The following is a 57,671-nucleotide window of genomic DNA, read 5'->3' on the forward strand; positions in this document are numbered from 1 at the left end:
CTACAGTAACTGGGTAGTCTCCTGGCTGAGCCGTATTAGGGCGGTCTCCAATTACAGTTGGCACTCCTTGTGATCCATCTGGAATCTTAACGAGATCTGTAATGTCCTTATCGGATACCGGGGTTCCTTGTGGCACTGTTGTCTCGCCACCAGTTGGTTCATACTTATCTTTATCAGGCGTTGGTGTGACGTGAACTGTCACTGTTACTGTATCTTTGGTCCCATCTGGATAGGTAACCTCTACAGTAACTGGGTAATCACCTGGCTGAGCCGTATTAGGGCGGTCTCCAATTACAGTTGGCACTCCTTGTGATCCATCTGGAATCTTAACGAGATCTGTAATGTCCTTATCGGATACCGGAGTTCCCTGTGGCACTGTTGTCTCACCACCAGTTGGATCATACTTATCTTTATCAGGCGTTGGTGTGACGTGAACTGTCACTGTTACTGTATCTTTGGTCCCATCTGGATAGGTAACCTCTACAGTAACTGGGTAGTCTCCTGGCTGAGCCGTATTAGGGCGGTCTCCAATTACAGTTGGCACTCCTTGTGATCCATCTGGAATCTTAACGAGATCTATAATGTCCTTATCGGATACCGGGGTTCCTTGTGGCACTGTTGTCTCGCCACCAGTTGGTTCATACTTATCTTTATCAGGCGTTGGTGTGACTAATAGTTTTTCTAAATCAGTTACTTTCGTTATTATATTTTCAATATCTGTTTGCGTCTTAGGATTATTATCAATATCCGTTTTGATTGTATCTAAACCTGTTAAAACCTCAGTCCGACTTTCTTCTGTCCATTTAGGATCATTTGCATTCGTTCTAACTTCTTCAATCTTATTCCTTAAGGTTGTTGAATCATAAATAGTTAAAGTGACACTAACTATATCAACTTGTCCATCGCTTTTTACATGAGGAGCCCCAGTCTCATCCAATATATTATAAGTAATAGATGCAGAACCAGTTGATGTAATCTCACTTGGGTTACTATAATAATTGCTACCTTGTTTAATATAATATGTCGAAGAATAAGTTGATGGAGTTAATATAATCAAATTTCGAGGATCAATCAACCCATTTTTTACATCATATAAGTCAATAAAAGCATGACCATTTTGCATATTTTTTGTCATGCTTGTATTTAAGGTCGCTGCACTCCCTGGAATTGTAGATGCAGCAACTATTGACTCTTCAAAAATATTAAGATTACCTTGTGTAACCCCACCCAAAAAACTAAGACCAATTAGTACGGATGCAACTCCAAATTTGAATTTCTTAATTGAAAAGCGCTGTTTCGCTTGAGAAGTATCGTAATTACTACTTTGTGATTTTCTAAACATAATTTCTCCCTGTCCTATATATAATTAAACTTTGTATAAAAATATACTATCTCTATGTTACAATTAAAATATAGACATTAAAATATCTTTAACGTTTTAGATGTGTTTGTTTTATATTTTTTAAAAAAAATTGTTGACATTTTTAATATTTTTTGACATTTCCAGTATTTCTCGTCGAGTTTATTGACTTTATTGTAAGATTTTTTACAATTATTATAAAGGAGAACTTTTATGGTCGATTTTTTACTATTAAAATCATTACATAGTATTCTCGGGTTGGGTATTGTTGTGTGTGATAAGTCTTTTTCAGTCGTAGCTGAATACAAGTCCGATAAAACTATCTCTCTTTACTATAATCACACTCTTATTCTGAGTAATTTTGATAATACTAAAAATGATTTTATATTTCATCACGGTTCTTTAGGAGAGTTATTTCTTGCCTATCATCTCGACCAATATTACATTATAATCGGTCCATGGCGAAGTAACCTCATTGACTCTTCAGTTTTTAATCAAAAGATGTCCACCCTCAAAATCACCGAAAATGAACAAACTTATTTTTTTGAAAGTCTTTCTCATTTACCATTTTTTTCACTTAATCAAATTAGAGATTTACTTATTTTAATAAATTATACTTTAACAGGGTCTGTTGAAGATAGACTGTCAGATCCTTTACATCTACATACAAAAAACTGGAGTGAAGCGTTAAATACAGATAAAATACGACAACTATCCCAAAATAACACCAGCACATATGAATATCAATATTATTATGAAGATAGTATTTTGCAAGCCATAAAAACTGGTGATGAGTTGGTACTAAAAGAGACTGTGAATCAATTAAGTCACGCGATTTCAGCTACACTCAGTGGGGATGAACTACGGTCCGAGAAAAATTATTCTATCATGGTTTATGACCGCCTTTCCCAAACTGCAATCCAATCAGGACTCGATATAGAAACAGCTTATAGATCACGAGACAATTTTGTTAAGGAAACCGAACAAGCAGAAGTATTAACAGAAATTCTAAAACTTCGTGACACAGCTATTCTATTCTACACGCAACAAATTGGCCACATAAATAATAGCTTAGTCTCCCCACACTCTCAAACAGTTATTGCAATCATACAGTATCTAAAAAATAATCTCGATAATAATATAAAGACACAAGCGATTGCTAAACAGTTCCATATGAGTGAATCTAAATTACGAAAGCTATTCAAACAAGAAAAAAACATCACTATTCAACAATACTTTCTCAATTTAAAAATAGAAGCTACAAAACAATTATTAAATGAAGGAAAGTCTTTAACCGAAATTACGGATTTATTGCAATTTTCAACTCCCTCCAACCTTTCTAGAACTTTCAAAAGGTTAGTTGGGATAAGTCCATTAAAGTATCAACAAAAAGTTAATCCACCAAAATAGATGCGCTTCTACCTGACACTATTAATTATTCTATAAAAAATGAATGGCACTTATTGATTGAAATATTAAAACTTTTATTCTAGAAAATTTATTTTCCTTTATTCACTTTTATAAAAAACGACAAGTTCCTCGATTTCACTAACTTTTAAACCTTTATAATTTTGCTTTAACTGGGTATGTTTACTTGTAGAAAGATGATTTATTGCGACATTTGTCCCAGAAGTATGGCAATTATTCAGACCACATATTGTCATTCAAATTTGTTATAAGTAAAAAATATCTTATTCAGCAGATTAGTAAATGATAGCTTAAATGTGTAACAATAAACTAGAAAAGAGATTTGAATAATGAAACTAACAATCTTTTGTGGTGCAAGTAATGGAAGTAACCCAATCTACAGACAGAAAACAGTCGAACTTGGTGAATGGATGATTAAGAATAATCATGACTTAGTTTATGGCGGAGGAAAAGTTGGTTTAATGGGAGTAATCGCCGATACCATTATTAATAGTGGTGGCCAAGTAATTGGTGTTATGCCTACTTTTCTAAAAGATAGAGAGATTGCTCACACTAATTTATCAGAATTAGTTGTTGTAGAAAATATGCCACAACGAAAAGGACTAATGTTGTCTCTAGGCGAAGCATTCATAGCATTGCCTGGTGGCCCAGGAACTTTAGAAGAAATATCAGAGGTCATCTCTTGGTCTCGAATTGGTCAAAATGATAATCCTTGTATTCTTTTTAATATCAATGGTTATTTCAATCATCTAGAAAACATGTTTGATCAAATGGTCTCTGAGGGCTTCTTAAGTCAAAATGATAGGAATAATGTGCTATTTTCAGATGATATCATTGAAATTGAAACGTTCATTAAGGACTATAAAGCAACAAAAATCAGTAATCAGACCTAACAAAAAGCTAACGATTTCATTGTCGTTAGCTTTTTAAATTGATTCACATTAAATAGTCAACTGTTTATAATAAGTCGAATCAGCAATAATAGCTTCGATAAAGTTAGTGACAAATACAATATCATAATCTTGAGAGTTGTCTTTCGGAATTACTTGGTTTGCACGGGACCCATTCAATAAAATAACTTCAATTCTATCATCTTGTTTTGCAACACTCAGCACTAAAATCAAATATTTCATGTTCATCTCTCATATGGATTATCTCCTATGTTTTTTATGATACCATAATTTTCTACTGTATTTATATTCTGAATAACTCTTCTATTGTCCCCATTAACTTTACAAAGCATTGTATCATTTAGCGCCATTTGATGTCATAAAATCTAGTGGTTAATTCTAGAATAAAAGCTCTTAATATCTTATTTCACACGTTTCTATTGATGCCAAATAGCCAAAAGTTAAAATTGTATCACCCTATATCCTTGTTCAATTATAGTCATTTCCTTTAAATGATGACCCTACCTACGAGGTATTACTACTAATCTTGATTACCCAAACAAGAGCAACCATATTAAAATTCTTATGTTATGACAGTAATCAAAGAATATATTATTGATCTTGAGGTATAGGAAATTGAAGATTATTGAATATCAAAAAGAATATCGTGATGATCTAATTTTTATGGTTTTGGAAGCAAAAGATAAACTAGGTAGAGTGCCTAGTATAAATCCTGACCTCTTAGATATAGAAAATAAATACTTTAAAAATGGTGATAAATTTTGGATAGATATAGATGAGAATAATCGTGTTATTGGTTCAATTGCATATTCCTCAATAATAAATTCTGACGAAGTGAACTTACATCGTCTCTTTATTAAACCTAGTTTAAAACATCAAGGAATGGGTAGTAAATTATTAGTATTTGCAGAAGAATATTTAAAGGCAATTGGTAAAACACATATCAGAATTCATTTAGGTGAGCCTTTTGAACAATGGTTTGAATCTTACCATTTTTATCCTAAACATGGTTATGAATTCTGTGATGAGACACATTTAATTAAACCACTCACCAACTCTTGCTAATTCTTCTTGGCTCATCATACTATGCAAAAAAGCCTTTAAAGAAAGGCTTTTTGGCTTGTCAAATGACGGGTTGTTAATTGTAGTGAGCAAACTTCTCTTTAAGCGGAGACTAATGATGACACTAAACATACTAACCCGTCTTCTCTAAACAACATGATTATTAATGATCAGTCTTCAAGGTTTTTATGATCTTTTTTTGCGTCCTAAAGTAACAGCAGCCAAGCTAGCCATAAGGAGTAAGACTGCTCCAACAACGAAAAGTCCCTTGTTCTCAACTCTTGAAGGTGAACTTTTTTGCTGACTAACCTGTTTATTAGCAACTTTAGTAGACTGCTGTTGAGTTGCTACTGGCTTTCTATTGTTTTCTTCTTTTATCAATGACTTATTCTCGTTAGAGGTTCCAACAGCAAATTCACCTTTAGGTAATTCTGTCATTACTGGCGCTTGTTCATAAGACTCTGAACCTTGACCAAGGTTACCAATATGTAATGACTGACTTGGAGATTTATATTTCAGTTGTGTTATGACTCCTTGAGAGGAAACTTCTGCTTGCTGAGCTGGGGATTGGACTTCCGTCTCAGATTCTTGAACCGTTTCTTTTGTTTCAGGAGTTCCTGGCTGAACTGTGACTTCTGATGGCGTTTCTGCTTCCTGAGATGGGGGGTGGACTTCCGTTTCAGGTTCTTGAGCCGTTTCTTTTGAGTCAGGAGCTTCTGGCTGAACTGTGTCCTCTGATGGCGTTTCTGCTTGTTGAGCTGGAGTTTGGACTTCCATTTCAGGTTCTTGAGCCGTTTCTTTTGACTCAGGAGCTTCTGGCTGAACTGTGTCCTCTGATGGCGTTTCTGCTTGCTGAGATGTGGGGTGGGCTTCCGTTTCAGGTTCTTGAGCCGTTTCTTTTGTTTCAGGAGTTTCTGGCTGAACTGTGACTTCTGATGGCGTTTCTGCTTGCTGAGCTGGGGGGGTGACTTCCATTTCAGGTTCTTGAGCCGTTTCTTTTAATTCAGGAGTTTCTGGCTGAACTGTGACTTCTGATGGCGTTTCTTTTGACTCAGGAGTTTCTGGCTGAACTGTGACTTCTGATGGCGTTTCTGCTTCTTTACTTGTATTTTTCTCCGATTGACTATCCACGCCACTTTCAGATGTCACTGTTGGATTATAGAAGTTTTCATAAGCTTTAATGGCTTCCTCTTGCCCTTCTTTAGCCTCACCAATTTTGATTAACACAGGATCGACTGCCTTGTTTTCATCAGTGTAGTGGAATAAGTAACTATAGACTGTACTGAATTCACGTCTCTCAATAACCCCCGTTAACCGTTTGCCATCTTTTGTCAAAAAATTATCTTGGATGAGTTTTTTCATCTCTTCAACAGTGTTTTCCTCGGTTGCTATCTTCGGAATAGAGATACTCAGAGTGCCAGGTAGATACTCATTCTTTTGATATTGATTATTTATGGCAGTTGCAACATCTCCTAAGGTACTTGCAAAATTGTTGATATTCTTAATATATTTTAGGATATAGTCTCCATCATCAGCACTGTGAACTTGGTTGTCACTAAGATGTTTTTTTTCTTGAATGGAATTATCAGATAACAAGAAGTAATCATAGGACTTCCAAATTCCTTTAATTCCATCTTTTGTTTGGTCATCCCATGTACTATCGATATGATAATATTTTCCATCTAATTTAACCAAATTCCAGGCATGATAGCCATTTTGAGCAATTGCACTTGGAGATACATACCCAGTTATATAATAAGATTCAATCCCCAATTTATGTAAGAGATATTTTAATCCTAGTGTATAGCCACCACAAATTGCTGTATTCAAAACTAATGGACCATAGGCATGACTATCTGTCCAACTCCACCTTACCGTTAATGCTTCATAATTATACTCTACATTTTTGATAATCCAGTCATGAGCTACTTTAACCTTGTCATATTCCGTTGGCAAAACAAGCTTATTAAAATCTGCAATAATTTCATTTGCTTTAGTCTCAGTTTCTTTGACTTTTTCGATATAGTCAACATAATTTTTACCTAAAACTTTTATGTGTAAACGATAAAGTCTATCATTATAATGGGTCCAAACTTCAACACTTGCATCATTATCCAAGGTTAAAGCTTTGATGGTACGATTATTGCGATCATAGGTTACAGCAGTTAAATTTGAATTAGTTCCTTCAACAGCCCCATCGGCCTTTTCAAAAATGCCTGGATAAGGTTGATATAGGTATAAATCTGGAGTCTTGATTACATCACCATCTTTAAATGAAATCGTGTATTCTTGACCCGGTTTAAGCTCAACTTCTTTCACTCCAAATCCGACTTCCTTATCATCACGGTTTCCCATATTGATATTAAAATCAGTTTCATTTCGCTTGCTTGTGAAGCTACTGATATCTTTAAACATTGTCGCCGCTTCTTCTTTTGTCATAACGCCAACATTGGCATCGTTGGCACTAGTCATTGAAGATGAGCTTGCAATTTCAGTAGTTTTTTCAGAGCCACTAACCATTCCATTAGTTGAATCTACAGCTTGCGGCTCAACCAAGCTCGGAGAAGTTACCTCTTTTACGATCCCCATGTTCTTTGCTTCAAGCGTTTGATCTAAATCTATCAATTGATCAGTTGTCACTAAATTCGAATCAGTTACTGAGCCGAGAGAAACAGAGTCTAATAGATCTGATTTTGTAGTCGTCCCAGTGTTTGTCAATTCATCTGATAAAACTGTTGATGAAGAGAAACCTAAAAATAATAATCCAACTAAAACAGATGCAAGACCATGCTTAACTTTCTTTAGTGAAAATCGTTGCTTCATCTGAGAATTATCTAACTTATTACCCTTAACATACTTTTGCATATAAACCTCTTACAATCACTTAATTTCTTTAATGTTATTATATCAAAATATATTATTAAAAATATTGAAACAACAACATTATACAAATATATTTTTTATATCTCCTTTAATTTATTGAATTTTTCTCTGTATCCATTAAAATAAAGTAAAAAATATTCCTAATCTATACTGGATAATATAAATAAGGAATATTTAAAAGCAGTAGATTAAGGATAATAGGTTTAGGGATGTGCTATAAAAGCCATGAAAGCATAAATTACTAATAAGATTATTGTCCAATATTTATTCCTAATAAAAAATAAAGAACTATAATTGTTAATTATATACTCTTTGCCATTTTCATCAGTGGTGATTATCTCTTTTTCTTTTCTACAAAAAATTTTCTCTAAAATAAAATTATAAAGCGCAGGAATCCAAAACAAAAATTTCAGAAGTTTACTAAGGTTTATTTGGTAGGTATCCGTTGATGGGGCAGCTCCATATATCATATAAACTAATCCAACAAATGTTACCATAGACAAAGCTGCTACTACTATTACGAGTCCCCCTTATCTTTTCCAAATAATCATTTACATACACTCCTTCTGAATTAAAATAAATAGACTTCATTAGCAAACCGTGTTTAAGTGGTGCACCAAATAATAATGAGATGGTAAATGTGATCATATGCTGCAATATATACTTTCGATAAGAAGAGTTTGAGAAAGTAAAGAGTCATTGTCCTCTTATGTTCCCGTTAATATTTTTTTAGAATAGATAACACTAATATCATACAATTAGTAACGAGCACATTAGCCTACTAATCAAAGAAGCTAAATATCACTAATAATTACTGCAAACAGTCAATTAATTCCGATTTCTCATAAACCATAACTTATTATTTTCTAAATTTATAATAGCACAAATAGATTTTTATTCCCAAAAAAAATCTATTTTTTTAATAATATTCTATTAAACTCAAAATCAAGAAGTTACTGATCATTGACAACAACAAATAAATCAATGTAAGGTTAAAAGGATTTAGTCCTGTACTGTACAGAGCTAAATCCTTTACTTTTCATGTGCTATTCTTTTCGTTCTAGTTCATTTATTTTTTAAATCTTTTTAGGTGTTTCTTTAATTTTAATAGGTTTTTTCCTATGTAATAAAGAGATTTATTTCCAATCAAATTGAATTCTCCAATATATTCCTCAATGGTTGGATTGAAAGATAGTTTAAAAGTGGATAGTCCACCTTCGAGGTTGCCTTCAACTCCTCCCATATTGGCCCAGTTAAGTCCTTTTTGATAGCATCGATTAAAAATTTCCATATCAAGTAAATATTGGGGATAAAACTGTTTAAACCGGTCATCCATGCTTGCGTATAGTAATTCTACTCCTGAACCATAGTGAATGCCTAAAACACCAGCAACAATAACCTTGTCAGTGTCCGACTGTTCAATATGAGATAACTCTTCACGCTGCTTAATAACCGAAAGTTCTTGTTGTTTTAAATCTTTTAATCGATTTTTTTGATTTAGGGGGGTATCTTCTATTGCTTTACTTAAATCAGACAACCGATTTGTCAAAATTGTTTGTTGCTTGCTAATGTCGATTTGAGCAAAATAAAATACCGCCTTTTCTCCAAAGCTATCTTTTATTTTTTTAAAATAATCAAAATTTCTAAGTCTAATATTTTTTCTTTGTTCCGTATAGACCACAAGATCAGAAAATACCTTAACTTCATCTTCAAGCCCACTAATAATTTCAACACCTTTTTTAGAAGCATTATTTTTCAATCGCTTCGCATGTTTTTTATAATCTGTCACTGATTGATCAGTCAGATACTTATTAGCTTGAAAACGTGGTTGAACCATTTCAGACAAGTCCATAGTCAATCCTGTCCAACTATAGCCAATTGCTTTTAATGCACTAATCGTTTGCATACAATAATCCGTTTGCTTTGAATCATTTCTGTCAAATAGAAAACTTGGATCACATTTTACCAATACGATTTTTTCTTTTTTAGCATAATTTTTCAAGGCTTCATAGACACTAACCACTAAGTCTGGATTGCTATAATCAACTACTGGTCCTCTTGGTATATAAGCCACTTTGATTTTTTTAAAAATCCTTTTGATTAACAAAGAAGCACATGCTACCAATTCATGATTAGGTTCGGAATAAAACATAATTTGTCGAGACTCCCAATCACTCTTTACTCTGGCCCAACTAGTTGTCTGTAATAAATTACCATAGTTACTTGCTTCAACAAATGAATCGAATTCGGTTTTATCTAGTTTTTCATCTGTCACATATATTGTCAATTTTTAAAATTCCTTCTTCTCAAAATTCTTATTTATTATATCACAAGTGAGAAAAAACTAGTTCTTATTAGTATTATATTTAGACAAATAACCACCTCTTTCCTTAATTTTTAATCTTTACTTAAGGAATTGTTCTATTGTGTATCTAACAATTTGGACATTTGTAAATACAGTTTACATAAAAAGTCATCTTATTTCTGAGTCGTCATTTATTTTGAGCTACTCTTTTTTACAAATACCATTGATATCTGCCCCCTCATTTACCCTCTTTTATTCCATGATAGTAATCATATACATCAGGAAAATAAGTTGACACTAGTAATTCGTTCAACTTACAGCCATATATGAGAGGAACGTAATGGATAACTTTAAACACCACCTAACTGATATTAAAGAGATTATTAGGAAAAAACAAAACCTTATTATTAGAATTTACGGACATAGTGCTTCAGGTAAATCAACTTTTTGCCAGATGTTAATTAATGAGTTGGACAATAAAACTGTCAATCTATTAGAAACCGATCCCTATATCATTTCTAGTGACCTCCGCAGCTAGCTATTCCAAAGGCCTTTCCAAATCAGAAAATTACTGCTAGTATGCCAATTGCTACAGTCAAAAAGCCTTTATTCAAAGGCTTTTTTCTTATAAAAATTAGACTAGATAGCAATACATCACTTAATAAATCATCGTTGCAATAACTATCACTGCTATTATTGCTATTAGTCTGAATGATAATAATTCTCAATAGATTCTACTAAAACATATCGTTTATCATTTGTTTTTTATTTAAAATCAATATTTTTTTATTGATATTCGATAATTTTGTGTTATACTATAGTCAATTATTAAATTAGGAGATAGTGTATGACCATGAAGACTTATGAAGATTTTAGTATTACTTTAACCAAGATTGCTTTGGTTGCCCTTTTTATTGGAGCTATTATTTTACTATCAACAGGAACCTGGGTTGTTGATTTAGCAATCATTTACCCCTCACCACTCCTCCGAGGGACGCAACGCTATTTAACCATGCTAATTCTCGGTTACGGTATTGGTTTTCTCTCTTTGATTTTCATCTTTCACTTATATCAACTTGTCAGTCGGTTTGGACATAATCTCATTTTTATCATTGAAAATGTTCGTACTCTTCAACTTTTAGGATGGGAAGCAGCAGCTATTACCCTTTTATCCTTTATCATTGGGGCAACTACTTACATCCCTGTACTTCTCATAACAGCCGCTGGCATTTCCCTAACCCTTGTTATCCGTGTCATTCGCAATGCATTTGGAAAAGCAGTCGAGCTTCAAGATGAAATTGATTACACTATATAAGAAGGAGGGAGCCTTATGATTTATATTAATTTAGACCTTGTTATGGCGCAACGACGCATCAGTGCTGGACGGTTAGCAGAACTGATTGATCTCACTCCCGCCAACTTATCCATCTTAAAAAATAATAAAGCCAAAGCCATTCGTTTTTCTACTTTAAATGCTCTTTGTCGTGAATTAAACTGCCAACCAGGGGACATTTTAGAGTATGTCCCTGATAATGAAAGTGAGTAAGCTTAGCATGAACCCTCAACCATCCAATAAAAAAACAATAGCCCCATTACTTTTTCAAAAGCACTCAGATGCCGACCTCAAACACTTTAAATTGAGCGCCATTTTCAGTTTTATCCCAGCTTATTTCTATATCGTAAACGTCTTTCAAAAGAGTAACTTTTACTTAGTATTATCATATCTCTTGATAATCATCCTTGTGGAAATAAATCAACCAATTCACAACCTCCGTCAGCATTTTAGACAAAAAACACCAGAAGAAAACTTACTTCTAGGTGCCCTGCTAGTACAGCTCTTAGCTATTGGACTTTGGGGATTCCCAGAAGAATTAATCGTCCTTCAATTTTTTACTCTGCATCTAACCTTACTCTACTATATCTTGTCACGAAACCACAGCTTTATTCAAGGACGATTTGGTAGCTTAGTTCTCTTAGATGCATGGCATGGGTTCTGGACAATTCCAATGAAACACTTTAGATACCGGTCAAAAATTCTCAAAAACCAACTGCCTAACCTCCAAAAGAGAATTTCAGGAACCCCACTATTAGTAGTAACTGCTTTAGGTTCAATTTTTGTAGCCCTAAGTCTTGTCTTCTTTGCTATCAGTCAGTTGCAAGAAGTCTCTACTACCTTTAAACAAGTGACTAATGGTTGGGCAAGTCTATTTGAGACCTTTTTTTCACAAATTTATTGGTTTGATTCCTTTGTCGATAGTTTCATATATTTGATTTTTTCAATACCTTTAGGAGCCTACCTTTACGGACTAATCGTTGGACCACTTATTAGTAAGTCCAGATCAGTAATCACTTTCCAAACTGTTCAAGAAAAACTCAATCAAAATCGCATATTACCACTCTTTAGTAGCTATCTCATTATTGGTAGTTTATGCTTGATCTATTCTCTATTTTTAATGATCAGTTTTCTTGATTTACAATCCCTCTTTCAAGTCCAACATATCAGTCCACAGAATGCTTCCCACACAGCTGTTTCAGGCTTTTGGCAACTTGTTCGTGTCGCACTGCTCAATTTTGTAACGCTAGTAGCAAGTTACTTTTTCTCCCGTATTCCTATTTGGAATACAAAATTCGGAAAAAGCATGTTAACTATTTTATTCAGCTATACATTAGTCTTTGCCCTCATAGCCTCTTGGAAGCTATTTGGTATTTATATCCTGCTCTATGGGTTAACACCACTTCGCCTAATCTCTGGTTGGTTCATTACCGTCCTCATTTTTTGGACAGTACTTACCATTACTCGACTCCATAAACCCTTTCAAGCCATCCGGTATGGTCTATTCTATAGCATTATTTCATTTAGTTGCCTACCCTACCTATTTGCCTTATTACTCTATTAATATAGCTACTAATTTACACAAAAAGCCTATCAAATAGGCTTTTTTGTATAGTTAAGTTAACTCATTAGAAAAAGCGAGTTAATATTTTGAGTTATTTCTATCAGTATTTAATGAAAAAATGTTATGAGGCAAACACAAAGCAAGACAATATAAATGGTAACTGCAATGGAAATGGCAATTAAAGTTGGAATAGCCACTAATTCTATAAGTCCTACGAGGTGTAAAACTTCTTGAATCTTTTTTCTTCATTTACTATGCTTAATCTGATCTTTGATATTTTAAATTATCATAGTCAGAGAGATTCAGATAAAGTGCCAGAGATTTTACGATACAGCTAGCACTTTTATCTAGTTGGTTCTTTCTAACAATCAACTATTCAAGTATTGGTTCAAAAAGTGGTCCAAGCTCACAATAAGCTTGTAAAAAAAACTGATTTTAACCTCGTTTTTATGCTATGATAAATAGGCGGAGGATAACATGTTGACAAAAAAGATTGCAATTATTGGGATGGGTGTTAGTGGTTTAGCTGTTTTGCTGGCAATTTCCCGTCTGAAAAAAGATCAGTTAGAGGAACTGGACATTTATTGTTTTGACGACCAGAAACATTTTGGACGTGGTATCCCTTTTCAAAAAGATGATGACTCTGCTTTAATCAATTCTCCTTTGGATGATATTTCATTTGATTACCAGCACATGTCTGACTTTATGGACTGGCTTAAGGAAAATAGGTACGACACAACTGTAACCTATACCTCACGTGCCCTTTACGGCAAATATATGAGCGAGCGAGCTAATCAACTGATTGCCCAACTCCCCGTCACTATTATCAATCAGACCGTGGATCATATCTCATACAAACCAACTGCAATAGAGTGGCAGCTAACCATCTCAGACCAAACTTTCCCTCAACTCTTTGACCAAATTCATTTAGCCTGCGGAGAACTTCCCGTCGCTGATCCCTATCAGTTAACCGGCCGCCCTAACTATATAGCCGACCCCTACCCCATTCAGCAGAAATTGGCCACAAGAAACTGGAATAACTCTCACGTAGCCGTGATTGGTACTGGACTAGCAGCTGTTGATGTCATCAAATGGCTCATCCTTCAAACATCGGCCACTATCACCGCCTTCTCACGAAGCAACTACTTCCCGACCGTCCGTATCACGGAAGGCCCAAAACTGTCTTGGCACCACCTGACAGACCAGACGGTCCAATCCCTCATTGATCAAAAAAACCTTAGCTATCAAGAACTTGATGCTCTTTTCCAAAAAGAATTACAAGCACTGGGCTTCAGTAACTGGGAAGAGACCAAAAGCCAATTCTTGTCAGAAGGGATTGCTGGTATCAAGCTGTCGCTTGACATGGCCGAGCAGCTCTACCACTTGCAGCAACTAGCATCCAGGCTGGTGGACTGTTTAACTGACCTTTGGCCCTTAATGTCCCCTGCGGACCGCCATTCCTACCAAGAAAACTATGGAAAAGCCATCGTGAATTTACGAAACCCTATGCCTGAAGCCTCTGCCCAAGCCATTTTAGAAGCGGCAGCACAAGGCAGGCTGAAGATTATTTCTGGAGTTGAGGAAATCAAAATCCATGGGGACCAATTCTTAGTGAGCGATGCGTTAGTTGCTGACAAGGTTATTAATGCTACAGGCTATCAACTGACTGATAAAACAGTTGACCAGGCCAGCCCCCTTTTACAGGACTTAGTGAAGGAAAAGCTAGCTCAAATTGATGAACTTGGCGGCTTATCTGTCGACCCAGACACAATGCAAGTCATCTCACCTAAGTACGGCTCAATACCAACACTCTTTGCACATGGTGCCTTAGTTAATGGGATTATTTACCAAAACAATTCCACTATCAAAATCCAAAAAATGGCAGAACGCGCAGTAAATGATAGCATCAAAAAACCAAGTCTTTAAGAGAGACTTGGTTTTTCTTTTACCCAGCTTTCTTATCAGGAAACTTTTTCAAAACATGATTTCTTATAACCAATTTTTCTCTTGAGCAATCCGAACTGCATCTGTGCGATTATTAGCATTGAGTTTGGTAAATAATGAGGTCATGTAATTTCGAACTGTTCCATTAGAAAGAAAGAGTTCTTCCGCAATTTCTTGATTAGATGCACCTTGAGCTACCAAATTTAACAATTCTTGTTCTCTGGTGCTTAAAGGATTAGCATATATGGCGACATCTTCAATCAATTCTGGAGAATATTCTTTTTTGCCAGAAAGAACCGTTTGAATAGTTGACATTAACTCTGAAATCGAACGGTCTTTAAGGACATACCCATCAACTTGAGCTTTTAGAGCTCGTCTAAAATAACCATGCCGTTTGAAGGTTGTCATGATGATAACTTTGATATCTTTATTATGCCGAATCCATTCCAAGACATCTAAACCTGACTTTTCAGGCATTTCAATATCTAAGATAGCCACATCAATGGATTCTTTTTGAAGTAATGTAATGGCTTGACTTCCATTTGCTACTTGAAAGACCCTGTCAACTTCCTCTTGAAATTCAAGGAGCTGACAAAGGGCATCTCTAAGCATAGATTGATCTTCAGCTACTAATAAGTTCATATTAATTCCTCAATGGTATAATAATGTCAATTTGGGTGGGTTGCCCCAGCGAACTGATGGTTAATTCCCCTTCAATTGGTACTAAACGGTCTTTGATGCTATGCAATTCCTGACCAGTCAGTTGAGAAAAACCAACTCCGTCATCTTGATAGGTCAAGCAAAAGTTTTGATCCTCCTTTTGAAATGTTAAAAAGCAATGCTGTGCTTGACTATGTTTGATAAGATTATTTGCCAGTTCTCGGAGTATCATGCTAACACGATTTTGAAGACTAGTTTCTAAACTTTGAGCTGCCTCTTGATTTTTTACGTCTAGTTTGATTCCAGCTAATTCTAACATATTCTGTAAAATTATTAATTCACTAGCTATCGTATGCTCTTGCAAGCCTGTAACCAACTCTCTAACATCTTTCATAGCTGACTTGGATATCAGCTGCAAATCAGCTACTTCTTGTTTTGATTTTTCTATGTCTCCTCTATTCAAAAGTTCCTGAACTAAATCAACTTTAACTGAAATCATGGCAAAAACATGCCCTAAGGAATCATGTAAATCTTGGCCAATTCTGTTTCGTTCATTTTCAGCCAATAAAAGATTAATAGATTTATTCTTTTCATATAAAGCCTTTTCAACCTGATCCTTCTTCATTTCAATCGTCCAAAAGAAAAACATCGAAATGTTAACAATGAGTAGAAAAGTAGCCATGAAGATAAAAGATAAATCATAGCCCATAATAATTCCGTAAAGGAGAGTTAAAATACTGACAACCTCTTGGGAAATGAATCTAAAGGATTTTAACGTATCTTGAAAACGATAAACTAGTAAAGAATTAACATAGAAGAAGAACCATAGCATACCACTATTAATAAAAAGTGACATATAGACTATGTAGGCCAGCAGAATCAACCAAACTAGGTTAGTCCATTTTGAAATTTGCGCATGAACCAGATAAATGTAACACATAGTAAAGATTGCTGTTAAAATCAGTGTCCACATGGGATAGCCAAAAACAAAGACACCAAGTATAGGAAATCCTAAAAAAACTAAAGGAACATAAAAGAGAGGATGCTCCCATTTCCAATTTTTCAAACTGTTGTCACTTCTTTCTTTTGCTTTATCCATATTGCTAAAATTACTATTATTATGGCATAGCTAATAACAATAAGCAAGGAATTCCATAATATACTTCCTTTATCTGCAAAATGAGTGACAACTTGGTTAACGTGATAGGTCGGTGTCACTTTAGAAATAGCTTGCATCCATTTTGGAAATGTTGAAATAGGCATCCAGGAACCACCAATTATAGCCAACAATAAGAAGGACACGTTGCCTACAATAGACATTAATTGAGGAGATGGAATTTGAGCAATTAATAAGCCTATTGCAAGAAAAACAATACCTGTCAATAATAAAAGAATCGCTGTACCAAACCACTTTTCAAAGGACATCTCCACATGTCTCATAAATGCAGCAACAAGGAAAGTTGCCAAAATTGAAAAGGTAAAATTGAAGTATACTCGTATTATTTTAGATAAGTAATATTGAGACATTGAAATGTTTGCATGCTCCAAGTAGGTTAACCAATGATTTTTTTTATCTTCAAAAAGCATAGCTGGAAACGAGAAAAAACCAAAACTAGACATAGAAAATGCTGTCATTGTTAACATATAAGACCTTACAAATATTTTTTGCACTTCTGGAGAAGGGGACATCGTCATTCCTGAGTAAAAAAGAAAGAAACCAACAGGCATACCTACTGCTAATATTAGCATTGGCCATTCTCTCCATAATTTAATCCACTCAATTTTCAATAAAGCTTTCATAGGTTATTCCCTTCCGTCTTCTCAAATAAGGTGTCCAATAATGATTTATCTTGAATCTGAATGTCACTAATAGATAATCCTTGATTTTGTAAATTTTTCCAAACTTCTTCAATACATTCTGTCTTAAAATGTAAACTATCTTTCCCAATTTGCAACTCCTTAATAAAAGCTTGATGGAGAAGATATTTCTGATAGCGAATTGGCAATGTTACTTCCTTCTCTTTATTCTCGCTTCTTAGGCTATACGGTGTCGTGTCGCGAAGTAATTGCCCTTGATGAAGAATAAGAATACGATCGGCAGTATGTTCAACTTCCTCAATATAATGACTGGTATAAAGAATTGTTTTTCCTTCTGTCTTTAGTAAATCAATAATTTCCCAGAACCGTTTTCGGGTCGATGTATCCATGCTAGCTGTTGGCTCATCTAGGAGCAAAATATCTGCTTTACTAACTAATATAAGAATAAAGGATAAGAGTCGTCGTTGTCCACCTGACAACTTATCAGCAAATTGATTTTTTTGGTTTTCAGTGAAACAGAGTAGATCATCAATTTCTTTCTTAGACATCGGATTTTTGGCAATTGATTGAAAAAAGTTTATCAGCTCGTTTATCCTCAGATTATTAGGAATTGTATTATCTTGTTGAAGAATGGCAATTTGTGACTTAACAGATTGATCACGAGGTGACTTACCATTAATCTTAATGCTACCAGTCGTTACATTTTTATCACCAAGAATGCAAGAAATTAGTGTAGATTTCCCCGCTCCATTGGGTCCAATTAATGCTATACATTCACCCTTGTTTATTTTAAGCGTAATATCATTTAGAATACTCTTCCCTTTAATAGTCTTTCCAACATGATTTATAGATATCATTTTCATAGCCTCCTTAACATTAGATTTAGTATAAACATTATATTATTTAGAAGTTAGTACAAAATGTCATCACTAAACATGACATTTGTCATTAAGAATCGTATGATAAAAAATGAATTCTTAATCCCAGCTTTCTTTTCAGGAAACTTTTTCAAAACATGATTTCGAAATTAGAACTTTATTTTCTCATCGGGAAACTTTATAATGGGGCTATAAAGTAAAAGGGATAAGTAAAAATGATTGGTGATAATATCTACAAAGAACGCATCAAAATTGGCATGACTCAGGAAAATTTAAGTGATTATTTAAATCTCACTAAGTCGACCATCTCAAAATGGGAAAACAATCAAGCTAAACCAGACATTGATTACCTCATTCAACTAGCAAAGCTATTTGATATGACCTTAGATGAACTGGTTGATTTCCATTCTCTATTAACAGCTGATGAGCGTAAGGAACTCATCAACATCTTGCATAAAGATAAGGAACTGCTAAATCAAGAAGACTTTTTCCAGAAAATTGACCACTTATCCAGACAGTATATTAATGATAGCAAAGTCATCCTTATGCTCGTCCAAGTTGTTCTAAACACGCCAAATAGCTTAAATACTAAAGATTGGTCTTTAAATTTACTCAACCGGATCATCAGCAAAACCAACGTGGAGTCTGATTTGCAAGCTGCCATGACACTAAAAACAGTCATCCTGTTCCAAAACCAAGCTTATGACGACATTATCACTCTTTATCAAGATCGTCCTTACAAAATGGGAGAAGAACTGTTTTTAGCCAATAGCTACGCAGCCAAAGGTAACTTGCCCATGGCCAGACAAGTACTACAAGTTGAGAGTTATCAGCAGGTCCTCCTTCTCTGTGAATACCTATCAAGCCTATTGGCTTATGATGATGGACAGCAGCAAGAATCCATTAGCCAAAGGCTGGAAAAATTGATGACCATCTTTGATATCGAAAATCTCCATCCCAATACAGCTATCCGAAGTCATTACGCCCTAGCAGTCCATAACTGCATTAGTTATCCTGACAAAGCCATTGAGAACATTAATCACTTAGTCATTAGTCTAGAAAATTTGCTTAATCAATTTGAACTCCATGGCGATGATTTCTTCTATGCCATCTCAGAATGGTTAACTAATTTACCCATGGGCATTCAACCTCTGACCAGTAAATTAGCCGTCATCGAGCAAATTGAAGCCAGTCTACAAGTCACTCCATTAAATACACTAGCTAAAGAGAATAGCTATAAAGAAGCTCTCCAAAAAATTCAAGAACTGAAAGAGGCCTACAGAAAATGAACACAACTATCCCTGAAAACCTAATCCCTTTCTTAGTCCCACTGTTTATCCTCCAAGGCATCCTCATTATCATTGCCTTAATCAAATTGCGTCGCCTCAAAAAAACCAGCTACTTAAACAAGCCCGTTTGGGTATTGATTATCTGTTTTGTTAATCTATTTGGACCCATTGCATTCTTAATACTTGAAGGGAAAAACCAATGACAGCCATCCAAATTAGTGAGCTCCATAAAGCCTTTGGCGATACATTAATCTTAGATAATGTCTCACTAGACTTAGTAGAAAACCAGATTTATGGCTTTGTTGGTCCAAACGGCGCTGGTAAAACAACGACCATCAAAATGATTTTAGGTTTGACGAGCTGTGATAGCGGCTCGATCAAAGTCTTTGGGCAAGAGGTTAGTTTTGGACACACCAAAACTAACCAAATCATCGGCTACCTACCTGATGTGCCAGAGTTCTACGATTATATGACGGCTACAGAGTATCTACAACTCTGCGCTGGTTTAAGTCAGAGCAAACACGCGCTAGATATCAACGAGCTCCTTCAGTCCGTCGGCCTTGCTGGTAATAGGGCCAAAATCGGCACCTTTTCCCGTGGGATGAAGCAACGTCTCGGCTTAGCGCAAGCACTCATCCATGACCCAAAAATTCTGATTTGTGATGAACCCACGTCAGCCCTTGATCCCAAGGGACGCCAAGATATCTTAGATATTATCTCAAGCTTGCGAGGTAAAAAAACGGTTATTTTCTCCACTCACATTTTATCAGACGTTGAAAAAGTCTGCGATCATGTATTGGTTCTGACTAAACATGGTATCTATGACTTAGACGCCTTAAGAGAGGCCAAGGCACAAGACAATATAACTTCCCAAATGAGGGTTTTAGTTAAGATTTCTGTAGAAGAAGCGCAGCAATTAGGCAAGACCTTGCCGGTCATCAAAAAAGATAACCACTACCAAGTCACACTTGAGCAGGCTGACGCTAGCCAATCTAGTCAAGTGCTCGAGGTATTTTATCAAAGACTGTTAGAATTAAAGATTTTCCCAAGCTATCTGGATCTGGTTGATAATAGCTTAGAAGATCTCTATTTGGAGGTAATTGCATGACATCTTTGCAAGTAATGCTTAAAAAAGAGTGGATGGAAATGATTAGAACCCATAAAGGCTTAGCCATTCTGATTGTTTTTGCGATCTTTGGTATCTTAGGCCCCTTCACAGCTGTCATGATGCCAGATATAATGGCCGGACTTCTGCCAAAAGCACTAGCTGATGCTGTACCAGACCCGACCTACCTTGATTCTTATAATCAATTTTTCAAAAATGTTGATCAGCTTGGCTTAGTCATCCTAGTCTTCCTCTTTAGTAGTACCTTAACCCAAGAATTTTTGAAGGGAACCTTGATTAATCTGATTACAAAAGGCCTGTCTAAGCATGCCATTATCCTGTCAAAATTTGCAATGATTAGCTTCTTTTGGACAAGTTCTTATGTGATATCAGCTTTTATTCAATATGGCTATACCCTCTATTACTTTAATAACAAAGGTGATGATAAAATTTTGGTCTACGCAGCTTCATGGTTAATGGGGATTTTCCTGATCAGCTTGATTCTTCTCTTGTCAGTTCTCTTTAGGAAAACTGTTGGTGTCTTGCTAGGAACTTTGGCTTTTGTAGTCGCCTGCTTTGCTAGTGGCTTTTCAAAAGTCACTAAAGATTACAACCCATTGCTCCTCATCCAAAATCAAGATAAATACCTGGCAGGTACTGCTCAAATTGGAGATCTCTTCAAACCAACTTTAATCGTCATTCTACTAACCATCATCAGTCTAGCAGTCGCCATTATCATTTTTAACAAATCAGAGGTGTGAAGATATAAAAAAAGCCCGGATGGGCTTTTTCTCTTGTTTTGCACTGTAATCCTACTTACTTGGTAAGAGGACTGTAAACTGACTACCTTGGCCGTAGGTGCTTTTGACCAGGATGTCTCCGCCTATTTGGTGGGCTAATTGCTTAGCAATGTATAGCCCTAAGCCATGGCCTCCTGTTGACATGTTACGAGAAGGTTCAACACGGTAGAGACGGTTGAAAATGGCTTGCAAGTCCTCTTCTTTAATCCCATGACCTTGGTCAATCAGATCTATATGAATAAGATCATCAACGAGGTAACTTTTAATCTCTAAGCTTGTGCCTTGAGGGGAGTATTTAAAAGCATTGGTCACTAAATTCAAGATGATGCGAGATAGCTTTGTGGCATCACTTTTTACCTTGCTTGCTTGGGGACTAACTGAAATGTTGATGTCTCGTTTTTCTTGTTCAATCACTAGTTGAAATTCTGAAAGGATATCAATAAAAAGCTTATCTAAATAAATGTCCTCTTCATGATTATCCCTAATGACTTGACTCAAATTATCCAAAGTCACAAGGTTCAATTCTTCAACCAGGTGGTTCAGGCGCTCGGTTTGTCGCTCAATCGTTTTTAAGTAGGGTCTGACTTCTTCTTCTGGGATAACATCATCTAGAATCCCTTCTACTGTTGCTTGAATTGATGTTATTGGCGTTTTAATATCATGAGTCAATTGAGCAATCATTATTGACTTCTCCTTCTCACTTGCCTCCAAAGACAAAAAGGTTTCCTGCAATTCCTGCGACATCTGGTTAAAACTGGCTTCCAACTCTTTAAATTCCAAAGGCGTTTTGATGTGTGTTTCTGTTTTGAATTGCCGGGCTGAAATAGCTTGCATTTTCTGTTTCAATTTTTTTAGAGAAGAAAAGACATTACTCAAGAGCAATAGGCTAACCAAACTACCAACAGTTGCTGCCGCAATGGTAATGACTAAAATAGAAGTCACTTCCTTACTATTAATCAGCATATGGCTGACCGCTACAAAAACCCCTGCAACAGTGATCACAATTGAAACAAGGTAACCAATCAAGATATAATATTTTAGTTTCATTCCTTGTCCTCCAATTTATAACCAAGCCCCCAAACTGTTTTAATAACTGGTGACTGTGCTGTGCTGTACTTGGACAGACTAGTTCTAAGACTATGGATGTGGACGTTCAAGGTATTTGCATCCTCCAGATAATTGTCTTCCCAAATCCGTTCATAAAGTTCTGTTTTGGAGAAAACACGATTCTTATGTTTAGCTAAAATCCAAAGTAAATCAAAGATTTTATTAGTCAAGTCTAAATGATGGCCAGCAAGACGGGCTTCTCTTGTCATCTGATTAATGACCAAGTCACCAATTGTCAACTCATCAGTGTTTTGCCGACTTCCTCTTATCCGTCTTAAAATATTATTAACTCGCAAAACAAGCTCTCTTGGACTAAAGGGTTTTGAGATAAAATCATCTGCTCCTAAACTGAGTGAGAAAATTTTATCTGGTTCTGAAACTTTGGCCGTGATAAAAAGAAAGGCTTGCTCTGGCTTTATCATCAACACCTCATTAATGAAATCATAACCATCCATGTGAGGCATCATAATATCTGTAATAATCATTGCAAAAGAAGATTGCTTGACGAGAGCTAGGGCTTCTAAACCATTTGTTGCAATGGCAACTTCATAGCCTTCTTTTTCCAAATACCGTCTATTGATATCAATGATTTCAAGTTCATCATCAACTAATAAAATCTTTTCTGTCATCACTTATCCTCATTCGTTAAAATAGTGTTATACCATTTTAAGTATAACACTATCATTATTAAAGCTCCATAGCCTGCTTAATAGGGACCTTTCTGCTGAAGACAAATTATGGACGGTCACAAAGAGCCTTATTGAATCATCAAGCTAACCATTTTTTCTTGAATCATATTTGTCATATCAGCTTTGCCATCTTTGGCACCATAGACTTTTACCTTAGCTTTGTAGGTCATCTTGCCATTTGCTTTTAGTTTTTTTAGTAAGGCTTTATCTTGCAACATCCCTTCTTTACCATCTAAAAGAACTTGATAGAAATAACGTCCTTTTTCTAAGTCTTTAACAGGTAAGAGGGCTTTATTTTTGGCTTTACCATTATCTGACCAGGCTGCCCCTTTAGATGATGTTAAGAGTAGACGTGTTAGCATACCATCACCACCAAAGTTTTCTAGTGGAATAATTTGATTAACACCCGCTGTAAATGGGCCAGGGTATTTAGCTTTTTCAAGGTACTTAACTGGCACTTTTGCTGTCTTGCTCACCATTGACATAAGGCCCTCTTTAACCTCTTTGTCTGTCGTTGAATGGTTTAAGGTAATCATGACATTTTTACTTGCGATTTTATTTGACATATCTGCCATACCATCTTTAGCACCATACACCTCAACCATTGCCTTGTAAGTCATTGTACCAAACATTTTTAAATGATCCAGTAAAGCCATGTCTTGTAATTTTCCTGCTTTACCGTCTAATTTGACCTGATAGAAATACATGCCTTTTTCTAAATTCTCAACTGGTAAGAGGGCCGGATTCATAGCCATACCATTATCTGACCAAGCTGCTCCTTTTGAAGATTTCAAGAGGAGACGCGTTAACATCCCATCACCACCAAAGTTTTCATAAGGAATCACTTGGTTAAGACCCGCTGTGAATGGCCCAGGGAATTGGGCATTTTTTAAATAGTCAGCAGGTACTTCTATATGATCAAATACCATCATAAGGGATTCCTTCGCTGCCTTGTCAGATGTAGAACCCATCATCATTGTCATCATCTGCTGTGACTGTCCCATTTTTTGGTCAGCAGCGACTGGATTTGACATAGCTACCAAGCATAAGGCACTACTTGCAAGGACTAGACCAGCTATCTTATGCGACATTGTCTGTTTCACAGAAACCTTAATTTGTTCATCTTTCATTGTCATTACCTCTTTTCGTTTTTGTAAATCTAGTGTAACAAGAACTTCTTAAGCAATTCTGTGTCAATTATTAAGTAAATCTTAACTAGGACTTAGCATTTCGTTAAGTCACAACAAAAAACTCCCTAAGACCAACCGAGTTTTTCCGACAGTCTCTGAGAGTTTTTTTCTTCTATTGTTAGAATAGTTGGCACTGTAACAACAACTGATCTAGTCACCAATGATTGTTACATTAACTTTTCTAGTCCTTTGGCGGGTGCGATCAAAATCAACAAAGTAGACATAACCTGTTTTCCCGACTGCCAATTGATTCCCAACAAGAGGAATCGTTTCACTAGAGCCAATTAACGTGGCCTTTAAGTGTGCATCAGCATTCCATAAGGCTTTTCGATCACCATTTGGCAACCATCGTTCTGGATTTGGCCAGGATTCAACTGCTTTATAATGCTCTTCTCCGGGGTAGTGGTAAACATCGGTGGAATCATGAGGCGCAAAGAGTTTTTCTAGTCCTACAGATAAATCTAAATTTAAAAAGTCATCGCCATTACTATCCTGATCATGCGTCCATTCTTCAAAGAAGATGGAACAAGTTGTGTGAGGGGTACTAATTAAACAGATTCCGTTGTCTATCTTGCTTTCTTGAATAGCACGCGCCACATCTTCTGTAATATTGAAATAGGAGTCCCTATTAGCTACGGTTTCTAGAGAAAACGTTTTTTGAAAGACACTCATTTTAGTCTCCTTTGTCAACTTTAGCATCTTGAAGGGCCTGTATCATATCTGTTAACATTTGCTCAGGTGAGTCAGCTGTCACAATGCCACTCGTACAACCTGTACCATCTGCTCCAGCTAAAATCACATCATAGACATGTTTTGCACTTGAAATTCCGGCCGCTTGCATGACTAATATGTCAGGGTTGATAGCCTTTATAGCCTGATTGGTTTGAGCCACATAATCCTTGGAACTCACTTGACCAGTTCCAATTAGTTCAGTTGGTTCACATAATACAATATCTGGATTTAGCATCGCAATGGCCTTTGCTTCTTCTACAGAATCGGCACAGACGATGGTTAACAAACCTTCCTTTTTACTTTCTCTTATGGCATTTACCAATTGTGATAGAGTTAAAGGATGTTCTGCATGATTAAGAAAGACCGCACCAACACCAATATTCGACAAAGACTTGGGTAATACAGCTCCCATTCCTCTACCTGGCTCAATCCCATCCAAATGCTGTGCTGTTACAATAATATTTTTTGTCTTAGACTTAATATTTGCTAAATCTGCATATGGTCCCGTTACAAAAAGTGTCATGTCTGGATTAGCAAGTTGATCTGCTTTCATTGCAAGCTCCAACAAATCTTCACCATATAGATAGGACTTGGGATTAAAAATAAAGAATGGCGTTTTTATATCAACAGTCATCTAGTCAACCTCCTTCGTTTCAAAGACATCATAATAATGCATTAAAACCTGCTTCATAGACTCTTTCATAGCAATTGTTAAACTTGGATAATCCTTTACAAAGTCTTCATCTTTTTGTTGATAAGCTGCCGCAATCACATCAGAAAAAATGTTGATTTTTGAGATACCCTCAGTGGCACACCTGTTCAAATTGTCGTCTCCTGAGGAGGAGCCTCCATGCAAAACAAGCGGTATCGGCAAGGCTTTAGCAATCTCATGGAGACGTTCAAAATTAATGTTAGGGATTCCCTTATAAATACCATGAGCTGTTCCAATCGAAATGGCTAAAGAATCAACTTTTGTTTCCTCATAAAATTGCATAGCCATTTCTGCACTAGTATATACCGATTCAACTATTTTATGATTTTCAAGGTTTTCATTTGCACCAACAAAACCAATTTCAGCCTCTACATCTACCTGATGCTGATGCGCATAGTCTACCACTTCTTTGGTTTTGCGAACATTTTCTTCAAAACTATCTAAAGAAGCATCTATCATAACCGAATTAAACCCTAGATCAATTGCCTTTTTAATAAAATCAATATCTTGCCCATGGTCTAAATGAAGAACAATTGGTGTTTCAGCAATGTCTTGAATCTGTTTACCTATCCAAGCAGCTTCTTCTAGAGAAAGCCAGTCACTGTGGCTCTGGGCAAATGCTAAAATCAAAGGTAGCTTGCATTCTTGACTAGCCTCTAAATAGGCTTTGGCACTTGGATAATCAATATAATTCATTGCAGGAATAGCAAAATTATTGTCTTTTGCTATTCCTAATACAGTGGACATGTTAACTTTCATCTTATGCCTCGATTTCTTTTTTAACCTCTTCCCATAAAGCATCTACGCCTATCCCCGTTAATAACGGTAAGCCCATAATCACTTTATCTTTTACTTTGTCTGGAACAACTGTTGTTGAGATAACAATATCATAGTCATCAATATGATTGATTTCTTCAGCTACTTTGGATTGAAATAACTTAACCTGATCCTGGTAACCATTTTCTTGAAGCCAAGTTTTAACTTTGCCCATAACAACGGTTGACGTGGCAATACCTGACCCACACATAACTAATAATTTTTTCATTTTAAACCTCTTTCTTCACTGCAACTTTATTGACATAATATAATCCGGCTAAGGACACAAATAGAATAATCGTAATCACTACCCATGGCATATAATTAGCCGCAAAGATAAATAAACCTGTTGGCCATAAACCACCCTCTGCCATTGCAGTAATACTAGTATGTCCTTCTAAATTAAATTTAGCAGCTTTGGCTGAAGCTGTAACAAGTGGCGCAGCCCAAGAGGTTATATATAAAATAGATACCATATATAAACTACCACCAATAACTGTACGAACAATATTACCTCTGAAAACAGCCGCCATTAAACAAACGACAAATGGAATTGTTGCTAAGTCTCCAAAAGGTAAAGTTTTATTACCTGGTAAAACAACTGCAAGCATAATAGTAATTGGTACTAAAATCAATGAACTGGATAAGACTGCTGGGTGACCTACTGATAGGGCAGAGTCCATACCTATGTTAACTTCGCGGCCTGGGAAACGTTTTTGAACAAATGCGTTAGCTGCTTCTGAGATTGGCGCCAAACCTTCCATCAGGATAGATACCATACGTGGCATGAGTAACATTACTGCTGCCGTTTTAACCCCCAATTGTAGAATACCTTGTAAATCATAACCAGCTAAAATCCCAATCACAATACCAATAATCAAACCCATTACAGAACTTTCACCAAAGATACCAAATTTCTTTTGGATCGTTTCTGGGTCTGCTTCAATTTTATTAAAACCAGGAATGCGGTCAAATAGCCAGTTTAGTGGAATAGCGACCAAGAAACCTGGAGCTGATGTTCCGTGAGGGAAGGTAATATTAGGGAAACCATAGAATTTTTTAATAGCTGGTGCGATGATATCTGCAAGGAGATAAATCATCACAAGATAAGCTGACATAGCATAAAGACCTAGAGCAAAGTTATGTGTTACGGCATAAACTAGGGAAGCAACAAAGGCAGCGTGCCAGAAATTCCACATATCAACCATTAGTGTTTTCGTCCAACCAATGAATAAGAGGAGGATGTTTATACCAATTCCGACAGGAATCGCGAGACTTCCAAGAAGGGTACCATAAGAAATAGCGGCAGCTGCTGGCCAACCAACATCTAGTGTTGTTAATTGCAAGCCAAAGCGTTCAACCATCGCTTGCGCAGCTTTTCCCAAACTACCAGATAAGAGTTCAATCACTAAATTTAAACCGACAAAGCCAATACCCACTGTCAAACCGGCATTAAATGCTTTGCGGGCAGGGGTTCCTAAGAGTAGCCCGAAGATAAAAATCAAAATCGGCAACACAACGATAGCACCGAGATCGATGAACTTTTGTAAAATATCAAACATGATACAGCCTCCTAAATAATATGATATGTTGATAACAGTTTAAGAAAATCAGCCTTTTGATTGGCTGAATAGCCAAGTAAGGTGGTTATGGTTTCTTTATCTTGTAAAACAGAGATAACTTTTTGGAGCATGTCAACCTGGCTATGAGCATCCGGAATGGCCAGCATCATCACAAAAGTAACCTCCACAGCTTGATCTGTAGTTGCCATTTGTGTAAAGGTAACTGGCTTTTCTAAAGTCATGATTGCCAGTTTTGTTTCGTTAACATATTCTGCATCCGTGTGAGGAATAGCAACGCCATAGCCCTCAAATTGAAGTCCCGTTGGAAAAATAATTTCCCGTTCTAAGATGGCCTCTTCAAAACCTTCCTTAACAATCCCTCTGTCACATAATTGTTGACTGAGAAAATGAAGGACATCTTGATAACTTGTCATCCCTTTTTCTTTTAAAAAAATTAATTCTTCATCCATGTTTCTATTGGCTTTCCTTTCCTAGAAGTATGTTAATAAAATGATTTTTTGTTTTTGCCTGGGCTAGTTGATTAACAAAGGCCTGGTGACTAATTTTGGAATATAAATGAATGAGAGCATCTTTATACCTTTCTTCCTCACCTTCTTTAATCGCAATGAGCATGACAACAGATATGCTATTACTTCCCCACTGAATTGGTTCTGCTAGTGTTACAAAACTTAATTGTGAGGCTCTGACAGTTCTTGGGTCTGCATGAGGTAAGGCAATCCCTGTATAGACACTTGTCGAACCAAGATCTTCACGTTGCAAAATAGATTGGTAATAGAGCTCTGCGACACTTTTATTTTTTCCAGAGTTCTGAACTAACATGTGGATAATGCTTTCAGGTGATGCTAGCTTCTGCTTTAAAAAAATACGATCTTGAACTAATTCTGAAATAACAGACTGATTAAAATACTGATCATTTGACATAACTGACAGCATCTTGCGATTACCTTCTGACAGTTTGTGATAGGTTGCTTGAATCTTATCCATTTCTATTTGCGTTAGTACAGGACTTACCAAAATATAGGGAACCTCTAGATTTTTCAATTCAACCGAACTAATAATCATATCCGCAGCAAGTGCTTTGTCATTAGTCAGTTGAGATAAGTCAACTTTTTGAATACGATCGTAATGTGAAATGATTTTACTGACAGAATTAATAATTAATTCCGAAGTAGCCAAGCCATGAGGACAAATAATATAGAGAAGTAATGGTTTTTGAATCTTTTCTACTGCAATCTGAAAATAGATGGTTAAAAAAGTAATCTCCGAATCATAGAATTTAATATCAAACTGATCAGAAATGAACTTCGAAGCCATCCAAACAACATTAAATAATATGGAATACCGCTTCTTAATTTCCTCAGTGGTTTGATTTGTAATATTAATATTATTTTTAAGTCGATAAATCATCGGACGCATATGATTAGTAATCATATCTCTGAGATGATCATCTCCTGTGAAATCGACTCCTGATAACTCACTAACTTTTTCAATCAACCCTTGTGTCACGTGTTTATAGTCTGATGCTTTATTTTTTTCGTTAACATAACCAATAGATAAAAGGGTCAAACAGATCGCATGAATTTCAGCATCTAAGAGTTGATTAATTGGAATAGAGGTCACACTACTTAATAACTCACTGGCAATTGGAAAGATAGCCAATCCTTCCAAGTCTTCTTCCAATGTCAAATGTGTTTGTCTAACAAAATGGCCCTGTTTAATACGAGTTGCGTGGATTAATAAATCTAGAATCAAATAGCTTATTAAGTGACCAGGAATCGTAATCGTGAATATACTGGTATAATGCGTAATCAGTGTCTCAATTTCAGTTAATTGTTTCTCTGAAAAAACTTGTGATAAAAAGGTTTGGCAGTCCGTTTCACTTTGATATAGATCACATTTTTCAATCAGAAAAGTTCTGAAAAAATGACGTACAGCAGTCTCATCTCCTCCTATTGTAATTTCCCCATTTGTCTTAATGAGATAAAGATTATGCTTACGAAGGAGTTGATCTATTTTTTCTAAGTCTCTTCTGACGGAACTTTCACTAATATAGAGATCAAGTGCTAAATCAAGAATATCAAGAACCTCATTCTCTAAAATTAGCTTTCTCAAATAAATCATTTCCCTTTCAGAGAAATCTGTTGAAGGACCAATTTTATCACTATTCGTTCTAAGCTCAAAAAGTAACTTACTCTTTGCAATTGAACTCCCTTCAATAGCTATTCCATATCTGGGCGTTTTAACCAATGTTAAGCTATCTTGTTTCAAACGGTCTTCGAGTGATGAGAGATCCTTGTAAATAGTTTTTGTAGATACTTGAAAGACCTCAGCTAAATAACGTGCACTAACAAAATCTTCAAGATTTAATAACTCTCTTAACAGTTCCTTTTGCCGACGGTTCATTCCCCACCTCACTTCTATAATTCTAGTATACAGAAAACGTTTCCAAACATTAAACCAAAAATAGTCCACATTAATCTGGAACCTCTGTCATTATCTTAACGTTATCAAAAAAACTAGACCTTATTCAGTCTAGTTCTTTCATTATAGCTAAAATCCATTATAACCACCAATCTGGTGTTAATTCTCCTAAAGTAACTCCTTTTGTGTCTTTATTATATCACTGTAAGAAAATTGTTATTGGAAATTTTGCAAATACGGGAATTTCTCTATCGCAAAAAGCCCTTCTCAGGGCTTTTTACAAGTCGATGATTGTCGCTGGGTAATCTATTGCTTCTAAAAATCTTAACAAGTCTTTGGTAGCTATGAAAATTGTCTTGTCATTGGTATTGGGATGGAAGCTCATACGTTCTTCTGAAATAATTTCCTTGTCAATGTAGACTGCGATATCGTGGTCTTTATTATTGAGCAAACCAAATGGAGAGACGACGCCTGGTGGTAAAAGCATCTTGTCATAAAGACTCTCACTAGAAGCCATACGCATTCTATTTGCGCCAACAATTTCCTTAAAAGCATCCATATCCAACATCTTTTGATCATCCATTATCAAGAGATAAAACTGTGTTTTCTTTTTATTGGTTAAAAACATGGTTTTGGTTCGAACACCTTCGATGCCTTCAATAAAAGCATCAGCTTGCTCAGTCGTCAAGGCTGGTTCATGCTCGACTATTTGAAAAGCAATGCCTAGCTCATTTAACTTATCTTCAACAGCTTGATATAAATCCATAAGCAACTCCTTTTATCCACGATTTGAGGTATATACACCAATCATAATAGCCAAAACGCCAAAAATTTGCAAGCTCGTAAATGATTCTCCTAATAGGAGAATACCAGACACAATGGCTACTGCCGTTGACACTCCAATAAATGAAGCCGTTCGATTAACCCCTATCTTAGCAATAGCCACATTAGAGAGGAAAAAAGCTAAGACAGAACAACCGATTCCTTGGTAAAGAATAGCTAGCGCAAAGGTCTTGTTCTCAAAAGGCAAAGTCATTAGGTGCTGGAGGGTTTGCTGACTAATGGCCTCCATGATAGCAAGACTTGCGAAGACCAGAAAACCAAGTAAAATCATGACGACCGTTAATTCTACCCCTGTTAAATGGCTAGCCTTGTCTACGTAAACACAATAGAAGGCATAGGATAGAATTGCTAGAAAAAGCATGGTGTACCCAAGCAGGGAAAAACTTGCTGACAGGCCTACGGCCATGACGCTAAGCAAAACCCCAGAAACTGTAATACCAATCCCAAGAACTTGATGCTTACTCGGTTTTTGCTTTAATATCAGCGCTGCAACTATTAGGGTCATGACTGGAATAGAGGCTAGGAAGGCGCCACTTTCAGATGCTGTTGTTAGATTTATTCCAAATGTTTCCCCAAGAAAATAGAGAACAGGACTAAAAAGGGCAGCAAAAAGGACATACTTGAGAGATTTGCCTTTGTAGTTAACCTTGACTAGTCTTAATACCAGTAAAAGGAGCATAAAGAGGGCTGCCACAAGGAAACGCCAACCTAGTAAAGCCAATGCTGACGCTGACTGGCCAGCTTCCTTGGTGAAAAGATAACTTAAGCCAAAGAGAATTTCACAACCAATAGCACAAAGTGACCCAATCCAAAGCTCCTTTTTTTCAATAGTTTTCATTATTCCTACTTCCCTATAACCAATCGCCTCGTGTAGACAGCTTGACCAGAATGCATGAGAGCATCATCAATGCTTGACACCAAACGCACGGCCCGTGAAACAGGTGAATTCCAAGAACGGTCAATAATCTCTTCTAAACTTTCTGAATCAATGGTCTCCAAAAAACGGTCTTGCACACGATCCAGTAAATCACAAAGTAATTGCCTATCAGACATATGATCCCTCCCGAAAGTCTTTCTTCTATTATAGCACGAAAGAAAGCCTAAATTCCTGAGTCAAAATTGTCTCTAAATAACATCTTCTTTTTTCAATTGCCAAGCCAAAATGCCTATTCCAACCAAGAGAACAAGACTAGCTATGAGGCTGCCTTCAATCCCAAAAGCTCCGCCTGATAACCAGTCAGGTGTACCCGCTTTACTCTTAACTGTTAGAATTGACGCTTCAGTTGGAGTACCACTAACAGCCACACCAAAAAAGTTCCCCTGCATAAAGTTCCAAGCACCATGCAAGCCAACTACTCCCCAGATATTATCCGTTTTTAGCATATAAAGAGCCATCAAGAAACCCGATAAAATCAAGCTAAGCATCGAAGTAATCGTCACATGGTCATTTCCTAAATGCATCAAGCCAAATAGACTACTTGATACTGCTACTGCAATAGCTAGATTGCTGCGTTTATTAATTAATGGTAAAAGCCAGCCACGCGTAATCAACTCTTCTGTACCACCTTGAATCAACCACAACGGAAGAAGAGACAAAACATACCAAATTGTTTTACTTGATAAATCAACTTTGTCAAAGCTTAAGCCTCCAAACAAATAGATCAAACCACAAGTGGCTGATAAAAGAACGGTCCCATAAAACCACCCCTTTAGGATCTCAAAAGCCCATTTCTTTTTAAAAAAACCTAAATTTGCTATTGGACGCCTTTCATACCATTTGACCCAAGCCATCAAAACAAGTGCTATACATAGAAAACTAAATAATTTATAGTGCGTTCCCTGCACCACACTTAAAATGTTTCCTGTATGACCGTTTTTGCTTAAGCTGTAGATCAAAAAAATAATTAATGACCCTACAAAATAAAGTACGACTCCGATTGTCACAAAAAGCTGTGTCATACAACAAGCAAGAATGATCATTAACCAAGCTGGTAACTTTTGGTATCTATCTGTCGTAAACCTTAAGATTTGTTTCACCACTTCTACCCTCATTTCTTTTTTATCTTATTATAATAATACCATTTTTTATCATTTCAAGTCTCATCACAACGCCAAAACAAACTAAACAGCCATATTGGCTGCTTATCTGCTAAAACGTATGATTCCTTTTTCTGCATCGACATGGGCAACTGGACCAAATGGGACAATTGCTCTTGGCGTCGCATGCCCGACATTTAGGTTACAGACAATTGAAATATCTTGCTCAATCACCTCTAATAAATTTTCTTTATAAGCCTGATCAAAGGTCTCATCCATGGGTTTTCCAACTAATATTCCAGAGATTACAGAAAATATTCCTGTTTCCTTTAAAGTAAGCAACATCTTCTTATGAAGAATAGGATCTGGTTTCTCTTCACTTGTTTCAAGTAAAAGAATTTTGCCACGCCACTCCTCCACATCTGGAAAAAGCTGATATTGTTGACAAAGTGTTACACTATCCGCATGACGCTCATTATTAAAGAGATCATAGAGTGATTCCAAGCAACCACCTAATATAGGGCCACTAAATTGACGCGATCCTTTCAGCAGTTGAAAGCCCTGATTTTCATGAGAAACACGAGGTGTCCCTAGGGCATTATCAGAAAAATCTGTTCGCTCATCATACCATAAATCACTTGCTTTTATGTGTGAAATTCTGCCTGTTTCAATCAATTCTTTGAAATAATGCTCCGTGTAAGGAAGCATTTTTTGGTCCAACTCACAAATATCTGGGAGAAATGCCTGTCCATAAAAGGTCTCAATCCCTAACTTGTGCAACATCAAATGATTAATAGTTGTGTCTGAGAAGCCTAGAAAGGGCTTTTGTTTGATGACTTTTTCTAAGGCCTGGTTCTCAAATAGGTAAGGTAAGAGTCTGTAGGTATCCTCCCCACCAATGGCACAAAGAATCAAATCAATCTCCGGATCAGAAAAAGCTTGTATCAAATCCTCAGCACGCGCCTTGGGGTTATTTTTTATAAAATCAAGCCCATTTAAACTATGCGGCAAAAATGTAACCTCTAGACCCATCTCCTTCAATCGCTTTCGACCAAGATCAATCTCATGCTTGACCATCTCTTCACCCAAGATACCACTAGATAAACTGACAATACCTACTTTCTTAATCATCACTTCTACCTCCCTTGCTTTTTTGACATTATAACAGCAAGTCGTGTGTTTGAAAAGAGGAAATCATTTTTTTCTAATAAAAGAAGCTGGGATAATCTTCCCTGCTTCTTTTTGGTAGACTGATGTCTATATGACGCAGTGGTTGAGTGGGTTCTAATACGTTGAAAATCAACTGTTACAGCCCTACTCAACTTTGCGGAGGTGGGACGACAAAATCAAATTTCCAGGAAATGACTGATTTTGTCCCACTCTCTCTATTTTACGTTTTGCCAACGTTTTGTCTTTTTTAATAACATAGGATAACTCGCTTTGAAGAGCATCTTTATTATGGTGTTCCCTTTCCCCTTTGAGATACCATCACGTCCTAAAGCAACCATTTGCGCAAAAGTAATATCAGGAGAGGTAAAGTGACCATTAACATAGCACAAGTAACAGTAATCAGCTGATTTGGTCGCATCGCCATTGCTTCCTCTAAAATCCTGTCCCTTTGGCATTAAGGGCATGGCACAAGATTGACACATTTTTTCCATCGGTTTACCTCCATCATTCAGTTCCATTTTATCATATATATTTATACTTAGCTTATTTTCTGAACTTTTCATTAAAAAAAGCGTAACTCAATACGCTTCTTTTCTATTGAGAGAAACGAAGGCCTATTTACCTTTTATTTCTCCGATTATCACTGATAAGGCTTTTATGATGCGATCTTGTTGTCCTGAAGATAATTCTTTGATTTGCATCATGAGATCTGACAGTTCCGAATTTTCTTCAATCAAGCTAATGTCAAAAAAGCCTTCAAAGTCTACTTCTAATGCCTTCATCACTTTCTCGAGAGTTTTCACTTTTATATTGGTTGACTGATTTTCTAATTTGTACACATAATTAGTCCCGAGGTCTGCTTTTTCCTCTAGTTGTTCTTGGGTCATCCCTCGTTCCAACCTTAAAAGTCGAATCCTCTTGGAAATATACTCCTGTAATATTTTATTTTCCATTAATTTTTACCTCATAGCATTCATTTTACATATATATCTAAATTTTGTTTAGTTTTTTTAATGACATTTTTATTTGCTTTCAACCTTAAAAGGTTTGTCAAATCTGATAACTCATTATAAGATTTACTCAATTTAATAATATAGCAACTTTTAAAAGTTGTGCTTTTTATTTCTAGTGTCTCCAGAAATCATCCCATTCCCACACTATTTCAATTAGAATAATTCTAAATAGCTTATTTATTAGGTAAAGTCGCACTTGAAGTATCAGCAATAAAGTGACAGTTGTTTTCACTCACCAGTAACCAGCCCTTACCATCAAGTTTTTAAAGAAGGGGTCTATCATCACAATTGTTACAAAAAAGAAAAAGATTAGGAATTCGTTACACCACTGTATAACCATCCTAACCTCTCATGTCGTTTATCTGAGTCTCTTATTAGATAATTACAAGTCATCAATCTATGTATTACATTCACTATACACTTATTCAATAAAATTTGACAATAATAACCGGACTTTTGCAAAATTGTAATACATGTCTAAAATGTCTGTAATATTTATTGTCAGCCAAACAAGTTATGATGACTTATGCTACTATTTTTAAGGTACATTTCTGAAGCTTTACGAATTTCCTTGGCCAGTTTCATCACTTTGATGATCTGATTAACCTGTCGCTTTCTTCCTAGACTTAGCTTTCCAAACACGTATAAAAATAGTCTTAAACTGAACAAGTTAAAAATTGAACTGCCTCCAATTATTAGAGCCCTTTTCTAATAGTTGGTCTGCAATTCAATTCCTCTAGCTTTTTATATTTGGCAAATCAATGGTGACAGTCGTTCCTTGTCCCACTACGCTGACTAAACTAATCTCTCCATTTAACAAGACTACAATTTGTTTAACGATTGCTAGACCTAGCCCATTTCCTTGACTGGCATGTGACTGGTCTGCTTGATAAAATTGTTCAAAAACATGACGCTGGTTCTCTGAACTGATCCCAATTCCCTTATCTGTGATGCTGACTGATAAGCCTTTTGGCGTTTGATCATAGGTAACAGTCAAGTCAACTTGCTCTGGGGAATATTTAATGGCATTATCCATCACATTCATCCACACTTGCATGGTTAAATCTGCATCTGTGATGATGGGACTTGTTGAAGCGTCAGGTAGTGAAAAATTGATTACTTTGTCTTGCCATTTTTCTGTTAGCATAATCGCCGCATGTCTGATTTGCTCACTAATATTTACGGACTCATCCTTAGCTTGATACCCTTTACCAAGTCCTGATAAATTTAAAATGCTCTCACACAAGCGACTTAATCTATCTGTTTCACTTTGCATCAAATGCAATAAGTCTGCTCTATCAGCTAATTCTAGTTGGTCTGACAATAATAATTCACTAATTCCTGAAAGTGAAGCTATTGGTGTCTTCAACTCATGCGAGACATTTGAGATAAAATCCTGACGCAATTGGGCTAAATTCTGTAAGTCCTCTGACATTTGATTAAAATTTTGACTTAACTCATCAATCTCATTGTGAAAAGGTGCCTGATCGTTAGGGTAAGCTTTGCGAACTATTTTTGTTGAAAAATCACCTGTGGAAACACGTTTAACAGCTCGGTTCAAATCGCTAATTGGCTTGGTCAAGTGAATTGATCCTTGCCACATAATGAGACTACCTACAAGTAAAATAACCAAACTATACATTGTAAGCCAAAAATAAGTGCCCCCCTCCAGGTTGAACATTGTTTTTAGTAAGGTTACCAGGACAATAGCAGATAAACAGCTGATAATTAAGATTGCAATGAATAACATCACAAAATAATAACGCAATGAAAATTGAAGTTCCCTAGTTTTTTTCATGTATCACTTTTCCTTTGTAGCCTAGCCCCCTGATAGTGACTATTTCAAAATCAGAATTGCCTTTAAATTTTTGTCTAATCCGCTTAATGCAGGCATCTACCAGACGTTCATCCTTATCATCTCCCATGCCCCAAATATCATCTAGTAAATCTAGTCGTGTAAAGATTTTTTCAGGGCGACTCAATAACTTATAAAGAACATAAAATTCTTTCATTGGGACCTGTTCAATAGCACCAGTATCCAGATTGGTAACTGTCAAATCTTGATAATCTAATCTTGTATGAGCAAAGTTCAACACGTGATTGGCTTCCAATTGCGCCCGTCTTAAAAGAGCCTGCACTCTCAAAACGAGTTCTTGCAATCGAATAGGTTTAACCAAATAATCATCAACGCCGACTTTAAAAGCTTCTTCTAAGGATTCAAACTGAGATTTTGCTGTCATCATTAAGATTGGTAAGGTATAGTCGGCTTCTCTTAACAGCTTGACACAAGTATAACCATCCATCACGGGCATCATGATGTCCGTAATCAATAAATCAATCTGCTGTTGATCCAAAATATCTAGAACTTCCTGACCATTGGATGCTGAAAAAACTTGAAAATTAGCTTGCTTTAATTTTGTAGTGATAATCTTATTTAAACTGATATCATCTTCTGCTACTAGGATATGAAACATAAACTCTCCTTTGATGACATTATATCACACCAGGCACTAAGAAACTTTTTCTAATTTACCATCTTTTAATTCATAGATCGTATCAACTAAGTCTAAGATGCGTTGGTCATGTGTTACCATGACAGCTGCCTTCCCTTTTGCCTTGACTTCTTTTCGGATGAGTTCAGTAATTTCACGCCCTCTAGTGGCATCTAGACTGGCTGTTGGCTCGTCAGCTAAAATTAACTGGGGATTACCTACAAAGGCACGTGCAATAGCTGCGCGTTGCTTTTGTCCACCTGACATTTTATTAGGTCGTTTATTTTGACAAGATAAAATATCTAATTCTTTAAGTAATTCTTGAATATCTGCTTCAATTTCTTTTTTCTTGCGGTCATCTTTTATTCCAGCAACCAGAGCTAATTGTTGTTTGATAGACATAAAAGGTAACAATTGATGATCTTGGAAGATAAAGCCGAGCAATTCATTCCTTTTTTTTGTCCATTGGCTTTGCTTCAACTGACTTAGTTCGTGATCAGCCAATTTGACCTGCCCAGAATCAGCTGATAACAACAGCCCTGCAATTGATAAAAGTGTTGACTTGCCCGATCCTGAAGGACCTAAAATAGCAACAAATTCCCCCTTATCAACAGTCAAATCAAGATTATTTAAAATAAGATGTTCTTGTTCACCATCTTGGAAACTTTTTGTTATTCCTTTTAATTGTAATACACTCATTTTACTCTCCATTTCCACCAATAACTTGAACAGGGTCTACTTGTCTCACTTTCAATAAAGAAAGTGCGCCACAGGTAACAGTAATAGCGACAAAACTTAATGCAACCACTACTATCCTTTGGTATTCTAAAAAGAATGGCATACCTGAAGGCATAACTTGAGCCAAACCAAGTGTTGCTAGGATTCCTACACTAATACCAATGCTTGCTAAAATGACAATTTGCAGGATTTGTGCTAAAGCAATTTTTGACATGGTGAATCCGATAGCTTTTAAGACACCAAACTGATGTAATTTTTGCAAGGTTAAAATATAAAAGAAAACGCCTAAAATAGCTGCCGAAGCCAGTAAAAGCACCCAAGTAATCATTGTTAAGGTCAAATGCTCAGCTTGATAGCCTGGAATCTGTTCAATAATTGACTGCTTCTGATAAGCTTTTAAACTACTTGGCAAATCTTTATTTGACAGTTGATGATCAGTCACATAAGCCTGAGGTAACCACTCATAATGAGGTTGGTTTGCCTGACGCATAGCAACATAAGTGTCTTTACTGATAAATCCAATAGCACTATGGCCATATTTAGCATCCTTTGTGAAGCCAACAACTGTTAAACTGAGTTCAGAGGCTGAGTCCTTAAGTTTATCACCAATACGAATCCCTTCTCGTTTAAAACTGTCATCAAGAACTACCTCTTTACCTGTCGATAAAGCCTTCCCCTGACTAATGTCAGGGTTTAAGAGTTTACTAGTTTCAATAGCAAAATAGCTAATATCTTTTTTATCTCCTTTGCCGTCTTTTGTCACATTTGCTCTTTGAATCGTCAAGCCTGATAGATTAGTAAGTGCTTTATCTGATAAGTTATCTTTATCTTTTTGCGTCATATTAGAATAGGTAATATTACCTTTAGCATCATCTTTTAAGATATAAGTTAAATTGCCATAGTTATCAATTTGAGCACTTACCTCACGTCCAAGACCATTGCTAAGACCTGTTAAGAAAAGAACCATAAACAACATTAAGACAATAAGTAGTTCGATTAAAATATATTTTTTGGGTTGGTATTTAATTTCTTCCCATGCTAATGTCAACATCATTTTCTCCTTCATAATGAATATGTCCTTATTATAAAAAAGAAATGTGACCTGAATATGACCTCAAAAAAAAAGATCAAGGGTCTTTTCAAAGTGAAGACAAAGTCCTTTCTACACTCTACGGTAGCGTTTCATCCCTAAAATATTAGCAATTGTGAGGACAACTAAAATCATTAACAAAACAGCTATATCCAGCCAAATATCAGCAATTCCTTTACCTTGTAAAACGATTGCTGACATAGCATGTCCAGAGTATGATAAGGGCAAGAATTTTCCAATGCCTCTGACCCAGCTAGCCATGGTGTCTAATGGAATGATGCCCGAGAAAAAAAGCTGTGGTAAAACGACCAAGGGAATGAATTGCATCATTTGGAATTCTGATTTCGCAAGCGTTGATAACAAAATTCCAAAGGCTAAGGCCACTAATGCTAAAACATTACTAACAAAGATTAATAAATAAATGTTACCTACAACTTCTAACTTCATAAAGTAAACAGATGCAATGACAATAATGGTTGTCTGAATTAAGGCCAGTATGCCATAGGAAATCATGTAACCAAAAACAATTTGTGATCTTCTGACTGGGGTTGCTAAGAGACGATCAAGTGTGCCTGAGGTCCTTTCTTTCAGCAAAGCCATTCCCGAAATCAAAAAAACAAAGAAAAAAGTAATAAAACCAATTAGAACGGGTATCATTTTTGCAAAGAAGCTGGTATTTTTATCGCCATAGTGATAGCTTTGACTTATTTTGGGAAGTTTAGATGGGTCGATTTGAAGTGCAGTTTTCGTTTGCGGTGTTGCCTTTGGCAGTGCTAACTGTGCTAATTTTTTACTGATGCTTGAAATCAGTTCCTTTTGTCCATCTGCCGTCAGGACTGATTTAATGGCTTGACGCGTGAATTTGGTCTTTGAGCTATCTGTATTAGCGTGGAGGAGACCGTAGTTCCCATCATCTTCTCTGACAAGGTAAGCATCATACTTATCGGTTGTCATTCCTTTAACTGCTTCTTTTCGTGAAGAAACAGTTGTCAGACGAATGCCATCTACTTTCTTTAATCCTTTGACCAATTCTGTTGGGAGGTTCTTCCCTGCAAGATTCACAGATACACTGGTTTCTGCTGAAAACATCACATTCATAAGAAAAAGGATGAAAATAGGGGCAACAAACATCATAAGGACCGTTCGTTTGTCCCTGAGTAACTCCGTAATGATCTTTTTTACAATAGCACTAATCATCTTGTTCTCCCTCTGCTTTCAAGAAGACTTCTTCTATACTTGAGACGCCATAGCATGCTTTTAAATTCGTTGGTGTATCTAGTGCTATTAACCGTCCATCGAGCAACAAACCCACTTTATCTGTTTTCTCGGCTTCGTCCATAACATGGGTTGTTACTAAAATGCCGACACCCCTATCTTTTAGCTGGTATAATTCCTGCCAAATTTTCAAACGTAAGGATGGGTCGATGCCAACTGTTGGTTCATCTAGAATCAAAACTTGAGGGTGACCTAATAAGGCAATAGCTAATGATAGGCGCCTTTTCATTCCTCCTGAAAAGCCCGAAACTAATCTAGACAGATCATTTTCTAAACCAACAATTTTGCTGACATGCATAATTGATTCTTTAAGGGACTGACCTTTCATGTCTTTCATTCGAGCAAAAAATTTAAGATTTTCATAAGCTGTCAAATTTTCATAAAGAGCATCCGATTGTGCCATGTATCCAATCTTCCCAAGCACTTGTCGATTGGGCATCGCAACACCTAATATGGTTGACTGGCCTGAATCAACTTTTTCCATGCCTAAACTCAATTTAATCATCGTTGATTTACCAGCACCAGACGGTCCTATGAGTCCAACAATTTGACCGGCACATAGCGAAAAGCTAACCTTATCAAGGATTTTCGTTTGGCCATATGATTTTTCTAATGCATCAAGCACATATAACTGTTCCATATACACCCCTTTTAGGTAAGTAATTACTCACCTTTTTTATAATCCAAGTATAATGACTAGCTTCTTGGCTGTCAAATTGGCTGTGATTGCTTTTTTTGATTAGCTTCGTTAATTTGCTGACTATGTCAATAGCTTCTCTAGCCAAAGCTAGCCTTTCTTTTTCTGAAGCTTGATAGGGTGTCTTAAAAAAAGAAATGACTTCACTTTTAGAAGGTGATTTCAACATAATAACGACTTCTAAAGATGTCATGGCATAATAATCAAGGTAATGCAGCTGTGGATCAAGCCTCATTTGTAATTCTTCTATCGTAGAAGAAACACCCGAAACCAACAACTTAACCTCTTTAAGCTGACTGTAATCAATTTTTTTGTTAAATATTATGACCGTTTTTTGCTCATCATTAAACGCTACAACATGACGACTCTTTTCTTTTTGGAATAATGACATGACCTTACGGACCTTTCTACATTTCATGAGATTTACTTTTTGATGCCAACATTATACATCAGATAGAAAAACCACCTCTACTTTATCACAAAGGAAAAAGTAGTGAAGATTTCTCCCGTCGGAAATTTCTTCACTACTAATCTTAGTATGTTTTTATAGATTTATGTAAGTAACGCGGTGGTTGAGTGAACTCTAATACGTTGAAATCAGGTGTTACAGCCCTACTCAACTTTGCGGAGGTGGGAAGACAAAATCAAATTTCTACTAAATTACTGATTTTTTCCCACTATCTTTTGACTGATTCCTACAAGATTAAAGAGTCTTCACATAGGCATCAACAGCTAAGAGTGCATCAGCTACATCTTCTGCTGATATACTAAATGGCATTTGATGAATTGTTTCACCTTCAATGGTTGCTTGCTTACCAACTTTAAGTAATTCATCATAGCTTGCTTGATCAAGATGCATTTCCTTTAATGTCGTTGGCATTTTAATTTGTTGGTAAAAACGAATATACCGATCAATCTCTTCTTTAGGTTTATTTTCCAAGAACAACTGGGTTAATGTCCCATAAGCTACTTTTTCACCATGGGTTAAATGATGAATATCCCCTTCTAAGGCAGTAAACCCATTATGAATAGCATGCGCAGCTGCTAAGCCAGCACTTTCAAAACCTAGACCACTGAGTAGGGTATTGGCTTCGACCACATTTTCAAATGCTTTGGTCACAACTTTTTCTTGGCAACTAGCCATGGCTTGTAAACCATCAGCAAAGAGTGTTCTTTCGCAAGCTTGAGCTATTGCTATTCCTGCTAAGGTTTGGTTGCCAAAAGCCATGGTATCACCATTCTTTTGAAGAACCGCACGTGCTTCAACCCAGGTTGCTAAGCCATCTGCTATCCCAGAGGCTAGCAAACGTGGTGGAGCTTGACAGATAACTTGGGTATCAACCAATACAAGATCTGGGTTTTTTGAATAAAAAATATATTTTTCAAAAGCACCATCGTCTGTATAAATAACTGATAAAGCAGATGTTGGGGCATCCGTTGATGCTACCGTTGGGGCAATGATTAATGGAATATTAAGTTGATCAGCAATAGCTTTGGCACTATCAATTGTTTTACCGCCACCAAGTCCAATGATTAAATCATTTTCCTTATCACGACCAAGCTCAGTAACACGGTTGATTTCATTATCCGATGCTTCACCATTAAAGGCAACATAATTTACAGAAATGTCATGCTCATTGAGGTAAGTTTCAAATTTTTCGCCAACTATCTGATACACTAAGTCATCACATAAGAGAATTGGTTTGACACCTAAATTGAGAATATGCTTATGATTATCAAACAAGGCATTTTTCCCTTGAATATAGCGAGATGGACTAGCAAATACTTTCATAAAAAATCTCCAATCTGTTCCTTTTTATCACATTATATGTGTCTTTGGTTATAGAGGCTTTCCCAATCAGTCCCAAAATCATCCACTGCTTTTTGAATAGAAGGCATTGCAAAACCTGCTTCGAAAACATCTGGACCTGCTGTTATAGCTTGCGCACCTAAAGCAAAGGCTTTGTTTACCTGACCAACATTTTTAAAACTGGCAGCTAAAATTTTACTATCTGAACACTCTCTATCAATCGCTTCGGCTAACTGTCCAATGACAGCTTCTGGATCAATATTTAAATTGTCCATACGATTGTAGTAAGGTGCTAAATAATCGGCACCAGCTTCAATAGCTAATAAACCTTGGAATGTTGTATAGATTGCTGTGGCAGTAATATGATAGCCCTCGGCCTTTAAGGTCTTAATAGCTGCTAATCCTTCAGTTGTTACAGGAATTTTAACAAAAATATCATTTCCGGCCTGACGACGAATTTCAGCAGCATCCTTTAATATCCCCTCATAGTCTTTTGCGACTACTTGAACATGAATAGAAGCTTGATCTCCAATAATAGTACGAACTTCTTTAATACGTTCAAAGAAATCGATATCACCTTCAGCTTTAGCAATTGTCGGATTTGACGTAACTCCAGCCAGGGGTAAAATTTTTGACCATTTTTTGATTGCCTCAAGATTGAGGGTATCTAACATATATTCCATAATACTTTTCCTTTTATAATGTATGTTCAGTCCGTTCGATGATATCATCTTGAGTGGCTTTAGAGAGAACATTAAAGAACGCAGAATAACCAGCCACACGGACAATTAAATCACGGTGTTTTTCAGGATGCTTTTGTGCATCAATGAGTGTGTCACGAGAGACCACATTGTATTGAATGTGATACCCATACAGACGATTGAAGAAGGTTCTTAGAAGGGCCATCAACTTGACTTTATCTTCTTCTTTAGCAAGTGTTTGTGGGTTAACTTTTTGATTTAACAAGACCCCACCGACAATTTCATCTGTCCTTAATTTAGAAACAGATTTAAGAACAGAGGTTGGTCCCTTTTTATCCATACTATGTTCAGGCGAGCAACCTTCAGCAAGAGGTGTTCCCGCATGACGACCATCTGGTGTTGCCAAAGTTCCTTTACCTTGACCAACATTGGCCGAAATAGAAGACGTTCCTGAATAACGGGTACCACCAATAGGACCACGACCATAACGGGTACTTGGATACTTCGCAATCTCATCAATGTAAGTGTCGTAAGCATCTACCACCAAAAGATCTGCATAATCATCGTCATTCCCATATTTAGGAGCATCGTTGATTAGCATTTGGCGGATTTCTTCACCGCGGTCTCCCGCGAAATCGGTCTCCAGAGCATGCCATAATTCTTGAGGGGTCAGTTTCTTCTCCTCAAAGACTAATTTCTTAAGCGCTGCTAAGGAATCAGCAAGGTTGGCAATCCCTACTTGAAGGCCAGAGATAAAGTCATAGACGGCACCGCCTTCTTTCAGAGTCTTCCCACGGCCGATACAATCATCCGTTAAGGCAGAACATAGAATATCTGGGCATTCGCGCTCCAGACCAAGGTCAATGGCATTTTCGACAATAACACTCATCCGAGTAATTTCACGGAGTGTTTCATCCCAGGCTGCTTTCAACTGATTATAAGAGCTCATATCTTTAAAGTAGCCATGTCCCTTTGCAAAGCGTTTACCAGATGATGGATCAACACCATCATTCATAGTGATTAATAGGATTTTAGGGAAGTTGATATAGCTCATTCCTGTACAACGGTAGCCCCATTTACCAGGGACAGCTGTTTCAACACAGCCGATAGCTGAATAGTCATAAGCATCTTCTTCCAAGACACCTTTTTTGATAAAGGATGGAATAATAATTTCATCATTATTCATAGCTGGCATCCCAAATCCAAGTTTCATGACTTCGATACATTCATTCATAAAGTCATTATCTAAGCCTTTATGGTAACGAACAGTCAAGTTTGGTTGTGGTAATTTGGTTTGGGCTACTGAACGCAAGACCATGTATGACATTGGGTTGACGGCATCTTTTTTATCTCTGGTTTGACCACCAATCGTTACATTTTGATACATTGGGCTACCAGCAGATGAGAAAGTATGAGATTGGCTACGCACTTTATTAATGGTCAAGGTTTTAATCCAAAGATTGGTTAAGCGTTCAACAATTGAGTCTTCTGTTTCACGTCCAGCTTCTAAATCTGCTTTGGCATAAGGATACATGTATTGGTCAAAACGTCCATAAGAGAGGGAGTGACCATTTGATTCTATCTGCAAAATACACTGGATAAACCAAACAGATTGGACCGCTTCTGCAAATGTCTCAGCTGGCTCATAAGGCACCTTGTCACAAATACGGGCAATTTCCAAAAGTTCAGCTTTGCGATCAGCCGAAGCCGTTTCAGCCATTTGACGAGCCAACTCCGCATAACGGCGAGAGTAGGTTTTAATGGCATCGATGACGATGAAAATAGAGTCGTAGAAATGATACTTGTCGATATTTTCCGGAACGGTCAAGTCTAAAGCATCTTTTGCTGCATGTGCTCGCTTCTCAAAGTCTTTCAATCCAAACTCAAGGACTTTTTGGTAATTAACAGCTAAGTGGGCATCGCCTGAGTTCATCTTACCTTCCATGCCGAAGAAGCCAGTTTCCATATAGACGTCAACTTCTTTTGGTAAGAGAGCCCCTGCGCGTGCACGAAGGTTATTGTTTTCCCAGAAGGGTGCAATCGACCGTAATTGTTCTTTGGTTTCTTCTGTAATATAGAAGACATCACCATCACGTTTTTCAAAGAGATCCAATTCATTAATAACAAATTCAAGGGTATACTCTGGGAAGATTGGTGCATCTTTGTTTGAAGAAGCTTGGTTTCCAGCAATCAAACTTTCATCTTCAATGTAGATTGACATATGCTCCAAAATATTTTGCAACATATAAGCTCGCTTGAGATTTGCTGGTTTGTCTTGATGTGCTTTATAAGTTTCTGTTACTAGAATAGCACGTTCAGCATCAATATACGGTTTTTTGTCTAAAACAGCCTCGCGGTAAGCTGACATTCTTTTTGTGAGGTTGCCAAAATGGGAAGTTTGTGTTTGGATCATAAGGTTGTCCTCGTTTCTTACGAAATTAATAATGTTTCTTTCGTAACTATTCTATCATATTACTGGAGGCAAGTAAGAGTTTCCAGATGGTAAAATCAAGTTAAAATATTTTGCACATTTGTGCATCACTTTGCAAGCTTAACTTCTTGTTCTAATTCACTTTCATAGGCCATTTTGTCTTGAATTTTGAAAAATGGAAAATAAATGATTGTTGACATGGTTAAAATAATTAATTGAATAAAAGCTCCTTGCCAACCGGCAACCATGAAGCCTGAAATAATAGCTGGGGTTGACCAAGGTAAGGTAACACCAGCAAATGGTTGCATAAAACCAATTGAAATTGCACTGTAAACAATTATCGCTGCAAAAACTGGAACCATAATAAATGGTAGGAACAGCAATGGGTTCATAACCACTGGGAAGCCAAAAACAATTGGCTCATTCACGTTAAACAAAGCTGGGAAAACAGCAACCTTACCTAAAGCTTTATATTGTTTAGATTTTGCAGCAAATAGCATCGCAATAACTAAGCCGAAGGTAATGCCAGATCCTGAGATGATAAGGAAGCTATCCAGAAACTGTTGCGTAACAACGTGTGCACCATTAGACAATGATAATTTACCTGTCGCTAGCATGGCTTTATTGGCATCTAAATTTGAGAGTAATAATGCCGTTACAATACCATTGACAACAGATTGCCCATGGACCCCGAACCACCATAAGAAGGAAATGAAAAAAGCAATACCAATGGCACCATACAAGGAACCTGTTAGCCCTTGAAGTGGCACTTGAATGACGGAGTAAATCATTTCAATAAATGTTCCTCCACCAGTCATCATTTTAGACATAATGTAAACAATCATGGCAAGAATAAAAATTGCAAAAGCAGGAATCATCGCTTCAAATTGTTTAGCAATAGCTTGTGGCACTTGTTCAGGCATCTTAATCACCATGTGTCGTTTGATAAAGAAAGTATAAATAGCTCCTACAGTTAAACCAATAAGAATGGCTCCGATGATCCCTTGTCCACCAAACCAAACTTTACTCATGGCATCACCAATTGGTTCACCTTTTATTGGCACATATGATGATTTTAAAAGAATGAAAAAGGCAGCTAAAGAGAGCACGCCGGCAGGCAATGGCTCAACTTTTGAATTTTTTGCGTAAGAGTAACCAATTGAGAAACAAGAAATCAACCCCATAATGGCAAACGTACCACTGTAAACTTGCATAAAAGGTTCTGTCCAGTTTTTTCCAAGCATATCAGCTAAGGCATTATTTAAGCCTTCAAATGGTAATTGCCCAATAATAAGAAACAAACTACCAACAACCGTTAGGGGTAAAATGGCAAGCATACCATCTTTAAGTGCAATAATTCCACGCATATTAACAAATGTCATAATTGGTGTAATTATTTTTTGTGTATTGACTTGTTTCATGTTAAGCCTCCTACTTGTCAATTAGTGACAATGCTAAATCTAAAACTTTATTACCATCAAGCATGCCATAGTCTGCAAATGAAATAACTGCAATTGGAATGCCATTTTCTTTACAAATTGCTTCTGATTTATCAAGGGTATATGCTACCTGTGGACCAAGAAGAGCAACATCTAGATTTGGGGCATAGTCAGCTAAGTTTCCCTGAGGGTAAGCTTCAATATCACATGCAATACCTCTGTCTTCTGCAGCGATTTTCATGTTATTAACCAACATACCGGTTGAAAAGCCTGCTGCACAAAATAATCCTATCTTAATCATCTTTTTCTCCTTTATTTTAATGGTTTTGTAATTGAAGTTCACGACGCAAATCAATAATTTCTTTGATGAGGTTGATTTCAGTAATTGTCGTCATCAAATGATCTTGTGAATGAATAAATAAAGCCGTAATCTCTGACTTAGTCCCTCTAGCTTCTTGTGCTAGGAACTGTGTTTGCAAATTATGTGCTTCAAGTAAGGCTTGATCGGCCAAAGCAATCTCCTCATCACAGGCTGTAAAATCATCTTTTTTTGCCAATTTTAAGGCTTGGTAGATATGCTGTTTGGCATTACCTGCATCTAAAATAAGCCCCATAATCATTTGATCCGGTATAATAATTTCCATATTAACTCCTTTTATATTAGTTACTACCTTTGATTGCAACCGTTTACATTTTATAATTAAATTTTATCATCGAGGCATTTCTTTAGCAATACTTTAGTGCGATAATTATTTAACTAGCACATTTGTGCTAATTGTTGGATGGTTCGTAATTTTTAAACAATTAGCCTAGCAACTCCTATAAAAAGTCACCTTCTGAATTATCAGAAGGTGACTTTTTTATAAGTTTTACTACTCAGCCAGAAAGTTATTGATTTGCTTATCTCCTTCTAAAGCTAAGACAGCTAAGATCGTTGTTCGATCAGTAACTAAGCAGTTAATAACCCCTGATTTTAAAGCTGCTTGAATCGCTTTTGCCTTCTCAGTCCCACTTGCAATAGCAATAGTCTTAGGAACTTCTCTCAGTTGTTCTAAGTCAATTCCAATTGTTCGATCTTGAAGATTTTGATAGACGGCCTGCCCCTTTTCATTAAAGAAACGGCAACAAATTTCACCGACAGCATCTTGCTGTCGCAACTCCTCATAATCTTCAGCTGTTAACAGATCTCGCCACTGACTTTCTTGTGTTTCATTAGGTTCGCCACCTATTCCGACAATTGCAAGATCTAACTGCTGCCAATCCTTCAAAATTGTTTGAAAATACTTTGAACCGCTTATCCCTTGACTCAGAGCAACATTTTCTTGAATGACCATAGCATTGATAAAAGTACTTTCACCGTGAAAAATACGTGCCAAACGGTAAACAAGGGTATTAACATGATATTTTGCATTAATATGACTTGGTCCACCAGCCAATGGTAAAACTGAAATATCTTTCAATGACTTGCCATCCAATTCATCAATCATACTCGAGATAGAAGACCCCCAAGATAAGCCAACACGGTTACCATCACTAATGGTCTGTCGAACCAATTCAGCCGCTGCCCTAGCAACCTTTGTGAGAACTTCTTCTGGTCTGTCAGATGCGATATCAGCGACCAATTCAATTTTTTCAATCCCATACTTTTGTCTCACGTAGTCTTCAAGTTGAAAAAGTTTGGTATCAAAGTCACTAATTTCAATACGAACAATACCCTCTGACTTTGCCTTAGCAAGATGACGGCAAATAGTTGTTCGATAGATAGATAGTTCTTTCGCAATTTGTGTCTGACTCTTTTCTTCTATGTAGTACATATAAGCAATTTTAGCTAGGAGGCGTTTGCGTTCATCTTTCATCCTAAGCTCCTATCCTATACAAAAATCACGTCGATGCCATTTTCTAGCAAGACTTCCTTATGGTCTGCCTTCAGATGCGAATCGGTGATAACACGCTTAACAGTTTCTAAAGATAGCTGGTGCACTAAACTTGATCGATCAAATTTACTAGAGTCTGTTAGGATGGTAACTTGTTCAGCAGCTTGCGCCATTGCTCTGACACCTTCTGTGCGCATCATGTCTTTCCCCATAAATCCTATCTCAGCATTAAACCCATCTGTTCCAACAAAAACATGTGTCACATGGAATAAGGAAATCATCTCTTTCAACAAGGGACCAACAGTCACCTCTGAATTAGGCTGATAATTACCACCTAACAAAATAATCTGACAGGTTGAATACTGACGGATATAATTAGCAATAAAACAAGAATTCGTAATGATTTTAATATTACGTTTACTTTGACACAAAACTTCTGCCAGCAAAGCACAAGTTGATCCTGATTCAATCATAATGGTATCATTATCATGAACCAATTCTGCTGCTTTCTCAGCAATTTTTTGTTTAACATCGTGATTATAAGACAAACGAACATTTAAATCATCACCACTATTTAACACAGCATAGCCATGTTCTCGTCTTAACAACCCTTTACTTTCTAGCTTATCTAAGTCTTTTCGGATAGTTACCTTTGAAACACCTAATTTCTCAGATAAACTATTGACATCTATCTTCTTTTTTTGGGACACTAATTGGACAATTTCTTCTAATCGATTCATTTTTCTACCTCATTGGTATTGTATCAATTCTAAACGAAATTGAAAAGAAATAATACCTTACGAACGTAATTAAATATTAAAAATTTAATAGTATTCTTATTTTCAACTCCTATCAACTATGCTGTCACCAATTTTCAACAAGGGCATCAGTCATATTTCTTTAGCTATAAAAGCACAATAACCTTCACCACTACAAACTCTGTCTTTACCAAGTCATGTTAGTAAGGTGCTGCATTACTATGAATCATTTACATATTGCCTCACAAAATTAACATAGTTTATAAACTTTCATTTGTAAATAACATTGTTTTTTTCGTAATTATTTTCCATCTATTTCTTCAATAAAAGCAATAGTTTTCCAGTCAAATCGAAAGCAAAAGATATTGCACGAAAGTGCAATATCTTTTTATCTTATTTCTATCTCCCGTAATACTTGTCTCCATCCAAGGCGAGAACTGCTAGAATGGTTTCACGATCAGTGATTAGATAATTCATAAAACCTGCTCTAAGTGCCGCAAGCAGAGCCTGTGTCTTTTCAGCCCCTCTTGCAATGGCGATGGTTTTGGGAACCATCGTCAACTGTTCAATAGTAATTCCAATGGTCCTATCTTGCAGTGAACTACAGACCTTGATACCTTTTTTATTATAAAACCGATAAGAAACTTCACCAATAGCTTGCTCTTCTTGAAGATTCTTATAGTCCTTATCTGTCAATAAATCTCGCCACTGACTAGTTTCATTCTTATCAAGCTCACCACCTATGCCAACAATTGCCATATTCAGATGTGACCATTTTTGTAACGTATTTTTATAGTAGCCTGATGACTTAAATGCTTCTACCGCAACAGTATTTTCTTGGATAACTTTTTCATTGATAAAAACACTCTTTGCCTTCAAATCTTTTGCTAATCGATAAATTAAACTATTGACATGCAAATGTGCATTAACATGACTAGGTCCACCTCCTAAAGGAAGAACAACCACATCATTGGTGACTTTTGCTTCAAAATGATCGATCATAGCACTAAGGGAACTCCCCCAGGATAAGCCAATTCTGTCTCCATCTTCAATTAAGTTACGAACAATTTCTGCAGCGGCTTTACCCATTTTTTGTAAGAGTAAGGTGTCGTCGTCTTCTGGACTATTGGCAATAATTTCGATATTTTCCAATAAATATTTTTCTTTCACATATTCTTCAAGTGCAAAAAGCTCTGTATCATAACCTTTTAAAGTAACCTGAACAATACCTTCTTCCTTTGCTTTTGCCAGCATGCGACAAACTGTGGTTCGATAAATACCCATTTCTTTTGAGATTTGGGTCTGACTTTTCTCTTTGACATGATGCATGTAAGCAATTTTGGCTATCAGCCGTCTTCGTTCTTCTCTCATGATTGCAGAATCTCACCTTCTACTTTTAAACACCGTCACATTGATGATCCCTCAACAGTCCCTTATCACCTGACTGTCAGTGACAATAGGATGGCACAACTATAGAGGCACATTAAGCCATCTCATTTTCTAATAAAGAATCGGTAACTGTAATACTTTTGAAAGACTATTACCATCAACTTTACTAGTCTATTCATATAGTTAGCTTCACCATTAATTGTATCAATTCTCTTTCAAAATGAAAAGAAGTAAAAGCTTTCGAACGTAATTGATTTATTTACGTATATCTGTTATGATATCGGTATAGGAAAGGAAAATTCCATTATGGCAAAAGAAGGTATCGTATTTAATATTCAACATTTTAGCATCCATGACGGCCCTGGTATTCGGACTACCGTATTTTTAAAAGGGTGCCCCTTACTCTGTCCTTGGTGTGCCAATCCCGAATCTCAAAAAAGGGAACCCGAGAACATGCTAAAAGCAGACGGGCAGTCCTACGAAACTGTTGGCCAAGTCAAGACCATTGACCAAATAATGGAAGAAGTACTGAAAGATCGCGATTTTTATGAGGAATCAGGCGGTGGTCTAACACTCTCTGGTGGGGAAATATTTGCCCAATTTGCTTTTGCTAAAGAAATTCTAGCGAAAGCAAAAGAAGAGGGACTTCATACTGCCATTGAAACGACTGCCTACACCAATCACAGTCGCTTTGTTGAGTTAATCCAATATGTTGATTTCATCTATACTGACCTAAAGCACTATGATAACAGCAGACACCGTGAGGTAACCGGGGTAGCAAACGATGTGATCATCAAAAATATCCACTATGCTTTTAAAAGTGGCAAAACTATCGTCCTTCGCATCCCCATTATTCCACATTTTAATGATAGCTTGGAAGATGCTGAAGCTTTTTCCAAACTCTTTAACGACCTAGACATCAATCAAGTTCAACTCCTCCCCTTCCATCAATTTGGCGAAAACAAGTATAAACTACTTGGAAGAGACTACACCATGTCAGATGTTGCAGCCTACCACCCTGAAGATCTAGAAGAATATCAGCAAGTCTTTCTCAATCACAATATTCATTGTTATTTTTAACAAAAAATCCTATTATAGCTACGACATTACTCGTAACAATAATAAGGATTTTTTATATGTATCAGTTGATTGGTTCTAAACCAACTTCTTATTTAGTGCCTTCATATTTGCTTCTTATAGCTTCGACACTTTTACCTTTCGCCAACCAATCTACTAACTTATCCAGGCGTCGGATTTCTTGCATGGTTGAGTCTGCAATGGATTCTATCTGGACACCACAAATTTTCCCCGTGATATTTTCCCGGTAGGGTGTATAGGCCGGGCCTTGATTAATAAAATCCCCATAAGTTATTTCTGACGTTTTAAGCGCCACAATTTGCTCCAAAGAGTAGCCAGTTAACCAAGAAATCAGTTGGTTCAAGTCTTCTTGACTCGCCCCTTTCCGTTCCACTTTAGCAGCTAAAGCTTTATAGATACTCTGAAAAGACATCTGGTATACGCGATGTGTCATAAATCACCTCTTTTTTAAACCTATTGTAACATAGTCTGTGACAAACAAAAAATAAAGTCTCTATAATTTCCGTAGTGGATACGACACTACGGAAATTATAGGACTTTTTTGATGAAAGGATAGCTACTCAGGACAGTCACATCATCATAATGCCTCAGTGCTACAGTTGTAGCACCAAACTGAAGAATCCTTTTTAGATAACTTCTTCCAAAAGAAGAAATATGAGCTAGCCTGATTAATCATTAGAAATTGAATTACGACTTGATAATCTTTCTCCTAGCTTTGTTGGGCCCCATAAACGCGTACTTTCATTGCGACCAGTCCATGGTTTATGTGGAGCAAAATCTACATTATCTCCCTCATCATAAGTTCCTGGTTCCCAAAGACGTTTTGACGGATCTGGTTTTTCAAAATAGTAAAACGGTTCACGTGGTTTGTATTGATTCTCTGTTGTTAACTTACCTGGTGTCCAGAGGCGATCACTTTCGTTACGACGAGATTGTGGTTTATGTTTGTCAAACTCGTCATTATTAGCCTCATCATAAGTTCCTGCTTGCCAGAAGCGACGACTCATATCCGGAAATGGCGGATAGTAAAATGGCTCACGTGGTTCGTATTGGTGTTCTGTTGTTAACTTACCTGGTGTCCACAGACGTTTTGAATCGTCCCTTCCTTTCAATTCTGAACGTTTATCGTGATCTTTGTTACCTTGTGTTCCATATGTTCCCGGTTTCCATAATTTACGACTCATATCTAATTTTGGTGCTGGTGTTGATTCCGGTTTAAACACGAATGGGTCACGTGGTTTGTATTGATTCTCTGTTGTTAACTTACCTGGTGTCCACAGACGTTTTGAGTCGTCTCTTCCTTTCAATTCTGAACGTTTGTCGTGATCTTTGTTACCTTGTGTTCCATATGTTCCCGGTTTCCATAATTTACGACTCATATCTAATTTTGGTGCTGGTGTTGATTCCGGTTTAAACACGAATGGGGCACGTGGTTTATGTTGGTTCTCTGTTGTCAACTTACCTGGTGTCCATAAACGTTTTGCGTCATCTCTTCCATTCAACTCTGAACGTTTATCGTTGCTACCATTGCTTGCAGTACCATACTTACCTGGTTGCCAGAAGCGCTTAGTATAGTCTATTGGTTCATATTTAGGAAACTTTCTGTTTGCTAACTTACCTGGTGTCCACAAACGGTCTGATTCTTGGCGAGCTTCTGGGCTCTTATGTGGTTTATTTTTACCGTAACCTTCTAGGATTCCACCTGCTTGCCATAAGCGTTTTGTTAAATCTGGTGTTTGATCTTTTGGCGCTGGTATTGATTCCGGTTTAAACACAAATGGGGCACGTGGTTTATGTTGGTTCTCTGTTGTCAACTTACCTGGTGTCCACAAACGGTCTGATTCTTGACGGGCTTCTGGGCTCTTATGTGGTGCATTGTTTTCATTCCCTTTTGTTAAGCCATTTGGTGTCCACAGATCTTTAGTTGTATCTACAGGTTTTTCAAGATAGTTTGGTTTTAACAAATCATTTGCATTCCAAAGTCTATCCTTCAACTCATGTTTATAGGGTACATGATCAGGGTTATCTTTTTGCCCTTTCAAAAACCCTTCTGGTGTCCAGAATTCTTTCGTCATATCAATACCAGACGTGCTTACCTTGCCTGTACTATCAGACGATTCTGAACTTGTAACAACCGCAGTTGCTTCTTCTGTTACTGAATCAACTTGGACGTCATTGGCACTAACAGCAGTACTGACAAAAAAAGCACCTAGCATTACAGATGCCAGACCAAGTTTGTATTTTCTCAATGAAAATCGTTGTTTTTGAGTCATTTTCATAACTCCTCTCTTTCCTTTTTATAATTATTACGAGGCAAACAAAAAAATCCATTAATTAGATATCAAGTTCATTAGCGCCCCATTAGTATTATTATAAAACGTTAAGGAGTTGAGTGGAAGTTCTTTTTTTTAAAACAGTTTGAAGTTCTTGAACGATTAGTTTATAAGAGTTTGATAACTATTAGATAAAGAAATAAAGTGTCATTTCTTGCATCAAAATGTTAAGAATGCATACTTTCATACTAACCTAATGATAGAAAGATAGATAATTATTTTAATTAATTTTTTAATCAAATCACACAAAAAGACTGCCTAATCTTAATAAGATAAGGCAATCTTTAATTTTTGCTATTTTGTCTTCTCTGTTCTTTAGATATTTGCCCAAACAGACTCTAAAATGTTTGTTTGTTCACGACCTGGGCCTACAGAGAAAGTAGAAATATGAACACCAACAAGTTCACCAACACGACGAACATAGTTACGGGCATTTTCTGGAAGATCTTCAAGGCTACGAACACCTGTGATATCTTCAGACCAACCTGGTAATTCTTCGTAAATTGGTTTACAACGTTTTAATTGTTCTAAACTTGCAGGGTAGTAATCAATACGCTCGCCATCAAGGTCATAAGCCACACAGATTTTTACCGTGTCAAGACCTGATAGAACGTCGATTGAGTTAAGAGAAAGGTTAGTAATCCCTGATACACGACGGCTATGACGCATAACAACTGAATCAAACCAACCAACACGACGTGGGCGACCCGTTGTTGTGCCATATTCATGACCAATTTCACGGATACGGTCGCCAACCGCATCAAATAATTCAGTTGGGAACGGTCCATCACCAACGCGACTTGTATAAGCTTTACATACTCCGACAACTTTGTTGATTTTACTTGGGCCAACGCCTGAACCAATTGTCACACCACCAGCAACTGGGTTTGACGACGTTACAAATGGGTAAGTTCCTTGATCAATATCAAGCATAACACCTTGTGCACCTTCAAATAGAACACGTTTGCCACCGTCAAGCGCATCATTTAAGATAACTGATGTATCTGTGACATATTTTTTAATTTCTTGACCATAAGCATAGTACTCTTCAAAAATATCGTCAAATGCTAAAGCCGTACTATCGTACATTTTTTCAAACAAACGATTTTTTTCAGCCAAATTAGCTTTTAAGCGTTCAGCGAAGATTTCTTTGTCTAATAAATCGGCAATACGAATACCAACACGGGCAGCTTTATCCATATAAGCTGGGCCAATTCCTTTGATAGTTGTTCCGATTTTGTTCTCACCTTTTGAATCCTCTTGTAATTGATCCAACTTGATATGATACGGCAAGATAACATGCGCTCGATCTGAAATACGTAAGTTATCTGTTGTTACACCTTCTTCATGAAGATAAGCTAGCTCTTTAACTAGGGCTTTCGGGTTAACAACCACACCATTACCAATTACAGAAATTTTTTCTGGGAAGAAAATACCTGATGGAATCAAATGTAATTTGAATTTTTTACCATCAATGACGATTGTATGTCCAGCATTATCGCCACCTTGATAACGAGCAATCACTTCTGCATCGGCAGATAAAAAGTCTGTGATTTTACCTTTACCTTCATCACCCCATTGGGTACCAACAACTACTACTGATGTCATATGTATACGATATAGGCTTACTCGAAAATGGCAGAGCAGAGGCCTTCACCTTTCTTGAAAACATGGCAGGAATCTCACCTGCAGTTTATCTTACACTCTATTATAGCAAAAAATGAAAAAATAAGCCAACATTCTTAATAACATTAAGGAAAAAAACTCTTGCACCTCAGTCACTTTGCAACATTAATGAAAAATCCGAACATTAGCTTTTAAATCTGCAAGAATCAGCATCTTCTGACAAAGCCTACAACTATTAATCTGTAAATACTACGGCATTCCCTTTAA

55 protein-coding genes and 2 pseudogenes are annotated in these 57,671 nt (G+C 36.7%); 12 read left to right on the forward strand and 45 right to left on the reverse strand.

The window, feature by feature from the left end:
• On the reverse strand, nucleotides 1-1,342 hold a 1,342-nt coding region (locus tag ACVRZD_RS05290; RefSeq protein WP_447450336.1), incomplete at its 3' end, for an alpha-like surface protein.
• A gap of 231 nt (nucleotides 1,343-1,573) precedes the next feature.
• On the opposite strand from ACVRZD_RS05290, the gene ACVRZD_RS05295 reads away from it, so the two are divergent.
• A complete protein-coding gene (locus tag ACVRZD_RS05295) occupies nucleotides 1,574-2,770 on the forward strand; it encodes a YSIRK-targeted surface antigen transcriptional regulator (protein ID WP_037627640.1) in 1,197 nt (398 codons plus the stop codon).
• 347 nt (nucleotides 2,771-3,117) lie between these two features.
• Nucleotides 3,118-3,681 carry an LOG family protein gene (locus ACVRZD_RS05300; protein WP_037627642.1) on the forward strand — a complete coding sequence of 188 codons (564 nt, stop codon included), beginning with the start codon at nucleotides 3,118-3,120 and terminating at the stop codon, nucleotides 3,679-3,681.
• Between the two features lie 60 nt (nucleotides 3,682-3,741).
• On the opposite strand, the pseudogene ACVRZD_RS05305 reads toward ACVRZD_RS05300, so the two are convergent.
• Nucleotides 3,742-3,934 (reverse strand): annotated as a pseudogene (locus tag ACVRZD_RS05305) (aminoglycoside 6-adenylyltransferase); the annotation flags it as partial.
• A gap of 380 nt (nucleotides 3,935-4,314) precedes the next feature.
• Between ACVRZD_RS05305 and ACVRZD_RS05310 the strand changes: the two are divergent.
• Nucleotides 4,315-4,764, forward strand: a complete 450-nt coding sequence (locus ACVRZD_RS05310) for a GNAT family N-acetyltransferase (protein ID WP_037627647.1) — start codon at nucleotides 4,315-4,317, stop codon at nucleotides 4,762-4,764.
• 183 nt (nucleotides 4,765-4,947) lie between these two features.
• On the opposite strand, the gene ACVRZD_RS05315 is transcribed toward ACVRZD_RS05310, so the two are convergent.
• The 3 genes from ACVRZD_RS05315 to ACVRZD_RS05325 all read right to left on the reverse strand — a co-directional run bounded on the left by ACVRZD_RS05315 (nucleotide 4,948) and on the right by ACVRZD_RS05325 (nucleotide 9,919).
• The gene (locus ACVRZD_RS05315) at nucleotides 4,948-7,626 is read right to left on the reverse strand and encodes a transglutaminase domain-containing protein (protein WP_447450337.1); all 2,679 of its coding nucleotides are present in this window, start codon (nucleotides 7,624-7,626) and stop codon (nucleotides 4,948-4,950) included.
• A 221-nt stretch (nucleotides 7,627-7,847) separates the two neighbouring features.
• A complete protein-coding gene (locus ACVRZD_RS05320; RefSeq protein ID WP_052128165.1) occupies nucleotides 7,848-8,141 on the reverse strand; it encodes a hypothetical protein in 294 nt (97 codons plus the stop codon).
• 572 nt (nucleotides 8,142-8,713) lie between these two features.
• Nucleotides 8,714-9,919: a peptidoglycan bridge formation glycyltransferase FemA/FemB family protein gene (locus tag ACVRZD_RS05325; RefSeq protein WP_447450338.1), complete on the reverse strand. Its 1,206-nt coding sequence runs from the start codon at nucleotides 9,917-9,919 to the stop codon at nucleotides 8,714-8,716.
• A gap of 877 nt (nucleotides 9,920-10,796) precedes the next feature.
• On the opposite strand from ACVRZD_RS05325, the gene ACVRZD_RS05330 reads away from it, so the two are divergent.
• The 4 genes from ACVRZD_RS05330 to ACVRZD_RS05345 all read left to right on the forward strand — a co-directional run bounded on the left by ACVRZD_RS05330 (nucleotide 10,797) and on the right by ACVRZD_RS05345 (nucleotide 14,772).
• Nucleotides 10,797-11,264, forward strand: coding sequence for a DUF2975 domain-containing protein (locus ACVRZD_RS05330; RefSeq protein WP_037627207.1), 468 nt, complete (start codon nucleotides 10,797-10,799; stop codon nucleotides 11,262-11,264).
• 15 nt (nucleotides 11,265-11,279) lie between these two features.
• Nucleotides 11,280-11,495 carry a helix-turn-helix domain-containing protein gene (locus tag ACVRZD_RS05335; protein ID WP_037627204.1) on the forward strand — a complete coding sequence of 72 codons (216 nt, stop codon included), beginning with the start codon at nucleotides 11,280-11,282 and terminating at the stop codon, nucleotides 11,493-11,495.
• 196 nt (nucleotides 11,496-11,691) lie between these two features.
• Nucleotides 11,692-12,846, forward strand: a complete 1,155-nt coding sequence (locus ACVRZD_RS05340; RefSeq protein ID WP_230588973.1) for a DUF4153 domain-containing protein — start codon at nucleotides 11,692-11,694, stop codon at nucleotides 12,844-12,846.
• A 480-nt stretch (nucleotides 12,847-13,326) separates the two neighbouring features.
• The gene (locus tag ACVRZD_RS05345; protein ID WP_037627217.1) at nucleotides 13,327-14,772 is read left to right on the forward strand and encodes an FAD/NAD(P)-binding protein; all 1,446 of its coding nucleotides are present in this window, start codon (nucleotides 13,327-13,329) and stop codon (nucleotides 14,770-14,772) included.
• 63 nt (nucleotides 14,773-14,835) lie between these two features.
• On the opposite strand, the gene ACVRZD_RS05350 is transcribed toward ACVRZD_RS05345, so the two are convergent.
• Genes ACVRZD_RS05350 through ACVRZD_RS05365 form a run of 4 tightly spaced genes read right to left on the reverse strand, consistent with a single transcriptional unit; the run spans nucleotide 14,836 to nucleotide 18,125 of the window.
• On the reverse strand, nucleotides 14,836-15,432 hold the full coding sequence (locus ACVRZD_RS05350; RefSeq protein ID WP_037627202.1) for a response regulator transcription factor: 597 nt from the start codon (nucleotides 15,430-15,432) through the stop codon (nucleotides 14,836-14,838).
• A 1-nt stretch (nucleotide 15,433) separates the two neighbouring features.
• Nucleotides 15,434-16,549 (reverse strand): sensor histidine kinase, encoded by a 1,116-nt coding sequence (locus tag ACVRZD_RS05355; protein WP_052128163.1) that lies wholly within the window; start codon nucleotides 16,547-16,549, stop codon nucleotides 15,434-15,436.
• A complete protein-coding gene (locus ACVRZD_RS05360) occupies nucleotides 16,513-17,250 on the reverse strand; it encodes an ABC transporter permease (RefSeq protein WP_037627199.1) in 738 nt (245 codons plus the stop codon). The genes ACVRZD_RS05355 and ACVRZD_RS05360 overlap by 37 nt, the downstream gene beginning before the upstream one ends.
• Nucleotides 17,247-18,125, reverse strand: coding sequence for an ABC transporter ATP-binding protein (locus tag ACVRZD_RS05365; RefSeq protein WP_037627197.1), 879 nt, complete (start codon nucleotides 18,123-18,125; stop codon nucleotides 17,247-17,249). The genes ACVRZD_RS05360 and ACVRZD_RS05365 overlap by 4 nt, the downstream gene beginning before the upstream one ends.
• Nucleotides 18,126-18,361: 236 nt before the next feature.
• On the opposite strand from ACVRZD_RS05365, the gene ACVRZD_RS05370 reads away from it, so the two are divergent.
• The 4 genes from ACVRZD_RS05370 to ACVRZD_RS05385 are packed head-to-tail and all read left to right on the forward strand — an operon-like array spanning nucleotide 18,362 to nucleotide 21,301.
• Nucleotides 18,362-19,435: a helix-turn-helix domain-containing protein gene (locus ACVRZD_RS05370; RefSeq protein ID WP_037627195.1), complete on the forward strand. Its 1,074-nt coding sequence runs from the start codon at nucleotides 18,362-18,364 to the stop codon at nucleotides 19,433-19,435.
• Complete coding sequence (locus tag ACVRZD_RS05375; RefSeq protein WP_037627193.1) at nucleotides 19,432-19,638, forward strand: PLDc N-terminal domain-containing protein; 207 nt, start codon at nucleotides 19,432-19,434, stop codon at nucleotides 19,636-19,638. The genes ACVRZD_RS05370 and ACVRZD_RS05375 overlap by 4 nt, the downstream gene beginning before the upstream one ends.
• Nucleotides 19,635-20,543: an ABC transporter ATP-binding protein gene (locus tag ACVRZD_RS05380; RefSeq protein WP_037627189.1), complete on the forward strand. Its 909-nt coding sequence runs from the start codon at nucleotides 19,635-19,637 to the stop codon at nucleotides 20,541-20,543. The genes ACVRZD_RS05375 and ACVRZD_RS05380 overlap by 4 nt, the downstream gene beginning before the upstream one ends.
• Nucleotides 20,540-21,301, forward strand: coding sequence for a DUF2705 family protein (locus ACVRZD_RS05385; RefSeq protein ID WP_037627187.1), 762 nt, complete (start codon nucleotides 20,540-20,542; stop codon nucleotides 21,299-21,301). The genes ACVRZD_RS05380 and ACVRZD_RS05385 overlap by 4 nt, the downstream gene beginning before the upstream one ends.
• 51 nt (nucleotides 21,302-21,352) lie before the next feature.
• On the opposite strand, the gene ACVRZD_RS05390 is transcribed toward ACVRZD_RS05385, so the two are convergent.
• The 33 genes and pseudogenes from ACVRZD_RS05390 to ACVRZD_RS05550 all read right to left on the reverse strand — a co-directional run bounded on the left by ACVRZD_RS05390 (nucleotide 21,353) and on the right by ACVRZD_RS05550 (nucleotide 52,329).
• Nucleotides 21,353-22,387 carry a sensor histidine kinase gene (locus tag ACVRZD_RS05390; protein ID WP_037627184.1) on the reverse strand — a complete coding sequence of 345 codons (1,035 nt, stop codon included), beginning with the start codon at nucleotides 22,385-22,387 and terminating at the stop codon, nucleotides 21,353-21,355.
• Nucleotides 22,384-23,076, reverse strand: a complete 693-nt coding sequence (locus tag ACVRZD_RS05395; protein WP_037627181.1) for a response regulator transcription factor — start codon at nucleotides 23,074-23,076, stop codon at nucleotides 22,384-22,386. Before ACVRZD_RS05395 ends, ACVRZD_RS05390 begins: the two co-directional genes overlap by 4 nt.
• Before the next feature lie 140 nt (nucleotides 23,077-23,216).
• Nucleotides 23,217-24,056 (reverse strand): annotated as a pseudogene (locus ACVRZD_RS05400) (SSURE domain-containing protein); the annotation flags it as partial.
• 420 nt (nucleotides 24,057-24,476) lie between these two features.
• Nucleotides 24,477-24,998 (reverse strand): YjbQ family protein, encoded by a 522-nt coding sequence (locus ACVRZD_RS05405; RefSeq protein WP_037627178.1) that lies wholly within the window; start codon nucleotides 24,996-24,998, stop codon nucleotides 24,477-24,479.
• Between the two features lies 1 nt (nucleotide 24,999).
• Nucleotides 25,000-25,692 (reverse strand): triose-phosphate isomerase, encoded by a 693-nt coding sequence (locus tag ACVRZD_RS05410; protein WP_037627176.1) that lies wholly within the window; start codon nucleotides 25,690-25,692, stop codon nucleotides 25,000-25,002.
• The gene (locus tag ACVRZD_RS05415; protein WP_037627174.1) at nucleotides 25,693-26,529 is read right to left on the reverse strand and encodes a class II fructose-bisphosphate aldolase; all 837 of its coding nucleotides are present in this window, start codon (nucleotides 26,527-26,529) and stop codon (nucleotides 25,693-25,695) included.
• 1 nt (nucleotide 26,530) lies between these two features.
• The gene (locus tag ACVRZD_RS05420) at nucleotides 26,531-26,815 is read right to left on the reverse strand and encodes a PTS sugar transporter subunit IIB (RefSeq protein WP_037627172.1); all 285 of its coding nucleotides are present in this window, start codon (nucleotides 26,813-26,815) and stop codon (nucleotides 26,531-26,533) included.
• A 1-nt stretch (nucleotide 26,816) separates the two neighbouring features.
• On the reverse strand, nucleotides 26,817-28,148 hold the full coding sequence (locus ACVRZD_RS05425) for a PTS galactitol transporter subunit IIC (RefSeq protein WP_447450339.1): 1,332 nt from the start codon (nucleotides 28,146-28,148) through the stop codon (nucleotides 26,817-26,819).
• A gap of 11 nt (nucleotides 28,149-28,159) precedes the next feature.
• On the reverse strand, nucleotides 28,160-28,618 hold the full coding sequence (locus ACVRZD_RS05430; RefSeq protein WP_037627170.1) for a PTS sugar transporter subunit IIA: 459 nt from the start codon (nucleotides 28,616-28,618) through the stop codon (nucleotides 28,160-28,162).
• Nucleotides 28,619-28,622: 4 nt separating this feature from the next.
• Complete coding sequence (locus ACVRZD_RS05435) at nucleotides 28,623-30,572, reverse strand: BglG family transcription antiterminator (protein WP_447450340.1); 1,950 nt, start codon at nucleotides 30,570-30,572, stop codon at nucleotides 28,623-28,625.
• A gap of 295 nt (nucleotides 30,573-30,867) precedes the next feature.
• Nucleotides 30,868-31,356 carry a prolyl-tRNA synthetase associated domain-containing protein gene (locus tag ACVRZD_RS05440; protein WP_037627167.1) on the reverse strand — a complete coding sequence of 163 codons (489 nt, stop codon included), beginning with the start codon at nucleotides 31,354-31,356 and terminating at the stop codon, nucleotides 30,868-30,870.
• Between the two features lie 12 nt (nucleotides 31,357-31,368).
• Nucleotides 31,369-32,271: a DMT family transporter gene (locus ACVRZD_RS05445; RefSeq protein WP_447450341.1), complete on the reverse strand. Its 903-nt coding sequence runs from the start codon at nucleotides 32,269-32,271 to the stop codon at nucleotides 31,369-31,371.
• A gap of 5 nt (nucleotides 32,272-32,276) precedes the next feature.
• Nucleotides 32,277-32,486: a hypothetical protein gene (locus tag ACVRZD_RS05450; protein WP_037627165.1), complete on the reverse strand. Its 210-nt coding sequence runs from the start codon at nucleotides 32,484-32,486 to the stop codon at nucleotides 32,277-32,279.
• Between the two features lie 72 nt (nucleotides 32,487-32,558).
• On the reverse strand, nucleotides 32,559-33,485 hold the full coding sequence (locus ACVRZD_RS05455; RefSeq protein WP_037627163.1) for a CPBP family intramembrane glutamic endopeptidase: 927 nt from the start codon (nucleotides 33,483-33,485) through the stop codon (nucleotides 32,559-32,561).
• 90 nt (nucleotides 33,486-33,575) lie between these two features.
• Entirely contained in the window at nucleotides 33,576-34,601 is a 1,026-nt protein-coding gene (locus ACVRZD_RS05460) for a S66 family peptidase (protein WP_037627213.1), read from the reverse strand.
• Between the two features lie 254 nt (nucleotides 34,602-34,855).
• On the reverse strand, nucleotides 34,856-35,131 hold the full coding sequence (locus ACVRZD_RS05465) for a zinc ribbon domain-containing protein (RefSeq protein WP_037626404.1): 276 nt from the start codon (nucleotides 35,129-35,131) through the stop codon (nucleotides 34,856-34,858).
• Nucleotides 35,132-35,254: 123 nt separating this feature from the next.
• Nucleotides 35,255-35,593, reverse strand: a complete 339-nt coding sequence (relB, locus tag ACVRZD_RS05470) for a type II toxin-antitoxin system RelB family anti-toxin (RefSeq protein WP_037626391.1) — start codon at nucleotides 35,591-35,593, stop codon at nucleotides 35,255-35,257.
• A 796-nt stretch (nucleotides 35,594-36,389) separates the two neighbouring features.
• Complete coding sequence (locus ACVRZD_RS05475; RefSeq protein ID WP_447450342.1) at nucleotides 36,390-37,451, reverse strand: sensor histidine kinase; 1,062 nt, start codon at nucleotides 37,449-37,451, stop codon at nucleotides 36,390-36,392.
• Nucleotides 37,438-38,127, reverse strand: a complete 690-nt coding sequence (locus tag ACVRZD_RS05480) for a response regulator transcription factor (protein ID WP_037626389.1) — start codon at nucleotides 38,125-38,127, stop codon at nucleotides 37,438-37,440. The genes ACVRZD_RS05475 and ACVRZD_RS05480 overlap by 14 nt, the downstream gene beginning before the upstream one ends.
• 36 nt (nucleotides 38,128-38,163) lie before the next feature.
• Nucleotides 38,164-38,844: an ABC transporter ATP-binding protein gene (locus ACVRZD_RS05485; RefSeq protein ID WP_037626387.1), complete on the reverse strand. Its 681-nt coding sequence runs from the start codon at nucleotides 38,842-38,844 to the stop codon at nucleotides 38,164-38,166.
• A 1-nt stretch (nucleotide 38,845) separates the two neighbouring features.
• The gene (locus tag ACVRZD_RS05490; protein WP_037626402.1) at nucleotides 38,846-39,931 is read right to left on the reverse strand and encodes an ABC transporter permease; all 1,086 of its coding nucleotides are present in this window, start codon (nucleotides 39,929-39,931) and stop codon (nucleotides 38,846-38,848) included.
• Nucleotides 39,932-40,045: 114 nt separating this feature from the next.
• Complete coding sequence (locus ACVRZD_RS05495; protein ID WP_447450343.1) at nucleotides 40,046-41,170, reverse strand: ABC transporter permease; 1,125 nt, start codon at nucleotides 41,168-41,170, stop codon at nucleotides 40,046-40,048.
• On the reverse strand, nucleotides 41,163-41,888 hold the full coding sequence (locus ACVRZD_RS05500; protein ID WP_037626383.1) for an ABC transporter ATP-binding protein: 726 nt from the start codon (nucleotides 41,886-41,888) through the stop codon (nucleotides 41,163-41,165). Before ACVRZD_RS05500 ends, ACVRZD_RS05495 begins: the two co-directional genes overlap by 8 nt.
• Nucleotides 41,866-42,336: a hypothetical protein gene (locus tag ACVRZD_RS05505; RefSeq protein WP_052128137.1), complete on the reverse strand. Its 471-nt coding sequence runs from the start codon at nucleotides 42,334-42,336 to the stop codon at nucleotides 41,866-41,868. The genes ACVRZD_RS05500 and ACVRZD_RS05505 overlap by 23 nt, the downstream gene beginning before the upstream one ends.
• 312 nt (nucleotides 42,337-42,648) lie before the next feature.
• Complete coding sequence (locus ACVRZD_RS05510; protein WP_447450344.1) at nucleotides 42,649-43,737, reverse strand: glycerol dehydrogenase; 1,089 nt, start codon at nucleotides 43,735-43,737, stop codon at nucleotides 42,649-42,651.
• A 32-nt stretch (nucleotides 43,738-43,769) separates the two neighbouring features.
• A complete protein-coding gene (locus ACVRZD_RS05515) occupies nucleotides 43,770-44,438 on the reverse strand; it encodes a fructose-6-phosphate aldolase (RefSeq protein WP_037626381.1) in 669 nt (222 codons plus the stop codon).
• 13 nt (nucleotides 44,439-44,451) lie between these two features.
• Nucleotides 44,452-46,869 carry a glycyl radical protein gene (locus tag ACVRZD_RS05520; protein ID WP_037626379.1) on the reverse strand — a complete coding sequence of 806 codons (2,418 nt, stop codon included), beginning with the start codon at nucleotides 46,867-46,869 and terminating at the stop codon, nucleotides 44,452-44,454.
• 125 nt (nucleotides 46,870-46,994) lie between these two features.
• Nucleotides 46,995-48,308: a PTS sugar transporter subunit IIC gene (locus ACVRZD_RS05525; protein ID WP_037626377.1), complete on the reverse strand. Its 1,314-nt coding sequence runs from the start codon at nucleotides 48,306-48,308 to the stop codon at nucleotides 46,995-46,997.
• 10 nt (nucleotides 48,309-48,318) lie between these two features.
• On the reverse strand, nucleotides 48,319-48,627 hold the full coding sequence (locus ACVRZD_RS05530) for a PTS sugar transporter subunit IIB (RefSeq protein ID WP_037626375.1): 309 nt from the start codon (nucleotides 48,625-48,627) through the stop codon (nucleotides 48,319-48,321).
• A 16-nt stretch (nucleotides 48,628-48,643) separates the two neighbouring features.
• Nucleotides 48,644-48,970, reverse strand: a complete 327-nt coding sequence (locus ACVRZD_RS05535) for a PTS lactose/cellobiose transporter subunit IIA (protein WP_037626373.1) — start codon at nucleotides 48,968-48,970, stop codon at nucleotides 48,644-48,646.
• Between the two features lie 228 nt (nucleotides 48,971-49,198).
• A complete protein-coding gene (locus tag ACVRZD_RS05540; RefSeq protein ID WP_037626371.1) occupies nucleotides 49,199-50,182 on the reverse strand; it encodes a sugar-binding transcriptional regulator in 984 nt (327 codons plus the stop codon).
• A 14-nt stretch (nucleotides 50,183-50,196) separates the two neighbouring features.
• Nucleotides 50,197-50,940 (reverse strand): DeoR/GlpR family DNA-binding transcription regulator, encoded by a 744-nt coding sequence (locus ACVRZD_RS05545; protein ID WP_037626369.1) that lies wholly within the window; start codon nucleotides 50,938-50,940, stop codon nucleotides 50,197-50,199.
• A 417-nt stretch (nucleotides 50,941-51,357) separates the two neighbouring features.
• Complete coding sequence (locus ACVRZD_RS05550; RefSeq protein WP_037626367.1) at nucleotides 51,358-52,329, reverse strand: sugar-binding transcriptional regulator; 972 nt, start codon at nucleotides 52,327-52,329, stop codon at nucleotides 51,358-51,360.
• A gap of 324 nt (nucleotides 52,330-52,653) precedes the next feature.
• Between ACVRZD_RS05550 and ACVRZD_RS05555 the strand changes: the two genes are divergently transcribed.
• Entirely contained in the window at nucleotides 52,654-53,427 is a 774-nt protein-coding gene (locus ACVRZD_RS05555; RefSeq protein WP_447450345.1) for a glycyl-radical enzyme activating protein, read from the forward strand.
• A gap of 88 nt (nucleotides 53,428-53,515) precedes the next feature.
• Here ACVRZD_RS05555 and ACVRZD_RS05560 read toward each other — a convergent pair whose 3' ends face one another.
• The 3 genes from ACVRZD_RS05560 to ACVRZD_RS05570 form a co-directional block, all read right to left on the reverse strand.
• Nucleotides 53,516-53,878 carry a DUF2200 family protein gene (locus ACVRZD_RS05560; protein WP_037626365.1) on the reverse strand — a complete coding sequence of 121 codons (363 nt, stop codon included), beginning with the start codon at nucleotides 53,876-53,878 and terminating at the stop codon, nucleotides 53,516-53,518.
• Between the two features lie 235 nt (nucleotides 53,879-54,113).
• A complete protein-coding gene (locus tag ACVRZD_RS05565; protein ID WP_447450346.1) occupies nucleotides 54,114-55,718 on the reverse strand; it encodes a YSIRK-type signal peptide-containing protein in 1,605 nt (534 codons plus the stop codon).
• Nucleotides 55,719-56,093: 375 nt separating this feature from the next.
• A complete protein-coding gene (locus ACVRZD_RS05570; protein ID WP_037626362.1) occupies nucleotides 56,094-57,386 on the reverse strand; it encodes an adenylosuccinate synthase in 1,293 nt (430 codons plus the stop codon).
• Nucleotides 57,387-57,671 lie beyond the last annotated feature (285 nt).

It is taken from the genome of Streptococcus hongkongensis (assembly GCF_053206145.1).

Coding starts and splice junctions, on each gene's coding strand:
- ACVRZD_RS05295 (WP_037627640.1), top strand. CDS start 1,574: ATGGTCGATTTTTTACTATTAAAATCATTACATAGTATTCTCGGGTTG.
- ACVRZD_RS05300 (WP_037627642.1), top strand. CDS start 3,118: ATGAAACTAACAATCTTTTGTGGTGCAAGTAATGGAAGTAACCCAATC.
- ACVRZD_RS05315 (WP_447450337.1), bottom strand. CDS start 7,626: ATGCAAAAGTATGTTAAGGGTAATAAGTTAGATAATTCTCAGATGAAG.
- ACVRZD_RS05320 (WP_052128165.1), bottom strand. CDS start 8,141: ATGGTAACATTTGTTGGATTAGTTTATATGATATATGGAGCTGCCCCA.
- ACVRZD_RS05330 (WP_037627207.1), top strand. CDS start 10,797: ATGACCATGAAGACTTATGAAGATTTTAGTATTACTTTAACCAAGATT.
- ACVRZD_RS05335 (WP_037627204.1), top strand. CDS start 11,280: ATGATTTATATTAATTTAGACCTTGTTATGGCGCAACGACGCATCAGT.
- ACVRZD_RS05350 (WP_037627202.1), bottom strand. CDS start 15,432: ATGAACTTATTAGTAGCTGAAGATCAATCTATGCTTAGAGATGCCCTT.
- ACVRZD_RS05355 (WP_052128163.1), bottom strand. CDS start 16,549: ATGGATAAAGCAAAAGAAAGAAGTGACAACAGTTTGAAAAATTGGAAA.
- ACVRZD_RS05360 (WP_037627199.1), bottom strand. CDS start 17,250: ATGAAAGCTTTATTGAAAATTGAGTGGATTAAATTATGGAGAGAATGG.
- ACVRZD_RS05365 (WP_037627197.1), bottom strand. CDS start 18,125: ATGATATCTATAAATCATGTTGGAAAGACTATTAAAGGGAAGAGTATT.
- ACVRZD_RS05370 (WP_037627195.1), top strand. CDS start 18,362: ATGATTGGTGATAATATCTACAAAGAACGCATCAAAATTGGCATGACT.
- ACVRZD_RS05375 (WP_037627193.1), top strand. CDS start 19,432: ATGAACACAACTATCCCTGAAAACCTAATCCCTTTCTTAGTCCCACTG.
- ACVRZD_RS05380 (WP_037627189.1), top strand. CDS start 19,635: ATGACAGCCATCCAAATTAGTGAGCTCCATAAAGCCTTTGGCGATACA.
- ACVRZD_RS05385 (WP_037627187.1), top strand. CDS start 20,540: ATGACATCTTTGCAAGTAATGCTTAAAAAAGAGTGGATGGAAATGATT.
- ACVRZD_RS05390 (WP_037627184.1), bottom strand. CDS start 22,387: ATGAAACTAAAATATTATATCTTGATTGGTTACCTTGTTTCAATTGTG.
- ACVRZD_RS05395 (WP_037627181.1), bottom strand. CDS start 23,076: ATGACAGAAAAGATTTTATTAGTTGATGATGAACTTGAAATCATTGAT.
- ACVRZD_RS05405 (WP_037627178.1), bottom strand. CDS start 24,998: ATGAGTGTCTTTCAAAAAACGTTTTCTCTAGAAACCGTAGCTAATAGG.
- ACVRZD_RS05410 (WP_037627176.1), bottom strand. CDS start 25,692: ATGACTGTTGATATAAAAACGCCATTCTTTATTTTTAATCCCAAGTCC.
- ACVRZD_RS05415 (WP_037627174.1), bottom strand. CDS start 26,529: ATGAAAGTTAACATGTCCACTGTATTAGGAATAGCAAAAGACAATAAT.
- ACVRZD_RS05420 (WP_037627172.1), bottom strand. CDS start 26,815: ATGAAAAAATTATTAGTTATGTGTGGGTCAGGTATTGCCACGTCAACC.
- ACVRZD_RS05425 (WP_447450339.1), bottom strand. CDS start 28,148: ATGTTTGATATTTTACAAAAGTTCATCGATCTCGGTGCTATCGTTGTG.
- ACVRZD_RS05430 (WP_037627170.1), bottom strand. CDS start 28,618: ATGGATGAAGAATTAATTTTTTTAAAAGAAAAAGGGATGACAAGTTAT.
- ACVRZD_RS05435 (WP_447450340.1), bottom strand. CDS start 30,572: ATGAACCGTCGGCAAAAGGAACTGTTAAGAGAGTTATTAAATCTTGAA.
- ACVRZD_RS05440 (WP_037627167.1), bottom strand. CDS start 31,356: ATGGATTTATATCAAGCTGTTGAAGATAAGTTAAATGAGCTAGGCATT.
- ACVRZD_RS05445 (WP_447450341.1), bottom strand. CDS start 32,271: ATGAAAACTATTGAAAAAAAGGAGCTTTGGATTGGGTCACTTTGTGCT.
- ACVRZD_RS05450 (WP_037627165.1), bottom strand. CDS start 32,486: ATGTCTGATAGGCAATTACTTTGTGATTTACTGGATCGTGTGCAAGAC.
- ACVRZD_RS05455 (WP_037627163.1), bottom strand. CDS start 33,485: ATGAGGGTAGAAGTGGTGAAACAAATCTTAAGGTTTACGACAGATAGA.
- ACVRZD_RS05460 (WP_037627213.1), bottom strand. CDS start 34,601: ATGATTAAGAAAGTAGGTATTGTCAGTTTATCTAGTGGTATCTTGGGT.
- ACVRZD_RS05465 (WP_037626404.1), bottom strand. CDS start 35,131: ATGGAAAAAATGTGTCAATCTTGTGCCATGCCCTTAATGCCAAAGGGA.
- relB (WP_037626391.1), bottom strand. CDS start 35,593: ATGGAAAATAAAATATTACAGGAGTATATTTCCAAGAGGATTCGACTT.
- ACVRZD_RS05475 (WP_447450342.1), bottom strand. CDS start 37,451: ATGAAAAAAACTAGGGAACTTCAATTTTCATTGCGTTATTATTTTGTG.
- ACVRZD_RS05480 (WP_037626389.1), bottom strand. CDS start 38,127: ATGTTTCATATCCTAGTAGCAGAAGATGATATCAGTTTAAATAAGATT.
- ACVRZD_RS05485 (WP_037626387.1), bottom strand. CDS start 38,844: ATGAGTGTATTACAATTAAAAGGAATAACAAAAAGTTTCCAAGATGGT.
- ACVRZD_RS05495 (WP_447450343.1), bottom strand. CDS start 41,170: ATGATTAGTGCTATTGTAAAAAAGATCATTACGGAGTTACTCAGGGAC.
- ACVRZD_RS05500 (WP_037626383.1), bottom strand. CDS start 41,888: ATGGAACAGTTATATGTGCTTGATGCATTAGAAAAATCATATGGCCAA.
- ACVRZD_RS05505 (WP_052128137.1), bottom strand. CDS start 42,336: ATGTCATTATTCCAAAAAGAAAAGAGTCGTCATGTTGTAGCGTTTAAT.
- ACVRZD_RS05510 (WP_447450344.1), bottom strand. CDS start 43,737: ATGAAAGTATTTGCTAGTCCATCTCGCTATATTCAAGGGAAAAATGCC.
- ACVRZD_RS05515 (WP_037626381.1), bottom strand. CDS start 44,438: ATGGAATATATGTTAGATACCCTCAATCTTGAGGCAATCAAAAAATGG.
- ACVRZD_RS05520 (WP_037626379.1), bottom strand. CDS start 46,869: ATGATCCAAACACAAACTTCCCATTTTGGCAACCTCACAAAAAGAATG.
- ACVRZD_RS05525 (WP_037626377.1), bottom strand. CDS start 48,308: ATGAAACAAGTCAATACACAAAAAATAATTACACCAATTATGACATTT.
- ACVRZD_RS05530 (WP_037626375.1), bottom strand. CDS start 48,627: ATGATTAAGATAGGATTATTTTGTGCAGCAGGCTTTTCAACCGGTATG.
- ACVRZD_RS05535 (WP_037626373.1), bottom strand. CDS start 48,970: ATGGAAATTATTATACCGGATCAAATGATTATGGGGCTTATTTTAGAT.
- ACVRZD_RS05540 (WP_037626371.1), bottom strand. CDS start 50,182: ATGAAAGATGAACGCAAACGCCTCCTAGCTAAAATTGCTTATATGTAC.
- ACVRZD_RS05545 (WP_037626369.1), bottom strand. CDS start 50,940: ATGAATCGATTAGAAGAAATTGTCCAATTAGTGTCCCAAAAAAAGAAG.
- ACVRZD_RS05550 (WP_037626367.1), bottom strand. CDS start 52,329: ATGAGAGAAGAACGAAGACGGCTGATAGCCAAAATTGCTTACATGCAT.
- ACVRZD_RS05555 (WP_447450345.1), top strand. CDS start 52,654: ATGGCAAAAGAAGGTATCGTATTTAATATTCAACATTTTAGCATCCAT.
- ACVRZD_RS05560 (WP_037626365.1), bottom strand. CDS start 53,878: ATGACACATCGCGTATACCAGATGTCTTTTCAGAGTATCTATAAAGCT.
- ACVRZD_RS05565 (WP_447450346.1), bottom strand. CDS start 55,718: ATGACTCAAAAACAACGATTTTCATTGAGAAAATACAAACTTGGTCTG.
- ACVRZD_RS05570 (WP_037626362.1), bottom strand. CDS start 57,386: ATGACATCAGTAGTAGTTGTTGGTACCCAATGGGGTGATGAAGGTAAA.